This is a genomic window from Paracoccus ravus (genome assembly GCF_004522175.1).
GTDB classification, from domain to species: domain Bacteria; phylum Pseudomonadota; class Alphaproteobacteria; order Rhodobacterales; family Rhodobacteraceae; genus Paracoccus; species Paracoccus ravus.
Map to the genome: position 1 here is coordinate 1 of NZ_SDEB01000006.1, position 56,372 is coordinate 56,372.

Below are 56,372 nucleotides of genomic sequence, written 5' to 3' on the forward strand. Positions count from 1 at the left end.
CGCTAAAATCAAGGAATTCAGATCTATAGCCACGCGCTATGAAAAGACGGCCTGCAGTTACGCCGCCAATTGGTATCTCGTCGCGACCATCATCGCTTCACGATGAATGTCCACAGGCCCTAGATGAACTATGCTCTCAAACCATCGTCGAGGCGGGACGATTTTCCGAAACCCGCTAAAACAGATCCTCGTGGCCGAGCAGTTGGTTCATCGACGTCGAGGGGTCGGTGCAACCGGCATCGCCGACGATACGCGCCGGAACCCCGGCGACGGTCTTGCAGGGCGGAACCTCGTTCAGCACGACTGAACCCGCGGCGATCCGCGAATGATGGCCTATCCGGATATTGCCCAGCACCTTTGCCCCCGCACCGATCATCACGCCATTCCCGATCTTGGGATGCCGGTCGCCATCCTCCTTGCCGGTACCGCCCAGCGTGACGGAATGCAGCATCGAGACGTCGTTTCCGACCACCGCAGTCTCGCCGATGACGATCGAATGTGCATGATCGATCATCACGCCGGTGCCGATCTTGGCCGCCGGATGAATATCCACACCGAATACTTCCGAGCAACGCATCTGCACGAAATACGCCATGTCATACCGACCCTGCTGCCACAGCCAATGTCCGATCCGGTAAGCCTGAAGCGCCTGATAGCCCTTGAAGAACAGGATGGGCTGCATCAACCGGTGGGTGGCCGGATCGCGCTCATAAACAGCAAGCAGATCGGCCTGCCCGGCCCGCGCGAGTTCCGGCGCGCGCGCGAATGCGTCATCCGCGATCTCGCGCAGGATCTGTTCGCTCATCTCGCGCGAGGCGAGTTTCAGCGAAAACCGATAGGCCAGAGCCGCCTCGAATGTCGAATGGTGCAGGAGCCCTGCGTGAATCAAAGCCCCAAGCAAGGGCTCGTCCTTGACCGCGACCCGCGCCTCGCACTGGATTCGTGCCCAGACCGAGACGCGAGATTCCTCTCCCGTCTCGTCAATGAGCGGTTGAACTAGTTCCTTGTGCAGGTTCATCGTGCCACGCCTGTCAAAACGGTTGGGCATAGATCTTAACCGAAAGCGACAGGTACCGAAACCCTTCCTCAATCGGGAAGCCTGAGCTCCCACCAATGGAGGACCACCCGCACCTTGCCCCCCGAGAATTGCCCTCCGGCCGCGGTCAGCTGCAATGGGCTGGGGCTCCAATAGGTCATCGGCGCGCTCAGGATACCCCGCGACCAGGAGCCGGCGGCCTTGCCCAGCCCTTCGCCGAAGCGGTTCAACGCCTCGGGATGGCCTAGCGACCAGGAAGTCAGCGAACCCGTTATCGCGTTCAGGACGCGCGCCGTGGCCCCGATCACCATGGCCCCCGCCGGAATTGCCATGCCGGTCGCGAAACTCGGCCCCGTGCCCAGGGTGATATCCTCGAAATCCTGGCCCGCGATCATGCCCGAGCCATGGGCGCCAAGGCTGACTGCGCCCACCACCCAGCCAGAGCCGTCATGAATCGCCGATTGGCCCCGATCCGCAATCCACGCCCGGCGACCAAATCCCGGCTCGACAAAGACCCAGCCCCCATTCATCGCAATGGCGATCTTGCCGGACTGCCCTTCCCATGCGTTGACGGCCCCTTGCGGCACGGCCCAGCACTGCCCTTCGATGACTGGGCTTGGCGGAGTCGTGCGGGTCGTTCCCTGCAGCACCAGATCGACCAGCCCGTCTATCCGCACCAGAGCGTCGTTCACGGTGACATGTTTCTGCGCCTGCGCGGGCATGAGCAATGGTAGGCCGAAATTTGCGGTCGCATTCTCAGACATTTATGTCGATCCTCGCTGATGGGCCCGGCCCGAAAACATCCGAAAGCTGGGCGACCTCGATGGTAAAGGCGCCGCCCGCACGGGCGGCGGTCCAGATAGCGGGCGCGATGCTCCAACGCGGTTCACTGGTCATGGCTTGGGCCAGAACCGCGCCGTTCTGCACCAGTCGGACGGAATAGATCTCGCGGCTTTCGCCTAGCGGCACCTCCGGCCCGTCCCAATTGTCGCCCTGAATGCGGGTCCGTCGGATCCACGAGACCGTGCCGTCTGAGATCGCAAGGTGGCAGGGCGAGAGGGGGCGTAGCCCCACCCCACGAAACGCAGCCGAGATGGTCCGATAGCTCGCATCATCCGGACTGCGGCTTGCCGGACCGATCCGCCAATGCCGAATCTGGTTTCGCGCCGTCGGTGCAAGATCGACCTGCGTCGGAGCGCCGTCCAGCAGGACGACAGTGCTTCCGGACGGCCAGACCGGGGGCATGAGGGCGTCGGTACCGGCCTGTCCGCGCAAACGCGTCGAGATTTCCCACACACCCGTCGCGACCAGTCGCGCATCCCGAAATTGCATCAACTCCCAGTCTTCGGAGGAACCATCGCCGATCGCGAGCAGGTTCGCCCCTCCGAGCAGCGCAGTCAGACTTGCTGAGTCGATGTCTCCCCCCTTGAGCCGGACCCGCAAAGGCGGCCCCAGATCCCAAAGGCCCGGACGGGCGGCATCAAGCGGAGCCAAAGTGGTTCCGATGATCGACGATCGGGGCAGCGTCAGGTTCGGGGCATATCCGCCATCGACTTCCGTCGCCATCCATGCTGCGACTGCACTTGGCCAAGGCGTGGCAGAGACCGCCAGATGTGGTGCATGGGCGATCTCATCCCCCCTGAGAAGCGGCAGATCCAAAAAGAGCGGCAACACAGGAACAGGGGCCTGAAATGCCGCGAGCCGAGGCGCATCGGTCGTCTCGTGCGACGGCTCATAGCTGCCCGGTTCGACGCGAACAGCGTCCAGCACAAGCGCTTCGGCCCGTTCGATGCGGTCTATGCGCCAGCGGCGCGGTCCGCCCACACCCTCGTCGAACCGGACAACATCCCCCACATGCAGATCCGATCGCGATGGAGGCAAGACAAATCGCATCCCGTCGCGCGCGACCAATGTCTCGGCCAACCAGCGCCCGACCAGCGCCTGTCCCTCTTGACGGGTGAGCGCCATTGACAACTCGCTCTCCGAAACCGCGAGAAACTCGGCACCCGGCAAAACGGATTCGGTCGCACGGACGGCGTAATCCGCACCGGATTCGACATAGGTCAGCCTCACCCGACCAGCCACCTCACCTGCATTGGCGCGCGAATACTCGATTGGTCCCGAATCACCGTTCTGCGCCAGTTCATCCGGGCCAAGATCGATATCGACACGGGCATCGCGCATGCGAAAGCGCAATGTCCCGTCACCTTCCACGGCATCAAAGCCATATGCCAACATCAAGGGCTGCAAGGCCGCCCGGCCACTTTCAGAGCCGTTCACCGAATAGCCACGCACCAACCCGTAAAGCTCTTCCACGTCAAAAGCGACGACCCCGGCTTCGCGGCAGATATCGCCCACGACATCGGCCAATGGCACCGCGCCTGCCCGCCCATTCAGCCAATGTCCCCGCTCCCAGGCCGGTCCATCTGACCAGACATCCGTCCGTCCCGGAAATGCGGGGAAAGGCCGCGCATCCCAACACCATAGATGGGCGCGCGACATATCCACCATGTTTCCTGCAGCGGTCCGGCCATGGGCGCTCCTGACCGGGTTATTCGCGGCATCGCACCAATACTCGGTCATCGCCCGGACATAGGCGGCCTGCATGAGGTCGTTGCGCTGACCATTCGAGAAATGCGGCAGTTGCGACTCCGAACTCATTGCATCCAGAAACTTGTTGGGCTGGTTCGATCCCTTGTCGAGCGCCGCACATCCCATCTCGGTGAACCAGATCGGCTTCGATCCCGGTACCCAGGGGCTGGGCCGATCACTCCGTACACCCCCGACGCGCTCATGGTGCTCGTTCAGCCACCAGTTGCGAATATCCTTGTATCGCCACAGCCAATGTTCATGAAACAAACCGTCATGGATCGGCGTCCTGCGCTGCGCCAGGCGGTCGGCGTCGCTTGCGTAAAACCAATCATAGCCTTCGCCAGCAGAAACATTTCGGCGCAGGTAAGCCGGATTTTCGACGCGCCCCCAGACGGCATCGGCATGATCCTCGCCATCGCGCCAATCCGACAGGGGCATGTAATTGTCGATTCCGATGAAATCGATGTTTTCATCCGCCCAGAGGCTGTCGAGATGGAAATACGCATCTCCGTTGCCGGGCTGGTATCCGAAATATTCCGACCAGTCCGCAGCATAGCCCAGCAGAACATTTTCGCCTAGGATGGCACGGACATCTGCGGCAAGACGGCAAAGCTCGGCCACGGCAGGAAAGCTTTGGTTCCGACCCTGAACCTGTGTCAGGCCAACCATCTCGGAGCCGATGAGAAAGGCGTCGAGTCCCCCTGCCTCGGCACAAAGATGCGCGTAATGCAGAATGAAACGCCGATACGACCATTCCTCCGGCCCATGATAATGCACCTCGCCATTCGCCCGCGAAAAATCCTGCGGCCGCGCCGTTCCGAAAAACCGCGCCACCTCAGCCTCTGCGATCTCGGTTCCGGCTGGGCTGCCCGAGAGCCCCGGAGCCAGACTGGTCGTGATCCGTCCACGCCAAGGCATCGCGGGCTGCCCCGTCTCGCCGCGCCAAGGGTCGAGCAGGTCATTGCCGTCCAGCTGCTCCATGAGGATGAAAGGATAGAAGACCGCCTTTCGCCCGCTGGCGGCGATGGTGCGGAGTGCCTCGATCACCGAGCGATCCGACGGAGTGCCGCCATAGATCGGGCGATCGTCTATGCGGGCGACCACTTCAGCTTCGGCGCGGTCAATCCCGCCTGCGCGCCAGGGCATTTCCTCGCCGTCGCGCGCGCGATCCTCGACCTTGGGCCGGATCCGGCAGCGATCGATGGGGAGATCGTCCCCAAACCACGAGACCACGAGCGAGACCGATCCGACATTCGGCAATTCGCGACCGAGCGTCGCCAAGGACGCGCCAAGATCGGTTCCGGAATAAGGCGTGTTGCGATTGACGACCTGCCCTTCACCCAATCCGAAATCGTGGCTTACAGGCGTGGTTGCCAGAGCATACTCTCCCGTCCCCGGTATAAGGGCTACGGCCTGGACCTCACGCGACAGGCCCCGCCCCTGCTTTGCCCGCCGGGTCACCTCAAAGGAAAGTTGGGGAACCCGGTTCCCCCAGCGTTCCAAACCCAGTTCCTCCAAGACGACATAGGCGATCCCGCGATAGGCTGGGGCCGCATCACCTTCATGGGCCGCAATCGCGGGATCGGGCAGTTGTTCTTCGTCCCCCAGATAGATCCGCATGTTCAGTTCGTCGGGAGAAAGCTCTTCTCCATCCGCCCAGACCCGGCCGATCCCGAGGATCGGGCCTTCGCATAGCGCAAGGGCAAAGCTCAGCCGGTATCCGACCTGCGTGACGCTGGGCGCGGAGCCCTTGCCCCCGCCCTGCTTGCGCCGGGTTTCCACCAGAGGACCGGCCCAGATGGTATGGCCCGGAATCCGCATCTGGCCCCAAAGCCTGGGAATTGCCGCTCCTTCGCCGGCGGTCTGGATGCGCAGACGATCGACCCGCCCCGTCTCGACGGCGTTGGAGCCAGACCCCAGCAGACGCTGGTCGATGACGCGGCCAACCGCCGCCCCGACGGCGCGGCCGATCACTGCCCCCGACAGTCCGAGCACGGTGCCGCCAAAGCCGGCACCAAGCGAGGCACCCGCCGCAGCCAACATTAAAGTCGCCATTGCGCTATCCCCTCAAGATGTCTGCGGAAAGCGGAACCGCCCGACAATCCGCGAGCGCCATGGCGACGAAAGAGGACTTTCGACGACACCATGCCGATCATATGCGTGAATGAAACTCGCAACTCTGCCGATTTCGCCCTGCACGCCCATGTGCTTCGCCACGGCTCCCGGACGCATGCGAAAAATCAGCACATCCCCCGGCGCGGCGTCTTTGGCGACAATTAGGACCCGTCGTGCTCCGGCAAGAAGAAGCTCCTCGCCGCCCGTCTCGCCCCAATCGGGCGTGTAAGGTGGCAGAATTTCAGGCTCCGACCCCAGGCATTCCCGCCAGATGCCTCGGACAAGGCCAAGACAATCCGTTCCGCCATGTTTGAGCGAAGCCTGATGGACATAGGGCGTCCCGATCCAGCTTCGTGCGATATCCACGACGTTCGGGGTCATCTGACCACCTGCGGGGCCAGAAGCCAGTCTTCGCTGGGCAAATGCGGAAATCCGCGAAAGTTCAGAAAATTGAGAAACTTCAACCGACATGTCTCGGCGCGCTTGTCACATCCCGCTATCAGCCTGACCTTGTCGCCGGGAGCGGGACGAATGCCGAGACCCGCCCAAAGCTCGACAGTGCGGCGCGAGCCCGAATTCGCGCTGTCCGACTTGACCACGCCGCGCAGCCCCTGTGCCGCGCCGTCCAGAACGATCATCTCGCCGCGTGAGAACCACCCCTCTTCATGCCCCGCGCCACCAGAAAGAACGATGCGCTGTGCCTCATCGACGGAAACGACCTCGGCCTCGGCCGCATGGCTCGCGGATGTCAGATCCACCCCACATTTCCGATCCCCCAGTTCAGCCGAACAGCGCGGATGATAGACGCGGCCCTGCGCACGGTTCAAAGGCTCGGAAAGGCCGCGCAGCTCTGCCCGGAACTGGACACCGCTATGGCTGACCTCGCCGATCCCGCCACGGAAGATCAACACGCGCCGGGACAGATCCTGCCAATCGACCTCCCATATGCGAATATCCGCGCCGTCCCAGCGGCCAGCCAACAGATCGACATCGCGTATCGCCTCATCCGAAAGCACCCCGACCGCTTCGCTATTGTCGACCGACAGACCCGTTCCCTGCGCAATGGCGCGCGCGTTCAGACCCGCCTCGGGACGAAAGGTCAGCCCGTCGAATTCAAAGGCGCAATCATGGTCCGTGAAGCCCAAGGCCATCCCGTCCGAACGGGATATGGCCCAGGCACGCGCAATCGTGTCGCCTTTCATGTCCGCACCTCGATGACAGGAATCTGTGGCATTTCCCCGGCTTGAAACGAAGCGATCGAGACCGAGATTCGATCCGTGTCGAACCGAACCGGAACGTCGAATTCGAAGCCTGCCGTGATTTCGGCACCGGACGCAGGAGCCACCGAGAACGCCAATTCGCCCGTTTCCAGATCGACCGAGAAATCGATGCCGGCATGAAGCTCAACTTTGCCGATGGCTGCCGTAACCGTGCCCGAAACCGGTTTACTGATGGGACGCCAATATTGGCCCGGTCCCGACGGGTAGCATTTTCGCAAGGCGAAGCTGCGGCGAACGCCATCTCCCCGCCCGAGCGGCTGGTCCAGAGGCGAGACCTTGGAACTTGGCAGGCAGGATTTGTAATCGCCCCAATCTTTCCAGCGGAATCCGTGCAATTGACCGGCCCGCGCTTCGAAAAAGGCCAAAAGCTGCGCCACGTCATCCAGTGAGCGCAGCCCCATCCCCGCGTCATAGCGGCGGCGCGAATGCGCCCAGGGGCTGCGGCGCTCTTCGTGGCCATTATTCAGCGCGACGATTTCGGTGCGTCGCTCGGGCCCGCCGACCGAACCAAAGGACAGGTTGGCGGGAAATCTGATCTCGTGGAACGCCATGCCTCACCGGTTCCTTTCACCCTGCGCCAGGACGCGGGACAGCTGCGCGGCGATCTGGCTTTGCGAGCGGTGAAAGCCCGCAATGTCCGGCGTGGAAATATTGAACGTGACATTGACCGATCGCCCGCCGCCGGACGCCGCCACCCCCAGACGTCCATCGGCACCCCGCTGCAGGGGCATGATGGCCTCGGGCCCGGCCTCGCCCATCAGGCCCGTGGCGCCGCGCATGGGAAAGTAGGTCGGCTGCGAGACGACGCCACCTTGCGCAAAGGCCATGACCCTGCCCTGCGTAAAGCTTCCGCCATTGGCAAAGGGCAGGATGCCCGAGACAAGGCTATTGCCGCCTTCGGCAATCGCGCCCGCCACCGCCTGCTGCACCGGCCGCAGCGCGATGGAAAGCACCGTGTCAGCCATGCTGCGGGCCACCTCTTTCAGGGCATCGCTCAGCTTGCCTCCGTCCAGGGCAAGATCCGCGAATGCCGCGCGCAGACCGCGACCAATCCCGCCGCTCAGGATGCTGACCTCGCGGCTGGTGAACAGCATCGATTCGCGCAGACGTGCAAGCTCCCTGTCGAGGGCCATCGTGGCGAGGCGGCCCTCGCCCGCCGCGCCATCGGTTGTGTCGGTCTCATCGTGCCAGGTCATGACGGCATCTCCTTTGAACATTCATCCCGCAGCCTTGCCCGGCAGATCGGGAAATCTGTTGGACAGTTCCTCCAGTCGGCCGCGTGTCATCGCGCCCTGGTGGCCTTGCACCCCCAAAAGAAGCGCAAGTTCGCCGGGACTCAGAGACCAGAAATCCTGCGGCAAGAGGCCCAACCCGCCCCTCTGCGGCGGCCCCATCCCGGCGCGCATCAGCCCGGCCCAATCCAGCCCCCGCGCGCTCATGCCCCATCTGCTCGAAACGCGCGGGCCAGCAGAAGGGCGGCCAATTGCGCAGCTTGCACCGGCCCGCCACGAAACTGGGCGGCATTGAATTCCCCGACGCCACCGCCCCAGCCACCGCCACGCAGACCGGCAACCAGAACCGCGATGACATCACGACTGGAAAACCGCCCGGCTTCAAACCGCTCGATCAGAGCGATCATGCTTTCCGCGCCGAGTTCGGCCTCCAACTCGGCCAGAGCGCCAAGGGTCAGCTTCGCCACATGAGGCCGCTCGTCGAGCCAGATTTCGACCTCGCCGGCCCAGGGATTGGCCATGTCAGAGCGAAACGAAGCTGAGCGCGCCCGCGCTTGCCAGGGAAATCTCATAGCTCGCCTCGCCATTGTAGCTGCCGGAATATTCCAGGCTGGTGATCTGGAACGGACCCTCGACATTGCCGAAATCCGGGATCACAACCTGGAAGCGCGGGATCTCGCCTTCGAAAAAGATCTGCCTCGCCCGCTCATCCGTTTCGCCGTCGCGAAACACACCCGATCCGGAAATCGTCGCCGAGCGGATTCCGGCCCCGCCCAGCAATTCGCGCCAGCGACCCTCGCTTTCCAAACTCGTGACATCGACCGTCTCGGCATTGAACGCGATCCGCGTCGCACGCAGACCGGCGACCGTCTGGAACTGGCCGTCGCCGGTCATGTCCAGTTTGATCAGCAGGTCCCGACCCTTTTGCACCGTCATGGCGTCATCTCCTCAACCCAGATCAATCCGCGCACGGAAGGTCAGATCGACCCGCCGCCCGGAGCCTTTTTCGATCCTCCGCGCGCGGGCGCGCAGAAGCCACATGCCGACAAGATGTCCGCGAGAAAGGGTCACCGCAGGCTGGTCCAGCGCCGCCGAGATCGCCTCGGCAGCCAGCTTGACCTGCCCGAACCCCTGCGCCCCCTCGGCCCCCGACAGGACCGAGACGGTGAAATCATGGCTGCTCCCGGCCCCTGTCATGTCGCCCGCGTCGCGGCTGTCCTCATTGCCCAGGACGACATAGGGACCGACCGTGCCGGAAACCGGCTGGGCGTCGAAGATCGCGTCTCCGACGAGGTGCTGCAGAGCGTCATCCTCGCGAAGCAGCTGATAGACCGCCGATTGAAGCGCGACCGCTGCGGCATAGCTCATGCGGCACCCTCCTCGCTTGCGATGCAGATCAGGTAGCGGCCCTGCGGATCTTCCTCGGCGACCGAGTCGATCAGAAAATGCCGCAGGCCGTCGCGCAGGGCGAAGCGTTGTCCGGGCTTCGGGCGGCGCGGATCGCTTGCCGGGGCCGAACGCACGAGGATGCGCCAGGTGACCACGCTACGTGCCCCCTCGCCGCTGGCCTGCAACCGCCCCGAACCCGAGCGCATCTCGCCCCAGAGCTTGCCGACCGGCTGCCATTCGAGACGACCGCCACCCATGCCGTCCGAGACGCTGCGGCCCTCTTCGAGGGTCAGCGCAATAGCAAGTCGCGGAGGCGTCATGGCTGCCTCCTAGTCGCCGAGCGTCCGCCCAGAACCCGGACCGCGCGCCAACGCTCGATCAAGGCGCTGACCCCGAAGGGCATGGCGGCCTGGCTGTTCTCGAAGCTGCGATCCTCGTGGTAGCGCGTCGCGAGCAGCATCACCGCCTGTGCCAGATCCGCCGGGACCGCGCTCCAGGTCACGCCGAAACCGGCAGTGAAGGTGATCGTGACAAGACCCTGAGCGGGCACCACCGGCAGATAGGCGCTCAGCGGCGCAAGGACCGGGCGCTGCATGTCCGGGATCAGGCGGTAGCTCGCGGCCTCGAGCAAGGTGACCTGCCCCAGGCCATTGTCGATCTCGACCCGATCGATCGAACTCACCGGGGCCAGCGGCAAGGGCTGCCCCGTGGGCTCGCGCCAATCATCCAGCTTCAGGCGAAATTGCCGCGCCAGCAGGACCTTGCCGGTGCGGGCCTCGATCGTGGCAATGGCCGCCCTCAGATAGCCAGCCAATGCCGTCGTTTCGGCGGCGTCCTCGGACATGCCGAAACCCGTGCCCAGCCGCAGATGGTCTCGCAACCCGGCGACGGGCAGCGCGCCTTGATCGGGCGCTGTCACTTCCACAAGCATCATTCCAGTTTCTCCGGGCTTTCGATCCAGCGGCATTCAGGAAATGGGGCCATGCGTGTCCGGCCATGCGCGCGCGGACAGTTGCTCAGCCAGTCGGACGGACATTGCCCGCATGGCCCCGCTTCGGCCTCGGATCAGCCGAAGATCATCAGCTTGATGGCGCGGGCATCGGTCACGCCGCCGCCGACACGCTTGGTGGCATAGAAAAGCACATGGGGCTTGGCCGAGAAGGGATCGCGCAGCACACGCAGATCGGGACGCTCGACAATGGTATAGGCGCTGGCGAAGTCGCCAAACGCGATCGAGGCCGAGCCGCTGGCGATATCGGGCATGTCCTCGCAAAGCAGGACCGGATAGCCCAGCAGCTGCGGAGGCTGCCCCATGGCGAGCGAGTCGGTCCACAGGAAACGCCCGTCCGTGTCGCGCATCTTGCGCACGGCGGCCGCGGTCTTCGAGTTCATCACGAAGCTCGCATTGGCGCGGAACTGCGCGCTGAGCGCATAGACCAGGTCGATCAGCGCATTCGCCGGATTGGTCGCCGCGAAATCGCCCGTGCCGCCCGAGGGGATCGTGCCGATCTGCACATTCGTGGCCGAGGCATTGGCGGCGCGGGCATGGGTCAGGAAGCCCTTGGGCTTGTTCACGCCATCGCCGCTGATGAATGCCGTCGCCTCGGCGCGGGCGAATTTCTCGGCGATGCGGCCGGCAAGCCAGCTTTCGACATCGAAGGCCGCGTCATCGAGCAGGCGCTGGCTGGCCTTCGGCATGGCCGAAAGCTCGTGGACCGGGATGACCACGCGCTGCACGGTCGAGGTCCCGGTCTCGGCCTGGGTCGTGCCCTCGGTGGACCAACCGGTGGCGATGTCGCCCATGTCGACGAGCACTTCGTAGGTCGCGGATTCCACCGCCACGACATTGGCGACGCGCCGCAGCGAGGCCGTCACGTTCAGCGCCTCCTGCACCTGCACGGCGACCGTCGGCGCGGCGAGGAAGCCCGCATCGCTCGAGGTGCTCATGGCCTTGCCCTCCATGGGCAGCGCGCGCAGATCGGCATCATCGCCGTGACGCACATAGGCGTCGAAGGCCTTCTGATGCGGTGCGGCTGCATCGGCCTCAACCGAAAGCGGGCTGCGGCCCCGAAGGATGGTCTTGCGGTCCAGCATGGTCATGCGCTCTTCCTGTGCTTGCAGTCGTTTCTGAATGTCGGTGCGGAAGGTCTTGAGTTCGCTCACGAAGCTCATCATCTCGCTTCCAAGGTCGCCGGGCGTCTCCGCCCCGGCCGCGGCTTTCACCTCGGTCATGGTCCTCTCCCTTGCGGTGAAACTCACTCGGCGCGCAGCGCCAGAGTGGCGGCACGGAACATCGCCGCCATTTCGAGATCCCGGTCCGACTTGCGTCCGACCTTGGCCTCGGCAAGCATCGGGAAGGTCACCAGCGACACTTCCCAAAGCTCGACCTCGCTCAGCAGGCGCCGCCCCTTGGCATCGCGCTCTGCGGAAATCGTCCGATAGCCGATCGACAGGCCGTCGATGGCACCTGCGGCGAGAAGCGCCGCCGCCTCGCGGGCCTGCGCCACTTCGGGCAGAAGCCGCCCGCTGACCCAGAGACCCTTGGCTTCCTCGCGAATTTCGTCCCAGACGCCGATGGGGCGGGCGGGATCGTGCTGCCAAAGCATCCTGACCTTGTCGCCGCGTGCATTGAGCCGGGCGAGGCTCGCCGCATAGGCCCCCTTCACGACGATGTCGCCGCCCTGATCGACCAGCCCGAACAGGCTCGCATAGCCCTCGATCCGGTCGCCCGCGGCGACCAGACGATCCCCGCCGGCATATTTCAGTTCCAGCCCGTAATGTTCTGAACCCACTTCACATTCCTTTCGGACTATAGCTCAGGATCGACTGCACGGCCTGCGTCAGGATGACCGCGACGACGCCATAGACGGTCATCCACAAGCGCCGCTCGAGCCCCTCGATCAGCTGCTCGATCCGCTCCAGCCGGCGCTCGACCTGGCCGAATTGCAGCGCCATGATCCGCTCTTGCGTGTCGAAGCGCTGGTCGTGCCAGTCGAAGGGCTCCTTGACGAAACGCGACCCCTCCATCTCAACCCCCGGCCAAGGGCGGCAGGCCCAGAAGCGCGCGCTTCTCGGCCTCGGTCAGGAAGATCGCCTCGCTGATCCGCCGCCATTGCTGGTCGCGCTCCTCGGCGAGGGCCGGGATCTGGTCGGGATCGGCGCGCAATTCGATCTCCTGCCCCATATGCTCGCTCAGCCACCACGCGAGGGCGCTTGCGACCCGCGACACCAGCGGCAGAACCGTCAGCCGGTAGAAGGCCCGATGCGCCTCGGCGTAATTGGCATAGGTCGCCTCGCCGGGGATCCCCATCAGCATGGGGGGAACACCGAAGGCTTGGGCGATCTCGCGCGCCGCTGCCTTCTTGGTCTCGTGGAACTCCATGTCGCTGGGACTGAAGCCCATGGGTTTCCAGTCGAGGCCGCCCTCGAGCAGCATCGGCCGCCCGGCATTGCGCGCGCCCTGGTGATGCATCTCCATCTCGGCCACGAGGCGATCATACTGGTCGGGCGACAGGCTGCCCTGGCCATCCGCGCCCTTGTAGATGATCGCGCCCGAGGGCCGCGCGGCATTGTCCAGCAGCGCCTTGGACCAGCCCGACGCACTGTTATGGACATCCACCGCCACCGCCGCCGCCTGCATCGGCGAGAGACCGTAATGATCGTCGAGCGGATGGAAGCTGCGGATATGACAGATCGGATCCGGGCTGCCCGCCATCTCGAAGCGGAATTTCCGCCCGCCCACGCCGTACTCATAGGCAATCGGCCAGCCATCGGGCCCCGGCACCGCGGCCATGCGGTCCGAACGCAAGACATGCAGCTCCAGCGGCAGGCCCTTGCCGCTTTCGCCGACCGCTTCGAGATAGCCATTGCCGCTCAGCAGAAGCTGGCCGAACAGCGCCTCGAAAAGCTCGGAGCGGCTCTGCCCCGGATTGGGGCGGCGCAGCAGGTCGAGCACCGGGTGGATCTCGTAGCGGCGCTCGCGATCCTGGCAGACCAGCGGGACCGTCGCCGCCGCCTCGGCGATCAGCCGGACGGCGCGGAAGCCGACCGGGTTGTTCACGAAACCCGAACGCGTCAGCGAGACGGTATCGCGCGGAGACCAGACCACCCTTCCGGACCCCGCGGCCAGGGCGACGACCTTGCCCGTGGCGCTGGCTTTCGTCTCGACTAAGGGGGCGGGCTGCTCGGCCCGCCCGAACCAGGGAAATGCCATCGGTTCCTCCTAAAAGCGCAAGAAAAAAGGGCCGCAATTCGCGACCCCTCGGACCCGGCAGGCCCATCCATCCGTGTTCGAACATCCCGAAGGGACGTCTCATGCGCCCCATCGAGGGGCACATGAGCCGGGGGGCGCAGCCCCCTTCCCGGCTGCGGCTCGGGGCCGGGATCCCGAATACCCGATCGGGCCTTGCCTAAAGCCGGCGCACCTGCGGTCGACGATAGCTTGCCGCGGGCTCGATCATCAGCTCATGGATCGCCCAGACCAGCGCATCCAGCCGGTCGGGCGATCCCTTCGCCTCATAGCCGCGCACGGTCATGCGGCACATCTGGTCCTCGAGCGCGCCGAGGCCGCGCAGATGCTGCACCCGTCCCTGCTCGTAAAGCGCGGCGACCGGCTCGGCCCGCAGCCCCTTGCCGCGACCCGCCCGCAGCGCCCGGAACGGCACCAGCGGATCGATCTGGCGGATCACGCTCTCGACCAGATCGCCGCCCTGATTGACTTCGGCAACCATGCGCTCGGCCCCGTGGCGCTCCATCGCGGCGATCGCGGCGCGCGCCCAATCCGTCGGCCCGCCCCGCACCGTCGCATCTTCCAGCACCACCGCCCGCCAATCCGCCGGCGCGCCGTCGCTGGCCACTCCGGCGACGATGATCCCGCATTCATCGGAAGCGGCCCCCCCGGTCACCGAGGGGTCGACCGCGACCACGATCCGGTCGAGCTTCGGCGCCGTCTGGACGCGGCAGGCCTCCAGCATCGCACTCGTCCAAAGCGCGCCCTCGACATCTTCGAGCAGCACGCCCTCGAGTTCCTGCCGGCCCAGCCGGGTCCCGGCATAGCGGCTCTCGACCTCGGCCAGGAAGCTCTCGGCCAGATAGGCGCGGTTCGCATCGGTCGGCGCATGGGTCGTCACCGTCGAGGCATTTCCCAGGATCCGCTTCAGCACGCCGACATTTTTCGGGGTCGTCGTCACCACCTGCTGCGGATGCGGCCCGAGACGCAACGCGAATTGCAGCATGTCCCAGGTGTCCTCGGCTTTCTTCCACTTCGCCAGCTCATCGACCCAGGCGGCGTCGAATTGCGGCCCGCGCAGCGCCTCGGGCTCATGCGCCGAGAAGAGCTGCGCGGTCGCGCCATTCGGCCAGACCAGCCTGCGCCGCCCGGCTTCCCATACCGGGCGGCGGTCAGGTGGCGAGCAGGCCAGGATGCCCGACTCGCCGAACACCATGACGTCGCGGGCCTGATCGAAGGTCTCGCTGACCAGCGCCAGGCGATGCGCCCGACCCGCGGCCGCGGGCGTCGCGCCCTCGACCTGCGCGCGCACCCATTCCGAGCCGGCGCGGGTCTTTCCCGCCCCGCGCCCGCCCATGATGACCCATGTCTTCCAGTCGCCCTCCGGCGGCAGTTGATGCGGCAGGGCCCAGAACTCGAAGAGCCAGGGCAGCGCCGCCAAGGCATTGTCGCTCAGCCCGCCGAGAAAGCCGTCAACTTCCTCCGGCGCGGCGCAGGCAAGCCAGGCGGCGCCCGATTTCATCTCGTGCCGCGGCAAGGTCGAGGACCCCAGTCCCGACATGTCCGGCAGCATCCTTGCGTAGCTTGTCAACCTTGCCCCTTTCCTCCAGCACCATCTGGGTCGCGGCCCTCAGGTCGCGCACCAGCTTGCCGGACTCTTTCAACTCGTCGGTTTCGCCCGCCTGGATCTTCAGGCGCAGCTTGTGCAGATCCACCGCATAGGACTGGAACAGCCCATCCGCGATCGCCAGAACGTCCGTGTCAGTCGTTGTCACGCCGGCCACGAATGGCCCTTCCGAGGCGCGCGGCCCCGGATCGAAATTCATCGTCATCGCGTTTCGCCCTGCCCTCGTGTTCTGTCCGCACGAGCGAGACATGAAAAAAGCGGCCCGAGGTCTTCCGACCCGGCCGCTTGCCCATTTCTCCCAGCATGTTTAATTTCTACTTTAGGGCGTTCGCAGAGTCAATTCAAAACCACCAGTTGCATTTACGCTCTGGTAATTCTCCTTACAGAACAATGAGTTGCCCTGCGCAACACCCTTGCGCACGCCCTGCGCAACAGGCGCGAAACGCACCGGAATCAGGGCGGCTCAATCGCCCTGAACGGGTCGCAGCGCCTCTCCGCGCTCGCGTTCGATGACGCGCCAACGCGCGACATTCTGGTTATGCTCCTGCAGGGTCCGGGCAAAGGCATGGCCGCCGCTGCCATCCGCGACGAAGAACACGAATTCGGTATCGTCCGGATTCATCGCGGCCTCGATCGCGGCCCTGCCGGGATTGGCGATCGGCGTCGGAGGCAGCCCTGCAATCTGATAGGTGTTATAGGGCGTGCGCCGACGCAATTCGCTGCCGCGCAGCCCGCGATCCAGCACCCCTTCGCCCTTGGTGATGCCATAGATCACCGTGGGGTCGGTTTCGAGGCGCATGCCGCGCTGCATCCGGTTCACGAAGACACTGGCCACCACGCCGCGTTCGGTCGGTATACCGGTCTCTTTCTCGATGATCGAGGCCATGATCAACGCTTCCTGCGGGTTCTTGTAGGGCAGATCGGGCGCGCGATTTTCCCAGGCGCGTGACAGGGTCTCGGATTGCCGCCGCTCCATTTCGGCCAAAAGCACGGCGCGATCGGCACCCTGCTGAATGTCGTAGGTATCCGGGGCAAGGCTGCCCTCGGCAGGCACCTTCGCGACATTGCCCGACATGAAGGGCGCCTGTTTCAGCGCCTCGACGATCTGCCAACTGGTCACGCCCTCGGCAACGGTGATGCGCAAGCGGGAATCGGCGGCCTTTTCGGCCTGAGCGATGCGCTCGGGCGCGGTTTCCGAGGCCGGGTTGTATTTCGCCTGCTCGGCCATGGCGCCGGTCTGGGGATCGAGGTCACGCAGGATCAGAGTGTTTTCACGAACGCCGACACGCAGGATCAGTTCGACCCCGCAGGTCGAGGCACCGCCCGCCGAAAGAAGCTCGACGACCTCTTCCATTGTAGAATGGGGCGGGACCAGGTGCGAGCCGTATTTCAGGCCCCGCGCCTTGCCGAGGTAATCGGTTCCCGCCCGGAAGATGTAGCCATTCGAGACGACTCCCTGCGCGACCAGCTGATCGCTGACCGTCGCCAGACTCGCACCCGGAGCGACACGCACGCATTGCGCCGCGGCACTGGGTCCGGGGGCGTAATACTGATGCTTGGCCCATGCGACCGCCGCGGCTGCGGCGATCAGGATCACGATCAGCAGCGTCAGGAAATTCGCCGCGATATGGCGCCACATCATTCCTGAACGCGCCCCATCACAAGGCTCGCATTGGTGCCGCCAAAGCCGAAGCTGTTGGACAGGACGTAATCCACCTTGCGGCGCACGGCGGCATTGGCGGCAAGGTCGATCGCCGTCTCGCGGGCCTGATTGTCCAGATTGATCGTCGGCGGGCAGATCTGGTCACGGATCGCGAGGATACAGAAGATCGCCTCGACCGCACCGGCCGCGCCCAGAAGGTGACCGATCGAGGACTTGGTCGAGGACATGACCACATTGCCCGCCGCATCGCCCAGAAGCCGCTCGACCGCGCCCAGTTCGATCACATCGGCCATGGTCGAGGTGCCATGCGCGTTGATGTAGTCGATCTGGCCCGGCTCCAGTCCGGCGCGCTTCAAGGCATTGGTCATGCTGCGGAAACCGCCATCGCCATCCTCGCTCGGGGCGGTGATGTGATAGGCGTCGCCCGACATGCCATAGCCCAGCACCTCGGCATAGATCTTTGCGCCGCGCGCCTTCGCGTGCTCATATTCCTCAAGCACGACGACGCCCGCGCCTTCGCCCATGACGAAACCGTCGCGATCCGCGTCCCAGGGACGGCTCGCCGACTTGGGATCATCCTCGCGCTTGGTCGAGAGCGCCTTGCAGGCGTTGAACCCCGCCACGCCGATCTCGCAGATCGGGCTTTCCGCACCACCCGCGACCATGACATCGGCATCGCCGAAGCCGATCAGCCGTGCCGCATCGCCAATGGCATGCGCCCCGGTCGAGCAGGCCGTGACGACCGCATGGTTCGGGCCCTTAAAGCCGAAACGGATCGAGACCTGACCCGAGACGAGGTTGATCAGCGCGCCCGGGATGAAGAACGGCGAAACCCGCTTCGGCCCGCGTTCCTTGATCAGGACGGCGGTTTCGGCGATCGATTGCAGACCGCCGATGCCTGCGCCGATCATCACGCCGGTGCGTTCGAACTCCTCGGTCGTGGACGGTGCCCAGCCGGAATCCTTCACCGCCTGTTCGGCGGCGGCCATGCCGTAAAGGATGAAATCATCGACCTTGCGGCGATCCTTGGGCTCCATCCAGTCATCGGGATTGAAGGTGCCATCACTGCCGTCACCAAGGGGGACTTCGCAGGCATATTTCGTCGTGACATCCTTGGTGTCGAAACGCGTGATCGGTCCGGCACCGGATTCCCCGGCCAAGAGGCGCTTCCAGGTCTCCTCGACACCCGAGGCCAGCGGTGTGACCATCCCAAGGCCGGTGACGACAACTCTGCGCATAGACGGCTCCTTAACCTTCTTTTAATCGCTGAGGTTCTACACGGCGCGGCCCTCTGGCGCAACGTCATGGCAACCACCCGGCGTTTTGTCGCGTTGGGGACGGATCGCAACAGCCAGCGCCGGTGCCTTTCCTTTTCGAAACGGCCGATCGGGAAGCCATTGAACAACCCCCAAAAGGGCCTATCATTTTTTCAGGTCCTGCATGAAAAACCGAAAGGACGACGGATGACGACCCAGACCAAGGCCAGCGCCGAAGCCGCATTGGACGAGATCCGAACCGTGACCGCCGTGGTCCTTCCGGACCCGCATCCGGCCCCGCCCCCCCTGCCCGAGGCGCAGGGCGCGACCGCCGAGGAAATCCGCAGGCGCATGGCGGAAATCGATCTGTCCGATTCCAGCTCGATCGTGCATTTCGGGGCGCGGGCGCAAAATGAACTGCAAGAGATCAGCCAGGCCATGCTGGCCGATGTAAAGAACAAGGATGTCGGCCCCGCGGGCGAATCCCTGCGCGATATCGTGACCACGATCCGCGGCTTCTCGGTCAGCGAGCTTGACGTACGCCGCGAACGCAGCTGGTGGGAACGCCTGACCGGCCGCGCCGCGCCCTTCGCGAAATTCGTCGCCAATTACGAAGAGGTGCAGGGCCAGATCGACAAGATCACCTCGGATCTCGACAGCCACCAGCATCGCCTGCTCAAGGATATCCGCTCGCTCGACCTGCTCTACGACCGGACGCTGAATTTCTACGACGAACTCGCGCTATACATCGCCGCCGGCGAGGAAAAACTGCACCAGATCGACAGCACCGACATTCCCGCCCGGGAAGCCGCCGTCGAGGCCGCCCCCGAGGAACAGAAGGTCATGGCCGCGCAGGAACTGCGCGACCTGCGATCATCGCGCGACGATCTCGAACGCCGGGTGCATGACCTCAAGCTGACGCGTCAAGTGACGATGCAGTCGCTGCCCTCGATCCGTCTCGTGCAGGAGAACGACAAATCACTGATCACCAAGATCAATTCGACGCTGGTGAACACCGTGCCGCTGTGGGAAACCCAGCTTGCGCAGGCCGTCACCATCCAGCGCAGCGCCCAGGCGGCCCGCGCGGTCAAGGAGGCCAATGACCTCACCAACGACCTGCTGACCCGCAATGCCGAGAACCTGCGCCAGGCGAACCAGCAGATCCGCACCCAGACCGAGCGGGGTGTTTTCGACATCGAATCCGTGCGCGCCGCCAATGCGGAACTGATCGCCACCATCGAGGACAGCCTGCGCATCGCCGATGAGGGCAAGACCCGCCGCGCCGCCGCCGAGGAAGAGCTGACCCAGATGGAAAGCGAGCTTCGCCGCACCCTCGCCGCCGCCAGCGCGACCAAGCAACCCAACCAGCCGCAAGCATAACGGAGACATCGTGCTCGGGTCGTCCCATGTCGTCGCCTTGCAGTCCCCCTCCGCGCCCGGCAGGATCGCCGCCCTGCTGGCCCTTGGCCTTGTGGCGAGTTGCCAAGAGCCCGCGGTCGAACCCGCGTCACCCCCGCCCATCTCGGCCGCGGCACCGGTGCCGCGTCCCGACCGGGCCGAGGTGACGCAGGCCGCGCTGCGCGCCGAGCGGGCCGAAAAGGCCCGCAGCGATTCCGCCAAAGCTGCCGCCGCGGCCGGGACGCCCGCCAGCCAGAACATGCGCAGCTATCTTGCGGGGGTCGAAGAGGCGCTGATCGCGCGCGGCTTGCTGCGCACCGATGCGGGTCTGGACATCGAACTGACCCCCGAGCGGCTGACCGAGGATTTCGTGACCATCGCCCTGCATGACGAATATGTCCGCGAGGGCGAGGCGCTGATCTCGCGCAGCGCGGCGGCGCCGCTGCGCCGCTGGGCGCAGCCGGTGCGCATCCATATAGAATTCGGCGAATCCGTCGCGCCCGCCCAGCGCGCCCGCGACCGCTCGGACATCGCCGCCTATGCCGCGCGCCTGCAATCCGTCTCCGGCCATCCGATCACGCTGGACCCCGGTCAGGGCAATTTGACCGTCCTGATCCTCAGCGAGGACGAGCGCCGCGCCATCGGCCCCCGGCTAGCCTCGATCATCCCGGGGATACCGGCAGGCGATATCAACGCGCTTGCGAGCCTCGCACCCCAGAATTACTGCACCGTCTTTGCCTATTCCCGTGGCGACACGACGACCTATGACCGCGCCCTTGTCCTGATCCGCAGCGAGACGCCCTCCCGCCTGCGCCGGTCCTGCATCCATGAGGAAATCGCCCAAGGCCTGGGCCTTGCCAATGACAGCCGCATGGTCCGTCCCTCGATCTTCAACGATGACGAGGAATTTGCCTACCTGACGCGCCATGACGAATTGCTGCTTCAGATCCTCTACGACCCGCGTCTGCGCCCCGGCATGACCGAGGCCGAGGCACGCCCGGTCATTCTGGATATCGCAAGGGAAGTGCTGGCGACCGGCACATGAGGGGCGGCCCGCGACCACAGGGTCTTGACGCGGGTCGGTGCGACGTCACTATCGGACCGGCAGACATCCGGTTCACCGCAGCAGCGTGAAAGGCATGGCCATGAGTATCCTAGACATCTTCGGCGGCGAGTTCATCGACATCATCGAATGGACCGACGACACGCGCGACACGATGGTCTATCGCTTCCCCACCGTGGGCAAGGCCATCAAATACGGGGCCAAGCTCACCGTGCGCGAGGGGCAATCCGCCGTCTTCATCCATGAGGGGCAATTGGCCGATGTCTTCGGCCCCGGCCTCTATATGCTCGAAACCAACAATCTGCCGATCCTGACCCGGCTGCAGCATTGGGATCACGGCTTCCGCAGCCCCTTCAAGTCCGAGATCTATTACGTCAACACCACCCGCTTCAACGATCTGAAATGGGGCACCAAGAACCCGGTCATCGCACGCGACCCCGAATTCGGCCCGGTGCGGTTGCGGGCCTTTGGCACCTATTCCATGCGGATCAGCGATCCCGGCAAGTTCATGCTGGAAATCGTGGGCACCGACGGCGAATTCACCAAGGACGAGATCACCTTCCAGCTGCGCAATATCATCGTGCAGGAATTCTCGCGCATGATCGCAAGCTCGGGGATTCCCGTCCTCGACATGGCGGCCAATACCGACCAGTTCGGCAAGCTCGTCGCCAAGGCGATCACGCCCACGGTCGCCGAATACGGCCTGACCATCCCGGAATTCTATATCGAGAACATCAGCCTGCCCGACGAGGTCGAGAAGATGCTCGACAAGCGCACCTCGATCGGGATCGTCGGCGATCTGAACCGCTTCGGCCAATATGCCGCCTCCGAGGCGATGCTCAACGCTTCGAACCAACCCGGAGGCGGCATGGGCGCGGGGCTTGGGGCCGCGATGGGCGCAGGCATGGGCATGGCCATGGGTGGGGCGAACCGCGGCCCTTGGGGCGCCGTGCCGCAGCAGGCCCCGCAGACCCCGCCGCCGCTGCATCCCGAGACCGTCTGGCATATCGCCGTGGACGGTCAGGCCGACGGCCCCTATGGGCGCGCGCATCTCGGCCGTCTCGTGCGCGAGGGGAAGTTCACCCGCGACACCATGGTCTGGACGCCGGGACAGGACGGCTGGAAACCCGCCGATGATGTCGCCGAACTGGCGCAGCTTTTCACCGTGGCCCCGCCGCCCCCGCCGCCGCCTTTGCCCAAGCAGGATCTCTGAGCGCGCCTGAATGCCGACCCCCCGTTCAGAATACCGCTATCCTTGCGAGAATTGCGGCGCGAGCCTTGAATTCTCGCCCGGTCAGCAACGGCTGCATTGCCCCTATTGCGGGCATGAGCAGGAAATCGGCCCCGGCGCTGCCCGCGCGCCCAGCCGTCAGGCCAAGGGCGGTGTCGAGGCCGAGCAGGTCATCCTGCGCGACCCGGCCACCGGCCGCGCGCTGCAATGGGATGCCAGCCACAAAGCCCCCGAGCTGCGCGAACTGCCCTTGGAGCAAGGTCTGCGCATCGACCGCGAAAGCGACCTGACCGAGACGGTCCGCACATTGTCCTGCCCGAATTGCGGCGCCAAGATCGAGGTGACCTCGGACAGCCATGCCTCGACCTGCCCGTTCTGCGCCACAGCCGTGGTGACCGATACCGGCACGACCCGGCTGATCAAGCCGCAGGGCGTGCTGCCCTTCGTCATCGACGAGGCGCAGGCGAAATCGGCGCTGGAAAGCTGGCTCAAGGGGCTCTGGTTCGCGCCGTCGGGGCTGATGGCCTATGCCCGTCGCGGCCGCAAGATGTCTGGGGTCTATTCCCCCTTCTGGACCTTCGACGCCGCGACGCAATCGGCCTATAGCGGGGCGCGGGGCGATTGGTATTATGAGACGGTCTGGGTCACCGAAGAGGTGAATGGCCGGATGCAGCGCGTCGCAAGGCAGGTGCGCCGCACCCGCTGGACCCCGGTCTCGGGACAGGTGTCGCGGCATTTCAACGATGTGCTGGTCCTCGCGGCCAGTTCCTTGCCGCGCCGCATCACCGATGCGTTGACGCCATGGGACCTCTCGCATCTGGTGACCTACCGACCCGAATATCTCGCGGGCTTCACCGCCGAGGGCTATACCATCCCCCTCGCCTCGGGCCATGAGATCGCCCGTCAGGAAATGGCGGGCGTCATCGCCATGGATGTGCGCCGCGCGATCGGCGGCAATGAGCAGCAGATCGCCCAGATCCGCACCGGCCATAGCGACGAGACCTTCAAGCATATCCTGCTGCCGGTCTGGACCGCCGCCTATCGCTATAACGGCAAAAGCTACCGCTTCGTCGTGAATGGCCAATCGGGACGCGTGCAGGGCGAGCGCCCCTATTCGGTCTGGAAGATCGCTTTTGCGGTGCTGCTGGTGATGGCTTTGCTCGCGGGCCTGTTCTGGCTCAATGAAAAAGGCGGCTATGTGCAGATCAATACCGGCGGCTATTCGGTCGATCTTAACAGCGGCACGTCTTACCGCTATCAGCCGCCATGACCGAATGAATGGAGGACAGGCATGATCCTGTGCGCTGGCGAATCGCTGATCGACATGGTGCCCGAAACCGGTGCTGGGGGCGCGGCCTTCCGTCCCCTGCCCGGCGGCGCGGTCTATAACACCGCCATCGCGCTTGGCCGGATCGGCGCGCCCGTGGGCTATCTCTGGCCGATCTCGCGCGATCCTTTCGGCGAGGTGCTGCTGCGCCCCTTGGCCGAGGCCAATGTCGACATCTCGCTCTCGCCGCGCTCGGACCGGCTGACGACGCTGGCCTTCGTGACGCTTTCCGGCGGCGAGGCGCGCTATTCCTTCTATGACGAGGGGTCGGCGGGGCGGATGCTTGCGCCCGCGGATCTGCCCAATATCCCCGAGACGGTATCGGCGCTCTTCATCGGCGGCATCAGCCTTGTCCCCGATCCCTGCGGCGCGGCGATCGAGGAACTGGTCGCCCGCCTGAAACCCCGCGTCCCGATCATCCTCGACCCGAATATCCGCCCCTTCTTCATCGCCGATGCCGAGGCGTATCGCGCCCGCTTGGATCGGCTGATCGGCATGGCCGATATCGTGAAGCTTTCAGCGGATGACCTTGAATGGCTGGCCCCCGGCAAAAGCTTCGACGAGGTCGCCGCCGATCTTTTGTCCCGTGGCGTCAAGGTATTGCTGCAAACCGGAGGCGCTGCTGGCGCCCTCGCCCATTGGCAAGGCGCGCCGATCAGCGCCCCGGCTTTGCGGGTCGAGGTCGCCGATACGATTGGCGCAGGTGATACGTTCAACGCGGGCGTTCTGGCCTCGCTCAACGCCGATGGGGCGCTGACCCGCGAGGGGCTTGCCAAGCTTTCCCCCGAAGCCCTGCTGCGCGCATTGAGCCTTGGAACAAAAGCAGCGGCAATCACCGTGTCGCGACCCGGCGCGAACCCTCCTTGGGCACATGAGCTTGCCGCCTTGCCGGGCTGAACGAAAAACCCGCCCAATTGGCAAGCCTCTAAGATAAATGTTGAAGGCTTAAGGTGTCGGCAGAGATCTGTCGGCACTTTTTCCTTTAAATCGATAGGGCGTCGGTCGTAACTAGGCGGTGTTGACAAAAGGGATTCACAGGGCGGGCTGATCGTGATTCAAGTATCTGCGATGGAGACCAGCTTGGCACGAGACCTGATGTCGGACGAGGAGTGGGCGTTTCATGAACGCTTCATCCTTGCCACCCGCGCTACGAACGGACGCAAGCCCACGAACCATCGCCTTGTTCTGGGTGGGATTTTCTGGAGTGAGGCATGAGCCATTGGTTCAAGGCCATGCCGAACGCGCACCGGTTCGCCGTGGCGTGACCTACCGGCGCTGTTGCACAATCAGCTGAGGACCGCAGTTCCCCTTTCCCCGGATGCGCTTATACCAGCAGCACCGTGACCGGGATGCCGAGTGCCGTGAAGCGGTTCATGACCGCCGCGCGGATCTGGACCTCGGCGACCTGACGGTGGAAGTCGCGGGACATCAGCCGCTGGCCGAGCAACTTCACGCAGTTCATTTTCGTTTCCACCCTGCTTCGGCGATGGTACCCGCACCAGTTCCGCCACAGCGTCCTGCCAAGGTGTTTCGACGCCCGCAGGATCTCGTTGCGCGCTCGGGCTCCAGCGCTGTCCGGCTTCCATGGCTTTGCGTTGCGGCGGGGCGGAATGACCGCCGCCGCACCTCGGGCTGCGATGGCGTCGTGGCAGGCGCGCGTGTCATAGGCACCGTCGGCAGTGACGCTGGCAATCTCCTCATCCGCGGGGATCTGGGCGAGAAGGTCGGGCAGGACCGGCGCATCGCCGATATGGCTCCCGGTGACTTCGACGGCCCGGATCTCCAGCGTTTCCTCGTCGATCCCAAGATGAATCTTGCGCCACACGCGTCGCTTGAAGCCGCCATGCTTGCGCGTGTGCCACTCGCCTTCGCCTCCACCTTGATGCCGGTGCTGTCCACGAGCAGGTGCAGCGCGCCCCTGCCGCCGCGATAGGGGATGGTAACATCCAAGGTTTTCTGCCGACGGGACAGGGTGCTGAAGTCCGGCACGGACCAGCCCAGCCCGGACAGTTCCAGCAGGCTCGCAACAAAACCGGTGGCTTGGCGAAGCGGCAGCCCGAAGAGAACCTTGATGGTTAGGCAGGCCTGGATCGCCGCGTCACTGTAGGCTTGCTGGCGACCACGTCGCCCTGTTGGCACTGCTTCCCATTGCATGGAGGCATCGAACCATAAGGTCAGCGATCCGCGGCGCTTCAGTGCCTGATTATACGCGTGCCAGTTGGTGGTCTTGTAAGTCGGTTTCGGCAGTCTGCTCATGCCATCCGGCTACGACATTGGATTCACAAAGTGAATCCCAGCCCATTTGTGCAACAAGGCCCCGCTTCTCTCTCGAAGATTTCTTCGGGAGCTTTCCTGCATCATCAGCCATGTGCCAGACAAGGAAGTTTTTGATCTAGAGCACGTTGCGCTCAGTCGATCTCATACCCTGCGGCTTTGAAGTAGTTGTAGCAGTCCTCGTCCGAGAAGAGATCGCGGACCCGACCGACTGCTGCCCATAGCTGATCGTAGGTCCTCGCAGCGGCTTTTCTGATCAGCGCTTTTAGCTTGGAGAATGCCATCTCGATTGGATTCAGATCAGGACTGTATGGCGGCAAAAACGGAAGCCAGGCGCCGATTTCACGCGGAGCCGCCGCCGCCGCGGCGCGGCTCTTCTGGCCGGAGAGTTTGTCCAGGAATGAGACGGATCAGAAAACGATCCGGGGGATCGTTTTCCCGACGCATGACGTCCCCGGCCCGAAGCGTGGGAACCAGTTGGGTCTTGATATAGAGGTCGAACATCTCGACGTTCATCGCCCCATCGATCACCCAGGGCGCGTCCAATCGGTCATGGCGCAAAGCCGCGACAAAGGATTGGGTGCGCCAATGACCGAACGGTGCGTGATCGACGAGGCGCTGGCCGCAGGGTCCCCAGCCGGTCGTCTTCGCCATGTTTGTCTTGACCGCGTTCGGCGTCGCCCTCGAACCGGTGGCGGGCTGACGCCTCACTATCGATAAAAGCGAGCCGTTCCAGACGGCTGGCCATGAAGGGCTGGCGCCTCGAGATCCAGACATGGCGCCGGTTGGCCACGTCCTTGCGCTTCTGCTCAAGCGCCTGCAGGGCTTTTTTTGTCTGTCAGTCCGAGCCCGCGCAGCACGCGCCAGACGGTGGCCCGATGCACGTCGATATTATGGGCTTCGGCCAGTTCAGCCATCAACTCATCGAGCGTGATCTCGCCCTTGACCGCGACACGGGCCTTGAGCCACCCGGTCACCCCGGTCAGCTTGCCGTGTCCGCCGCCGTTACCTTGTGGTTGCGCGGTCAGCCCTCCGGTCTCGCGCCGCAGCGAGATCGTTGACGAATTTCGGCGACACCCGAAAGTGCCGGGCCGCCGCGCGATGCCCGTGACCTTCGTCGACATAGGCCATCACTCGGCTTCGAAGTTCTATCGGATGTGGCTTGCCCCTCTGAATCCCCCATATCTGCCTCAACAGAAGGGAATCACAGCATCGGCAAACGGGGAAGACTGGATCTCAAAACCCGCGGCGTGCTCTAACTTAATAAGTGCCGACAAATTACCGCCGGCACCCTGAGCGTTCAACATTTATCTTAGGGGGTGGGCAATGCGCGGGTTTTTTGTCAGATCGTCTGGTATCTTGCCTTTTGGCGTTCGGTCCATTGGACGGTCAGACGCACACCGTCTTCGTCCATGCTTTCCGATTGCACGATACCCTGCTGGTGCAGCCACGCCCGACGCTTGCCGTCGCTATGGGCTAGCTGCAACTCGACCACCTCGCGCGGCTCATCCAGCGTTTCAGCCAGACGCGCCTCGATCGACGCGAGCAACTCATCAAGCCCCTCGCCGGTCAGGGCGCTGACAGCCTGAATGCCTTCGGTACGCGCGTCGGTCCGACGCGAAGCCTCGCGCTGCTCCACGCTCAGCATGTCGATCTTGTTCCAGACCTCGATCTGCGAGACGTCTTCCTCGACGCCAAGGCTGGTCAGGATCTCGCGCACGTCACCAGCCTGTTCGACCGTCTCGGGATGGCTGATATCGCGGACATGCAGGATCAGGTCGGCGGCCAGCACCTCTTCCAGCGTGGCGCGGAAGGCCGCGACCAGCTCATGCGGCAGATCGCTGATGAAGCCCACCGTATCGGACAGGATCACCTTCCGCCCACCGGGCAGGGTCGTCTGCCGCATGGTCGGATCGAGCGTAGCGAAAAGCTGATCCTTGGCCATGACATCGGCCCCGGTCAAGCGATTGAACAGCGTTGATTTCCCGGCGTTCGTATAGCCGACCAGCGCGACGATCGGATAGGGCACCTTGGCGCGGGCCTTGCGGTGCAGCTCGCGGGTCTTGACCACGCGCTCAAGCTGGCGGCGCAGGCGGATGACCTGCTCGTCGATGGCGCGACGGTCGGCCTCGATCTGGGTTTCCCCCGGACCGCCGACGAAACCCAAGCCGCCGCGCTGACGCTCGAGGTGGGTCCAAGCCCGGACCAGACGCGTGCGCTGATAGGCCAAGGCGGCCAGTTCCACCTGCAGCACGCCCTCGCGGGTATGGGCGCGGTCAGCGAAGATTTCCAGGATCAGACCGGTCCGGTCGAGAATCTTGACGCCCCATTCCTTTTCCAGGTTGCGCTGCTGGACAGGCGTCACCGGCCCGTCGATCAGGACAAGCTCGGCCCCTTCGCCCTCGGCGGCGGCCTTCAGATGCTCGCCGATCTCGGCGCGCTTGCCCTTGGAGAACAGCATCCCGGCATCGGGGTTGCGCAGCTTCGCAACCTCGGCGCCAGCGACATCGATGGCAGGCAGGGCATGGGCAAGGGCCACGGCTTCTTCAAGCGCCAGATCAGGCGATCGGCGCGTCCGCGAATTCCCCAGATCCGGATGGATCACGTAAGCACGGGTGGGGCGTTCGCGGGTCTCGGTCAGTTCGGCCAATCAGTCCTCGCCGTCGTAAAGGCTGATCGGCTGCCCCGGCATGATGGTCGAGATGGCATGCTTGTAGACCAGCTGCGACTGGCCATCACGGCGCAGCAGCACACAGAAATTGTCAAACCAGGTGATCACGCCCTGCAGCTTGACGCCGTTGATGAGAAAGATCGTGACCGGAACCTTTCCTTTGCGGACATGGTTCAGAAATGCATCCTGAAGATTCTGTTTGTCGCCGGCCATTCCCTAGCACCTTGTTCTTATCGCTGTTAACAATGCTTAGGCGAGGCCGGTCACGCTTGCAAGCGCGTGATCCGATGCCCCCGGCAAGCGTTGCATCAAGGACATGGCCCGCTATTTCCGCCAATATTCCGGCGAGATCAGCGCCAGAATCGCCAGCGTCTCGACCCGTCCGACGATCATCGCCCCGGCAAGGATCGCCTTGGTCATGGCGGGCAGGCCGGCCCAGCCCTCCCATGGCGCACCGGCGATCCCGGCCGATCCCTGAAAGCTGGGTGTCAGGGGGATGACCCCGGCAAGCGGGCCGGTATTCGTCAGAGCAGCGATGGAAAGGATGGTCGCACTGTCGAATTCGACCTGCTGTAGCGAGATCAGCATGACGATTGCCGCGATCGAACAGGCAAAGAGCATGAAAAAGATGAAGGCCAGATAGGCCCCTTCGCGGCGCAACCTGCGTGCGAGCAGCCCGCCGCCCCCGATCGAGGCAGGATGGACGATCTTTTCCAATTCGCGCTCGCTGTGCCGTGCCAGCGCATAGACCCGGAGCAGCTTGACCCCGCCGGCCGTGGTCGCGACACCTCCGCCCATGATCGCAAGCCCCGCCAGCATCAGACCGGGCGAGCTGATCCCCGACCAGCTTCGCGCCCCCTGCCAGTCCATCGAGTTCCAGCCGGTCGAGGTCAGGTAGCTCAGGCCATTGAAAATGCCGCCCCAGGCAGCCGCAAGCGCGCTGTCCACGGTCTCGATCAGGCCGCGCGCGCCCAAGGGAGAGACCCCGATCGCGCCGATGAAATGGCGCAGGAACAGCGCCGCCGCGACAAACAGGACCGCCCCTGCGGCCAGCCGCAATTCCGGGTCGCCGCGCCAGGTTTCAGAGACACGCAACTCGCCGCCGCCGGGCCAGAAGCGGCGCGAGAGGGCCGGGATCAGAAACAGAAAGATCACGATCTCGCCGGCCAGGCCGCTTTGCTGGGCCGCCCCGCCATTGACCGGGCTGATCCCGCTGGTCGAGAGCGTGCTGAGCGCGCGGGTCAGCGCGAAAAGCCCCGTCTCGCCCAGGATCAGCAGCAGGGTCCACATCGCCAGCGTCAGCCCGGCATAGACCGGAAAGACCAGCTTCGCCGCGCGCATCGCCCGGCTGGCCGGATCTGCCCGGCGAGAGCGATAGAGCGGTTCGGAAAGATGGCTGACCACGCCCGAATCCCGCTCCGAGCGGGGCAACCGTTCGAAACGCTCGTTCCGGCCATAGGGGCTGGACAGGATCTCGAAGCCGCCGACCCGCAGCGGCGCGAGCAGCGCGACGGCCGCGACCAGCATGAAAAGCCCACCCATCCAGCCCACCAGCGCACGCCACAGATGCAGCGGCGCGGGCAACAGGTCGGCGGCGTAAAGCGTGGCACCCGTCGTGGTCAGGCAAGAGATCATCTCCCACCAGGCATTGAAGTAGCCGGTATCGGGCAGGCTTAGCAGGAAAGGCACCGCCATCATGGCCGGAAGCAGCGTCATCGCCCCCAGCATGATCAAGAGCACACTGCGCGGCTGGGCGCGGCGTGGCTCGGATGCGGTGGCGATCCCCAAGAGCACCGCCAGGATCAGAAACACCGCCCCGCAACTCATGAAGACCTGACCCAGACGGTGCAGGTTGGTGACATGGGCATAGGCTCCGGGCAGGAACATCGCCAGCGCGACGATCCCGGCGAGAATGACCAGTAGCGGCAGACGGACCAGCACGCCCATCCCGGCCTCAGAAGAAGTCGATCGAGACCTGAAGCAGGCGCTCGACCTCGGAAATGTCGGAAACCAGGGCAAAGATCACGACGATATCGCCTTCTTCGATGCGCAGATCTCCTGTCGGCTTCACCACGCGGCCGCGTTTCTGGACCGCACCCAGAAGCGCGCCTTCGGGGAACTCGATGTCGCGGATCGGACGGCCCGCGATGGGCGAGGTCGAAAGCACCTGCGCCTCGATCACCTCGGCCTCGGCATCGCCGATGGAATAGATATCGCGCACCCGCCCGTGCCGGATATGGCGCAGGATGGTCGAGACCGTGCTGGCGCGTGGGTTGATGAAGGCGTCGATCTCAAGCGTGTCCATGAGCGACATCAGCGTCGGATCGTTCACCAGTGAAATGGCGAGCTTTGCACCGGCCTGTTTCGCGCGCACCGCGGCAAGGATATTGGTCTTGTCGTCATCGGTAACGGCCAGAACCGCATCCGCCCGCGGAACTGCGGCCTCTTCCAGCAGTTCCGCCGCCAGACCGTCGCCATTGAGGACGATGGTGCGGTTGAGCGAATCCGCCGCATCCTCGGCACGGGCGCGGTCGCGCTCGATGACCTTGACGCGGACCCGTTCGGGGCTGGCCTCAAGCGCCTGCGCGACGGCAAGGCCGACATTCCCCGCCCCGATGATGACCACGCTTTCCTGCTTGGCGGTGGGCTTGCCAAAGACCTCGAGCGTGCGCGGCACGTCCTGGCTCAGGGTAAAGACATAGACTTGATCGCCCTCGAACAGCTGGTCGCCGGGCTCTGGGGCGAACAGCTTGCCGCCCCGACGCACGCCCGCGACAATGGCGCTGAGGCTGGAGAACATCTCGGTCAATTGCCTGAGCGGCGTGTTCAGGATCGGGCTGTCCGGGTCGAGCGAGATCCCAAGCAGATGGACCTGCCCGTTCAGAAATGTTTCGGCATCGAAGGTCGAGGGCGCGGAAAGCCGCTGCATGGCCGAACGCGCCACCTCGCGCTCGGGGCTGATCACCACGTCGATGGGCAGGTGGTCGGTGCGGTAAAGATCGGAATAGATCGCGTCGAGATAGGCTGATGAGCGCAGCCGCGCGATCTTGCGCGGCACCTGAAAGACCGAATGCGCGACCTGACAGGTGACCATGTTCACCTCGTCGGAATGGGTCGCGGCGATGATCAGATCCGCGTCGCGCGCCCCTGCCCGGTCCAGCACATCCGGGTGGCTGGCAAAGCCGGTCACGCCCTGCACATCCAGCGCATCGGTGGCGCGGCGGATCAATTCGGCGCTGGTGTCGATGATCGTGACATCGTTGCGCTCGCCCGCCAGATGGCGCGCAATGTGCCAGCCGACCTGGCCTGCCCCGCAGATGATGATCTTCATGCTGGCCCTGTTCCTTCAACCCACGGCCACGCGATCCTAGCGCGGCAGAATGGGTGCGGATACCGCAAAATGTTTCTCTCGTGGAAGGGCTTGGCCTACTTGCCCATCATCTCTTCCTCGATCCGGACGCCACCCACCACGCCGAGCGACTTGAGCTTGCGATGAAGCGCCGAGCGTTCCATGCCGACGAATTGCGCGGTGCGGCTGATATTGCCGCCAAAGCGGTTGATCTGCGCGAGCAGATATTCCCGCTCGAAAAGTTCCCGCGCCTCGCGCAGGGCAAGGCTGGTGATCTGCGGCCCGAGGGCCAACCCCTCGCCGGTGCCATTGCCGTTGCCCTGGCTTTCCAATTCGCCGGGCTGGATCGGACCGGTGCCGTCACTCAGGATCAGCACCCGCTCGATCACATTGCGCAATTGCCGGATATTGCCCGGCCAGGGCATGGCCTGGAGCGCGGCGATCGATTCCTCGGGCAGCGCGCGGTCCGGCAGGCCCTGCGTCGCATGGAACTGGGCGATGAAATGGCTGGCGAGATGGGGGATGTCCTCGCGCCGTTCCGAAAGCGAGGGGATCGCCACCGGAACCACGTTCAGCCGGTCGAAAAGCTCCTGCCGGAAGCGACCGGCCCCAATCTCGGTCGCAAGATCGCGATTGGTCGAGGAAATCACCCGCAGATCGACCCTGACCTTGTCGGTGCCGCCGGCGCGCTGGAACTGCTGCTCGGTCAGGACGCGCAGGATCTTGGTCTGCGTGCCCAAGGGCATGTCGGCGACCTCGTCGAAATAGATCACCCCGCCATGGGCCTGTTCCAGAAGCCCCTGCTCTATCCCGCGCTCGCTGGATTCCCGGCCGAAGAGCACCTCTTCCATATGCTCTGGCTCGATCGTCGCGCAGGGCACCGGGATGAAGGGCGCGCGGGCGCGCGGCCCCTGGGCATGGATATAGCGCGCGGCCAGTTCCTTGCCCGCCCCCGGCTCGCCGGTCAGCATGACACGTCCGTTCGATTTCGACACCTTGTCAAGCTGTTCGCGCAGCCGCTTGAAGCTGGCCGAATGCCCCAGCATCTCGCCGGCCTTGGCCTCGCCGCGCTTCAGCGTCGAGTTCTCGCGCCTGAGCCGGGCGGTCTCGACGGCGCGGCGGATGACGACCAGAAGCTGGTCGATATTGAAGGGCTTCTCGATGAAATCGTAGGCCCCCTGCTTGATCGCGGCGACCGCGATCTCGATATTGCCATGCCCCGAGATGATGACCACCGGGACATCGGGATTGTTGCGCTTGACCTGCTTGAGGATGTCGATCCCGTCCATCTTGCTGTCCTTCAGCCAGATATCGAGGATCATCAGCGAGGGTTCCGCGACATTGATCTCGGCCACGGCCTGGTCCGAATTGGCGGCCAGACGTGTCGAATATCCCTCGTCCCGAAGGATGTCCGAGATCAGTTCGCGAATGTCTTTTTCGTCGTCAACGATGAGGATATCGGTCATTTCACGTAGTCCTGCTCTGGTTTCTGGCGCCGCGCCGCGAGGCGCACGGGCTGTCTTTCGCGAGGCAGGCGGATCTGGGCCATCGCGCCGCGCTGATCGGGCGCGTCGGTCAGGACCAGTTGTCCGCCATGTTCCTCGACGATTTTTTTCACGATGGGCAGGCCCAGCCCGGTGCCGCCCTGTTTCATGGTGACATATGGCTCGAAGAGCCTCGAACGGTCCTCGGGCAGGCCGGGGCCGTTATCGACGATCCGGATCGTCACCGCATCCGGTTGAGACGTCAGCTCGACCCGGATTTCCGGGGTCCAGCCTTCGGGCGGGTCCTTGCGCAATTCGTCCAGCGCTTCGCCCGCGTTTTTCAGCAAGTTGGTAAAGACCTGCCGCATCATGCCCGCATCGGCATCGACGATGACGGGCTCTTCGGGAATATCCGGGACCAGTGCGCCTTGCAGCGCGTCGCGCTGCATCAGCGCGCTGTCGCGCAGCAGTTTCGCGATGTCGGTTTCCTTGCGGTCGGGCTCGGGCATCCGCGCGAAACGCGAGAACTCATCGACGATCCGGCGCAGGTCATTGGTCTGCCGGATGATGACCTCGGTATATTGCTCCAAAGCCTCGCGGTCGGCCCCGGCGATGGGGGCGAATTTGCGCTTGAGGCGCTCGGCGGAAAGCTGGATCGGGGTCAGCGGGTTCTTGATCTCATGCGCGACGCGGCGCGCGACATCCCCCCAGGCCGCCATGCGCTGCGCCGAGACCAGATCGGTCACATCGTCCAGCGCAACCACATAGCCCTCAAGGCCCCCTGCCGCGCCGCGCCGGATCGCCATGCGCACCAGCAGGCTTTCCACCCGGCCCTCGCGGTTCAGGCGGATCTCGTCCTGCACCGATTCATTGACCGATTGGCCCAGCCGCTCGAACAGCGGCTCAAGCTCGGGCACGGCTTCGGAAAGCAGCCGGTCATGGTCACGGGTCGGATCCAGACCCAGAAGCCGCGTCGCCGAGCGGTTCAGGAAGTCGATTTCGCCCGCCGCGTCCAGGCCGATCACCCCTGCCGTCACCGAGGAGAGCACGGAATCAAACAGCCTGCGCTGGTCATCGGCGGCGCGATAGCTTTCGACCAGTTCGACGCGCTGCTGCTTCAATTGCCGGGTCATGCGGTTGAAACTCTGGCCCAGCGTCTGGATCTCGTCCCCGGTATCGGGCTCGGGGATCTGCAGGTCGAGATTGCCTTGGCCAACCTGCTCCGAGGCCTCGGCCAGCCGCCCGATCGGGCGCGAGAGCCGATCCGCGAACCACAGGCCCAGCCACATCGCGGCCGCCACCAGCAGCAGTGCAAAACCCAGATAAAGCAACGAGAATTCCAGCAGGACCCGGCCACGCTCCTGTTCCAGACGCCGGTATTCACCGACGCTCTGGCGGGTGTCGTCCAGAAGGCCCAGAAGCTTTCCGTCCACGTCGCGGGTCACGTAGAGATAGCGGTCCGCCAGCGGGGCCAGCGGCACCAGCGCGCGAAACTCGTCATTCTGCCAGTCCTGGATCAGCACCAGCCCCTCGGCCTGGGCCTGGTCGAATTGCAGGGCCGAGGGTTGTTCATACCAGAATTGATAGCTGCGCTCGCCGCGCGCCCGGATCGTGCCGCGCCCGTCGATCACATAGGCCTCGCGCAGCCCGCGCTGAATCAGCGCCTGCCCCTGCCCCAGAAGCAGCCGCAATTCGCCATCATCCAGCATGGGATCGCGGCGCGCCTCTTGCACCAGCGCACCCGCCAAGAGCTTGGCGTCGCTGGTCAGATCGCGGCGATGCTCGTCCTGATAGGCCTCGGCGGCGGCCAGCGAACTGGTCACCACCTGCTGCACCCGCCCCGAGAACCAGCCCTCGAGCCCGATATTGACGGTCAGGCCCGCGAACAGCGCCACCAGCACCGTCGGCACAAGCGCAATGCTGGCAAAGACGCCGACCAGCCGCAGATGCAGCCGCGACCCCACAGCGGCGCGCCGCCGCGCCGCCACGATCGAGGTCATGCGCGCAACCACCATGCCGGTCAGGACGATCAGGTAGATCAGATCCGCAAGCAGCACGAGCCGCAGCAGCGTGCTGCCCGATTCGACGCCGGCCAGAGGCCCCATGACCACATAGGTCAGGATGGTCAAAAGCGGGCCAAGCACCACCAGCCCAAGCGTGGTGACATTACGAACGCGACGAAGGCGCCGCAAACGCACGACGCGTTCCCATGTGCCCCTGGACAGCGATCCCGCCAACTCGCCCGACCTCACGGTTGCGCCGCTGCAACGCGGCGTTCTTGTGGCCGCTGCGTTACGGTTGCGCGACCATCTGTGGCCGTTTTACATCAGCTTGCGGCGTCGTGTCACCTCGATATTCAGGTCGGTCAGTTTCTTGCGCAGCGTATTGCGGTTGATGCCAAGCAGATCAGCACATCTAAGCTGATTGCCGCCGGTCGCGTCGAGCGCGATCTCCAGCAGGGGCTTCTCGATCTCGCGCAGGATGCGGTCATAGAGTCCGGGCGGCGGCAACTGGTCGCCATGCAGGTCGAAATAGCGTTGCAGATGCATCTCGACCGATTGCGACAGCCGCCCATTGGCCGGTTCCGCGATGGCGGCAGGCGTGGCCGCGGGCGTGGGAGACACGCTGCTCGGTGCGGCGGCGACGGGGCGCGGCGCAGACGCCACGCCCGACACGCCGACCGGGACCGATTCCTGCAAGGCGGCGCGCGCCTCGGCATCGCTGATCTCGGCCCCTGCGGCGGTCAGGGCCAGGCGGCGCATCAGGTTTTCCAGCTCACGCACATTGCCCGGAAAGGCATAAGACCGGATCATCGCGGTCGCGCCTTCCGACAGGCTGCGCTGCGGCAGGCCCTGCGAGGCGGCGCGGGCCAGCAGGTGGCGGGCGAGCGGCGGGATGTCATCCACGCGCGAGCGCAGCGGCGGCACGGTGATCGTCACCCCGGCGAGGCGGTAATACAGATCCGCCCGCAGCCGACCCGCGGCGACGTCGGTCTGCGGCTCCGGCCCGGTCGTCGAGACAAGGCGCGGCATCTGGTTGCGGGCCGGGCCGACCTCCCATGCCTCGATCAGCCCGATCAGCCTGGCCTGCGCGGCAGTGCCGAACCCGGCCGGATCCTCGATCAAGAGCGTGCCCCCCGTCGCCCGCTCGCCGGCGCGGTGGATCGCCTCTTCCGAAAGATCCGCCGAGGTCAGCACAGCAAAACCGGCATCGCGCCGGTCGGAGAGGTCATGGAACGAACGCGCGACCACGGTCTTGCCCACGCCCGCCTCGCCCGCGATCATCACCGGCAGATCGGCGTTCAGCACGCGCGCCACCATGCGGAACAGGCTTTGCATCGCGGGCGCATGGCCGATCAGCGGCAGAGTCGGATCGGCGGCAATTTCAGGCGAAGCGATGGCGACAGGCGCAGGATCGGATTTGCGGGCGCGTCGCGACAGCGCCTGATTCGCCCGCACCATCAGATCGGGCAGATCAAAGGGCTTGGGCAGGTAATCGAAGGCCGCAGCCTCGGTCGCGCGGATCGCGGTCACGATGGTATTCTGCGCCGAGATCACGATCACCGGCAGGTCCGGGCGCAGCTTGCGGATCGCCGGGATCATGTCGATGCCATTGCCATCGGGCATCATCACATCGGTGATGACCAGATCCCCCCGGCCTTCCTCGACCCAGCGCAACAATTGCGCGAGCGAGCCGGTGGCATGGACCCGGCATCCGGCCCGGGTCAGCGCCTGGGTCAAGACTGTGCGGATGGTGCGGTCGTCATCAGCGATCAGAACGGTGCCGTCCATGGGAAACCTCAGGCTTTGGGAAGAGAAATGCGGAAAACGGTGCGACCGGGGCGGGAATCGAGGGCGATCCATGCGCCGTGGTCGGTAATGATCTTCGAGACCAGCGCGAGGCCCAGCCCGGTGCCGTTCTCGCGCCCGGACACAAAGGGCTCGAAAACCTGATCGGCGATGGACTCGGGAATGCCCGGCCCGTCATCCTCGATCTCGATCTGCAGGGGCAGGCTGCGGCCATGCGGCTCGGCCTCGGTGGGAGCCATGCGCAGGGTGCCGTCGTAAAAGCTGCGCATCCGGATCGTGCCGGTCTCGCGCCCGTCGCGCTTGATCGCCTCGGCGGCGTTCTTGACGAGGTTCAGGCAGACCTGCACCAATTGGTCGTTGTCGGCCAAGGCCGGGGGCAGCGAGGGGTCGTAATCCGGAACGATCTTCAGCCCCTTGCCGAAACCCACCGCCGCCGAGCGGCGCACGCGTTCCAGCACGTCATGAATATTGACCTCGGACAGTTTCGGAGCCGAGGTGTCGCCGAAGCGCTCGACCTGATCCAGCAATTCGACGATGCGGCGCGATTCGGCGACGATCAGGTCGGTCAGGTCACGATCCTCGGGGGCGAGGTTCATGCCGATCAGCTGCGCCGCGCCGCGAATCCCGGCCAGCGGGTTCTTGATCTCATGCGCCAGCATCTCGGCCATGCCGATGGCCGAGCGCGCCGCAGAGCGCACTGCACGCCCCTGCCCCAGCCGCCCCGAGCTTTCGCCCGTCGCGATCAGGATGACGACGCCGCCCTCGGGGCTGGGCACCGGGCCTGCGTGAACCGTCGCGATGCGGTCGGCATGTCCACCCAGACCGTCGCCGATCTCGAAGCGCACGCCCGAGCGGTTCAGCGCATCATGCCCCTCGCGCACGCGTTCGAGGATTTCGCTGATCGGAGGCACGATGCGCAGCCGCTTCAGCATCTCGGGCTCTTCGATGGCATGACCCATGGCCGAGCGGCGCGAGATGTTCAGGAAGGATTCCGCCAGGTCGTTCATTCCGGCGATCCGACCCTGCCGGTCAAAGATCACCGCAGGCATGGGCAGCGCCGACCAGTTCGGGCCGACCTCGGCGGGAATGAAATTTCCCTGCGGCTCTTCTGCCCGTGCCTTGCCTGCCATTCTGGCCCTGGCGCGAAATTTCATCCAGCACTCTCCGTCTCGGGGGAAGGCGCATCCGAGAAACCCGCGCGGATCGCGGCCAGCGCCGCCTCGGGGCTGGGGGCGCGCAGAAGTTCGGCGCGATTGGGCGCGCCATTCGCCTCGGCATACCAGCCCAGATGCTTGCGCGCGACACGCAGGCCCAGCTCGGCACCGTAAAGCGAAAGAATGTCCTGATAATGCGTGCTGACGGCATCGGCCAGCGCCGCGCCTTGCGGGATCACCGGGGCGGGCGTGCCCCAAAGCTCATGCGCGATCTGCGACAGTTTCCACGGCGCGCCCTGCGCCCCGCGTCCGACCATCACCGCATCCGCGCCCGACTGCGCCAATGCCGCGCGGGCCGAGGCCGCATCGACCACATCGCCATTGGCGACCAATGGCGGGCGGCCGGGCACATTGGCGACATTGCGGATGCGCGTCCAATCGGCCGTGCCGGTATAAAATTGCGCCCGGGTCCGGCCATGCACCGTTAGCATCCTGACCCCGGCCTCTGTCGCCCGCGCCGCAAGCTCGGGGGCGTTGATGCAATCCTCGTCCCAGCCCAGCCGCATCTTCAAGGTCACCGGCAGGTCGGGAACCGCACCCACGACGGCCTCGACGAGTTCCAAAGCGTGATCCAGATCGCGCATCAAGGCCGCGCCGGACAGCCCGCCCGTCACCTTCTTGGCCGGACAGCCCATATTGATGTCGATGATCCGCGCGCCCATGCCCGCGACGATGCGGGCGGTCTCGGCCATGGCCCCGGCCTCGCGCCCGGCGATCTGGACACTGACGGGAAGCGCGCCCTCGGTCATCGCTTTCGCGCGCACCGCCATCCGGGTCGAGGGGCGCGGCGTCACCATCTCGGTCGAGGCGACCATCTCGCTGACCATCAGCCCGGCCCCGCCGTGGCGCGCGACGGCGCGGCGAAATGGCAGATCGGTGATCCCGGCCATGGGGGCCAGAAAGACCGGCGGGCCAAGTGGCATATCGCCAAGGATGATCGGTTCGGGCAGGCTCATGGAGAACTCGTAAGACGGGGCAAGGGAATGGTGAAGAATGTGGCGGTTGCCTGATCGACAGGCTTTTGCTGCGACTTCACGTTTGCCTAATAAAAGGGCTACATGACCAGATAACGCGCAGAGCCGGATTCGTCAAATGTCGCATCCCTGCCGCTGCGCCGTCGCTTGGCGTCTGGAATGCATCGCGCCGCGCGGTTAACTAGGAAACAGAGCAAGAGGATAGCGCGCATGTTCCTGTCGGTCTTCGACATGTTCAAGGTCGGGGTCGGACCGTCCTCGTCGCATACGATGGGGCCGATGGTCGCCGGCGGGCGCTTTCTCGAGGCATTGCGCGCCCAGCCCTTTCGCGCCCACGGATTGCGCGCGAGCCTGCATGGCAGCCTGGCTTTCACCGGCAAGGGCCATGCCACGGATCGGGCGACGATCCTTGGCCTGGCGGGATTTCTTCCCGAGACGCTGGATGCGGCGCAGGCCGAGGCCGTGCTGGCCGAAAACCGCGACCGGTGCAGATTGTCACCCGAGGGCCTGGGCGATCTGGCCTTCGACCCCGCGCGCGACCTGATCTTCGATTTCGACCACGCCCTGCCCGGCCATGCCAATGGCATGGTGCTGATGGCCACGGATGCGCAGGGCGACGTGATCTATCGCGAGGTCTATTACTCGGTCGGGGGCGGTTTCGTGCTCACCGAGGCCGAAATGGCCGCACGCGGCGACGACACCCGCAGCGATGATGCGCCGCGCATCCCCTTTCCCTTTTCCAGCGCGGCGGAAATGCTGGATATGGCTGAAAAATCGGGCAAATCCATCGCCGCGATGAAGCGCGAGAATGAACGCGCGCATCGCCCTGATGCCCAGATTTCGGCCGGAATTTCGCGGATCTGGCAGGTGATGCGCGACTGCATGGATCGCGGCCTCGAGACGCCCGGCACATTGCCCGGCGGGCTCTCGATCCGTCGCCGCGCCCCTGCCATCCATCAGGCGCTTCTGGCCGAGCGCGGCATGAACCTGACCGCGCCCCATGTCATCAATGACTGGATGTCGGTCTATGCCATGGCGGTGAACGAGGAAAACGCCGCCGGGGGACAGGTCGTCACCGCGCCCACCAATGGCGCGGCGGGCGTGGTGCCCGCGGTGATCCGCTACTGGCTCGACCATGTGCCGGGCGCGTCCGAGCGCCAGCTTGACGAATTCCTGCTGACGGCGGCGGCGATCGGCGGGCTGATCAAGCATAATGCCTCGATCTCGGGGGCGGAATGCGGCTGTCAGGCCGAGGTGGGTTCCGCCAGCGCCATGGCGGCGGCGGGGCTTTGCGCGGTGATGGGCGGCACGCCCGCGCAGGTCGAGAATGCCGCCGAGATTGCGCTTGAGCATCATCTCGGCATGACCTGCGACCCGGTGCGCGGTCTGGTGCAGGTGCCCTGCATCGAACGAAACGGGCTCGGCGCGATCAAGGCGGTCTCGGCGGCGAGCCTCGCGCTGCGCGGCGACGGGCAGCATTTCGTGCCACTCGATGCCGCGATCGAGACGATGCGCCAGACCGGGCGCGACATGAGCGAGAAGTACAAAGAGACCTCGCTGGGCGGCCTTGCGGTGAACGTCCCGAATTGCTGAGGCAAAATACGCGCAGATCAGGCCGTATCCCGCCTGCGGGGCGGCTCGACGCTTGCCCAAGGCCGGGGGTTCCTGTAGCGATATTTCAAAGCAAAACTCCAAGGAACCGGGACAGAGCAGATGAAATTCCGTTCGGCTTTTGCCGTGCTGGCGATGACGGTGGTCGTGACCGCTTGCGGCGAGCTGCCTTTCCAAAGCAAGACCGCCCCCGACGAAACGACCGCGCCCGGCCCCTCCGGCCCTCCGGCGGTCTCGCCGGTCGACTCTCCCATCGAGACAGGTGCCGAGGGCACGCCGCGCGCCACGGCCGAAGCCAGCACGATGAACACCGCGATGTTCCGCGCCGCCGGTGCAGGCTGGACCGTCACCGCGGCCAATAACCGCGCCGTCTATGAGCGCTCCGGCGCGCGTTCGACCGCCGTCACCGTGCGCCGCATGACCTATAACCGCGGCGTCGAGTTCATCGGCACGATGAATGGCCAGGTCTTTGCCCTGAACATCCAGGCAGGGGCTTGCCAGGCGGGCGATGCCAGCACCCCCTTTAGCGCCAAGCTGCGGGTCGGCTCGCAGCGCCTTTCGGGCTGCGCGAGCGCCACGGACACGATGCCCAAGGCGCAGGTGACGGCCTCTGCCGCCGCGCCCAAGCCGAAATCGACCGCGAAGCCCAAGCCCGCGGCGAAACCCGCCGAGACGGTCGCGCCCGCGTCGGCTGCATCCAGCCCGGCCACCGAGACCAGCCCGACGCCGGCAAGCACCACTGACGTGTCCCCGGCACCCGAACACAGCAGCCCGGTGACCGGCACCACGCTGGCGCCTGCCGCGACCGAACCGGCAAGCACCGCGCCTGCAAGCACCACGCCGGCGACCGCAGCGCCCGCTTCCGCACCGGCCGATCCCGCTCCAGCTCCGGCTGCCGCGGAAAATCCCGGCGTGCCCGCCCCGCAACTGGTCCTGCCGCCGACGCCGCCAGCAACGAGCCTGTAAGTCAGCCTTGGGCCCGCGCGGAGATTGCGCGGGCCTTGCCGACCTGCGGGTCAAGCCCCGCGGTATGTCATGTCAGAAGGACCCGCCGATGCGCGCCCATTCGCCCCTTACCCGCCGCCTGCTGGCCTCGACGCTGCCGGTCGCGCTTCTTCTAGGTCCGGGCGCAGGCCCGGCCCTTGCCGATCCGCTGATTGGCGCCAATCTCAACACCCGCGGCCTGCCCGGCGCGATCGACACCCCCACCGCCGAGATGATGCCCGATGCGACGCTGGGCGCGACGCTGAGCTATTCCGATCTGGCGCGGCGCAACACGCTGGTCTTTCAGGCCCTGCCGCGCCTTTCCGTGTCGCTGAGCTACGGCCGCTTCGACAGCCTCGAGGAAAGCCGCGGCTATGTCTGGGACCGCAGCTTCGACCTGCGCTACCAGTTCCTCGACGAGGACCCGACCGGCTGGCGTCCCGCCGTCGCGATCGGGCTTCAGGATTTCATGGGCACCGGCTTTTACAGCGCCGAGTATCTGGTCGCGACCAAGACCATCACCCCGCGCCTGCGCGTCAGCGCCGGTCTGGGCTGGGGCCGTCTGGCGCAGGACGGCGGCATCGGCAGCCCGTTCGGCGACCGTCCCGGCCCCGATGAGGAAGAGGGCGGCAAGCCCAATATCGACCAATGGTTCAAGGGCGAGATGGCGCCTTTCGTCAACGCCACCTGGCAAGCCACCGACAAGCTAGTGCTGACCGCGGAATATTCGGGGGACAAATACGCCTGCGAGACCGGTCAGGCCGAGGATTGCGCCCGCGCCGTCTGGGTCAGCGACAGCGACGAGTTGAAGAACCGGATCAATCTGGGCGTCAATTACGCCTTTGGCGACAATTACCAGATCGGCGGCTACCTGCTGGGCGGGCAGCAATTGGGGGTGCAGTTCTCGGTTGCGATGAATGCCCGCCAGGCCCCCTATCCCTCGGGTATCGAGCCGGCGCCGGCTCCGGTGCGGCCGCGCGCTTCGCCTTCGGCAGATCCCGAGGGCTGGTCCGGCGCATGGTCCGCGGATCCGACCGCCCAGCCCGCCATCCAGAAGGCGTTGAGCGATGCGCTCGACAAGGAAGGTCAGGTCCTCGAATCCATGGCCCTCAGCGGCAACCGGGCCGAGGTCCGCATCCGCAACCACCGTTACATGCAACATGCCGAGGCCGTCGGCCGCACCGCCCGGCTGATGACCCGGGCCTTGCCCCCCTCGGTCGAGACGCTGGTCATCACCACCTCGGCAGACGGGCTTCCGACCAGTTCGGTCACCCTGCGCCGCTCGGACGTCGAGCGGCTGGAAAACACCGAGGCCAGCCAGATCGCCAATGCCGCCCGCATTACCGATGCCGAGCCGCGCCCGGGCGATCTGACCTATAGCGAGGGGCTGTTCCCGCGCTTCCGCTGGGCGCTCAAGCCCTATCTCTCGACGTCGCTCTTTGATCCGGACGAGCCGTTCCGCTACGAGGTCGGTGCCGCTGCCAGCGCGGAATACGAATTCGTGCCGGGCCTCGTGCTGGAGGGCACGGTGCGCCAGCGCTTCTTCGGAAGCACCGAGCAGGAAGCGCCGGGCGGGCTGAGCCCCGAGGAATATGACGCGCGCGACCACGATTACGACGAAAACGGCGTGCCGCGGGTGCGGTCGGATGGGCGGATGTATTCCGCCAACAAGAGCCCGACCATTCCTCGGATGACGCTGAGCTGGTATGCCAAGCCCTCCGATACGGTCTATACCCGCTTCACCGGCGGGTTGCTGGAACGCGCCTATGCCGGCGTCTCGACCGAGATCCTTTGGTATCCGACCAATTCGCCGCTGGCGGTCGGGGCCGAGCTGAACCGGGTCCGCAAGCGCGATTTCCGCGATGTCTTTGGCTTCCGCGATTACGAGGTCACGACGGGCCATGTCTCGGCCTATTACCGCTTCGACAACGGGATCATGACGCAGCTTGATGTCGGCCAGTATCTGGCGGGCGATGTCGGCGCGACACTGACGATCGAGCGTGAATTCGCCAATGGCTGGCGCATCGGTGCCTGGGCCAGCAAGACCGATCTCAGCGCCGAGGAATATGGCGAGGGCTCGTTCGACAAGGGCGTGAGCATCTCGATCCCGCTGGGCTGGGGCACGGGCTCGCCCTCGCTGCGGCGCGTTGGCGGCGACATCCGCTCGCTCTCACGCGATGGCGGCAGCAAGCTGCGCGTCGGCGGCAGGCTCTACGACAGGGTCCGCGACAGCCAGGCGGACAAGCTCTATCAAGGTTGGGGGAGGTTCTGGCGATGATCGGAACGAAACTACGGATCACGCTGGGCGCCACCGCGCTGGCCATGCTGGCCGCCTGCGGCAATGTCGACAGCGAGCAGGGCTCGATCCCCGGCCTGATCGCCCAGGCGGTCCGGCAGACCGCCGCGCAGGAAAAGCGCGACGAGGTCACGGCAACGGTCGATCCGGGCGAGATGGCCGCGACCGCGCTGCGCGTCAATCCGGGACCGCTGATCCTGGTCGGGCTGGAAAGCCGGAACACGACCCAGGTTCTTGCCATGGTCGGCGAGAATGCCGGGCAGCGCACCTATATGACCAAGAACGAGCAGGCCCTGATCCTGCGCGACGGGATGCTGGTGGGCACGCGCGGGCTGGGTCACGACCTGTCGGTTGCGGAACTGGCTGCCTCGTCCTCTCTCATCCGTTCGGGTCAGAGCGGTCAGACGAAACGGGTGATGCGCTACTGGACCGGCGACGGGCTGGAAAGCCCCCTGCGCCTGGATTGCACCGTCGGGGCGGGTCCCAAGCCGGGCGTGATCCTGGAAAGCTGCGAGAATGGCCCGCTCAAGATCCAGAACAATTACATCGTTCAGGGCGGTCGGGTGACCGTGTCGCGGCAATGGATCGGACCGAATCTGGGCTATGCCACGATCCAGGAATTGCGTCCCTGAGAGGCGTCACATGACAAGAAAGGCCCGCGGCGACGCGGGCCTTTTCATTTTCCCTGAACGGAACCGGTCTAGCGCCGGGCCGGAATGAAAAATGGGCTGACCCAAGAAGGGCCAGCCCATGAAGCAAACTTCCGAAAGGAAGATTACTCGGTGGTGTCGTCGTCATCATCATCATCGTCGTCGTCCGAAGCGACGGCAGCGATGACGCCCAGCAGCAGAAGCGCGGGGACAACGAGGCCAGCGTTGGTCGATGCGGGCTTCTCGTCAACGACGACCGGCTCGACGTCCACGACGGGGGCAACATAGCCACCGGCGAGGGCCGACGATGCCGTCAGGCCAAGGGCCAGGGCAAAGGTAGCAATTTTGGTCATGATCATGCTCCGTTCAGTACTTTGGAGGTTGCCGTTTCCAACAACATCTTGGCGACAGTCGCATAAAGCCAATGACTTGGGAAGCGGTCTTGATCGGCGCGCTTCGTTGGCCAAGGTTTACTGTTGCATAATAGCCAACAGATTTGCAAGCAGGCGGCATTGTGCCGATGGTCCGGCCGGTTCCTGCCGGCCGAAAGCCCTCGGAGTTTCTTTAGTATCGCCTATAAAATACTAAAGACAAAGCATAAATCGCAGCAGCGACAACGACGATCGAGGGTCCGGCCGGGCTGTCCAGCGCAAGGCTCGCGCCAAGGCCCGCGATCACCGCGATTGCACCGATCACACTGGCGGAACCGGCCATCCGTTCAGGCGTTCCAGAGAGTCCGCGCGCCGCTGCCGCCGGAATGATGAGCAGCGCCGAAATCAGCAAGGCGCCGACAATCCGAATCGCGATCGCCACGATCACGGCCAGAGCCAGCGACAGGATCAATCGCTCAAATGACGGGTTTATTCCCGAAGCCATCGCCAGTTCCTCATTCACCGAGGCCGTGACCATGCGCTGCCAGCGCCAGAGGATCAGCCCCAGCACCGCAAGCGATCCGGCCCAGATCCAGAGCAGATCCGCGCGGCCGATCGCAAGGATATCGCCAAAGAGATAAGTCTCGAGGTCGCTGCGCAGCGCAGGCACGAAGCTTGCCGCGACCAGCCCCAGCGCCAGGGCCGAATGCGCGATCACCCCCAGCACCGTGTCCGAACTCTGCCCCCGCCCGCTCAGCCAGGCGACGGTGAGGCCCATTGCCACCACCACGGCCAGCGTGCCGAGATAGAGCGGCATGGCGAAGGCAAAACTCATCGCCACCCCGAGGATCGCGGCATGGGCGGTGGAATCTCCGAAATAGGCCATCCGCCTCCAGACCACGAAGGCCCCCAGCGGCCCGGTCGCCAGCACCAGCCCCAGCCCGGCCAGAACGGCGCGTGTCATGAAATCGTCGAGCATGGTCAGGCCTGGAATTCTTGGGGGTGGTGTCCGCAATCCGGGGAATGCTGATGCCCCCCGGCGACGTGATCGTGGTCATGATCGTGATGGTGGCGGTAAAGCGCCAGCGTGCCCTGGGATTCGGCCCCGAACAGGGCGCGATATTCGGGCGCCGCGCTCACCGCCTGCGGCGTCCCCTGACAGCAGACATGGCCATTGAGACAGACCACCTTGTCCGAGGCCCGCATCACCACCAGCAGGTCATGGCTGACCATCAGGACCGCGGCGCCGGTCTCGGCCCGCACCTCTTCGATCAATTGGTAAAAGGCGATGATGCCGGGCTGGTCCAGCCCCTGGGTCGGCTCGTCCAGAACCAGCAGCTGCGGCGCGTTCAGCAGCGCCCTAGCCAGCAGTACGCGTTGGAACTGCCCCCCCGAAAGCGAGATGATCTGCCGCCGCTCAAGGCCGGGCACGCCGGTGCGCGCCAGAACATGCGCCGCCTGCGCATCCGAGACCCGGACCGGCAGCGACAGGAAGCGGCGGACCGTCATGGGCATGGCGCGCTCGATATGGACGCGCTGCGGCACATAGCCGATGCGCAGCCCGTCAAGGCGTTCGACCTTACCCGAGGACAAGGGCACCTGCCCCAGCAGCGCCCGGACCAGCGTCGATTTCCCCGAACCGTTGGGACCGACCACGGTGACGATCTCGGCGGGCTCGATCCGCATGCTGATCTGCGAGATGACCGGGCGATCCGCGCCGGGATGGCTCACCGAGACCATTTCGGCCCTGACAAGCGGCGTCATCCCGTCACCTTGTCCGGCGTCGCGCCGGCACAGCGGGCACATAGGCCCAGAACCTCGACCGTGCTGCGCTCGATGCTGAAGCCGTTCCCCGCGCCAAGCGCGGCCAGAGCGGCCCGAAGCTCGGGCGTTTCCGCCTCGGCGACCTGCTCGCAGCCGCGGCAGATCAGGAAGGCCGGCGCGTGGTCGCGGTCGGGCGACAGGCAGGCGGCATAGGCGTTCAGACGGCGCACACGATGAGCCAGCCCCTGCTCGACAAGGAAATCCAGCGCGCGATAGGCGACCGGAGGCTGTTTGCCAAAGCCCTCCGCCGCCAGTCGCTCGAGCACGTCATAGGCCCCCAGCGCGCGATGCGATTCCAGCAGGATCTCAAGAACCCGACGCCGCACCGGCGTGAGCCTGACCCCCTCGCTGCGGGCCTGATCCTCGGCCCGGCGCAGCACGGTTTCGGCGCAATGCGCGTGGTCATGGGCATGAAACGGATCCCCAGGAAGCGCAGAAATCTTCTCGATCATTGTTATACTATCACATTTCCCTTGACGCGTTACGATATAACATAAATAAACGCCGCGTTTCCGCAAGAGAGAGCGACCGATGAATCACCAAAACGCCCTGCGTTCCTGTCTGCTTGCCCTCGGGGCGACACTGCTTGCCTCGGCTCCGGCGCGGGCGGATGTGCCGATGGTCGTCACCGATGTTCCGGCAGTCGCAGCACTGGTCCAGCAAGTCATGGGGGATCTCGGGCAGCCCGAGGTCCTGCTGGAGGCGGGCGGCGATCCTCACCACTACCAGTTGCGCCCAAGTCAGGCACGCAGCCTGCAATCAGCCGATCTGCTGGTCTGGATCGGCCCCGAGCTCAGCCCTTGGCTCAGCCGTACGGCCGCGGCTCTGCCCGAGGGCGTCTCGCTGCCCGTCCTTGCTTTGCCGCGAACCCATATCCGGTCCTACGGCGATCACCATGACCTTGGTCAGGAACACGAGCACGAGCACGAGCACGAGCACGAGCACGAGCACGAGCACGAGCACGATGAGGCGGATGGTCACGGGCATGTCCATAGCGGGATCGACCCGCATGCCTGGCTGGATCCGGAGAATGGCAAACTCTGGCTGACCGCCATTGCCGAGGCTCTTGCGGGCCGTGACGCCGTCAATGCGACGCGCTATCGCGCCAATGCCGAAACAGGGATTGCCGCGATCGAGGCGCTGGACACGCGGCTCGCGACGGCGCTTGAACCGGCAAAGGGAAAGCAATTCGTGGTCTTTCACGACGCCTATGGCTATTTCACCGAACATTACGGGCTCAAGCCCGGGATCGCGGTCAGCCTTGGCGATGCCTCGAGCCCCTCGGCGGCGCGGCTGCGCGACATCCAGCGATCAATCTCGGGCGAAAACGTCCTTTGCGCTTTCCCCGAGATCAATCACGACCCCAAGCTGCTGCGGGTCGCCATCGAGAATACCGGCGCGACTCTGGCCCAGCCCCTTGACCCCGAGGGCACAAGCTTGCCTGCGGATAAGCGGAGCTACAGCCACATCCTTGAGACGATGGGGATGGCGATGGCGGACTGTCTGGCCAAGGAATAAGGCGATAGGGCGGAAAAACACACAGGCGACGATATCCTGACTCTTTTGCTTTGACATACCAAAGTGTTTTTGTCAGGTTGCGTTTATCGCGACCGCTCAACGAGGATCTGGACATGACTGCGACCCGCCCCGCCGAATTCACCCTTCCCGGTGTGACCGCACTGCATCGCCTGCCCCAACATGACGCCGAAGCTCTGACCAATGGGGGCAATCAAGCCCTGATCGTTCTGGGAGATCAGGTCTATAACCTGCGCATCACCCGCGCGGGCAAATTGATCCTGACGAAATAATCCCGCCGCCGGGCGGTCCCGGCGCGATATGCGAAAAGGGCGCGGTCTGACCGCGCCCTTTCTTTGTTCTCAGGATGTCAGATCAGCCGCGCCGCGGGCCCTTGCTGGGGCCACGATCCGAGGGGCGGGCGCCGGGTTTCTGGCCGGGCTTTCCGCCGGGCTTGCCGCCGAAGCTCTTGCCGCCAAAGCCCGAGGGCTTGCCGCCCGGCTTCCCAAAGGACTTGCGCTCACCATCCTCGCGGCGAGCGAAGGGCTTGCGGTCGCCATCCTCGCGCTTGGCCCAAGGCTTGCGATCACCGTCTTCACGGCGCGCATAGGGCTTGCGATCACCATCTTCGCGCTTGGCGTAAGGTTTGCGGTCGCCATCTTCGCGACGCGCATAGGGTTTGCGCTCGCCATCCTCGCGCTTGGCGTAAGGTTTGCGATCACCATCTTCACGGCGCGCATAGGGCTTGCGCTCGCCATCCTCGCGCTTGGCGTAAGGTTTGCGCTCGCCATCTTCACGGCGCGCATAGGGCTTACGATCACCGTCCTCGCGCTTGGCGTAAGGTTTGCGGTCGCCATCTTCACGGCGCGCATATGGCTTACGATCGCCATCTTCGCGCATGGCGTAGGGTTTGCGATCACCGTCTTCGCGGCGGCCGTAAGGCTTGCGATCGCCATCTTCACGACGCGCAAAAGGCTTGCGCTCGCCATCCTCACGGCGCTGGAAGGGCTTGCGATCACCCTCTTCACGGGCACCGCGTTCGCGGAAGCTGCGGGGTTTCGCCTCGGTCTCCTCGCCAGTCAGCAAGCCGCCCAACTGATCGCGCAGCACCTTGCGCTTGATCTCGCGGACTTCGTTTTCTTCCATGCCGGTCAGTTTGAAGGGACCATAGCCAACGCGGATCAACCGGTTCACGATCAGGCCGACATGCGACATCGCGCGGCGGATCTCGCGGTTCTTGCCCTCGCGGATGCCGACGGTCAGCCAGGCATTCGCGCCCTGCTGGCTGTCGAGCTTGATTTCCATCGGCGCGAAATCCTCGCCGTCGATGGTGACGCCCCGGCGCAGCGGCGCGAAGGTCAGATCGCTCGGCGTGCCATTGACCCGCACGCGGTAGCGCCGCAGCCAGCCGGTCGTCGGCAGTTCCAGACGGCGCTTCAGCTCGCCGTCATTGGTCAAAAGCAGCAGCCCCTCGGAGTTCAGGTCAAGTCGACCGACAGTCATCACGCGCGGCAGGTCACGCGGCAGGGCGTCGAAGACGGTCTGGCGGCCCTTTTCGTCGGATTCCGTCGTCACCAGCCCGACGGGCTTGTAATACATCCACAGACGGGTTTCCTGCGGCTCGTCCAGCTTCTTGCCATCAACGGCAATGCGGTCCGAGGGCAGAACATCCAGCGCCGGGCTGTCGATCTTCTTGCCGTTAACGGTGACGCGACCCTCAAGGATCATGCGCTCGGCTTCGCGGCGGCTGGCCACGCCCACACGCGCCATCACCTTGGCGATGCGGTCGCCCTCGGTTTTGGGGGTTTCTGGCGTCTCGGTTTTCGGGGTTTCGGGCGTATCGGTCATGGCGATCTCCTGCGCATCTCTGCGGTAGCAAAAGCGGGCGTCTACGCCATAACGCACAATATGGAAAGCGGTTCTTGCGCGCGCCAGATTGTCGCGTCTTGCACGCGCGGGAATGTCGCGCCAGAAACCGTCATGGAGTTTTCGTCTTTCATGCCCCATGCGCTATGCGAAGCGCGCGAGGCCGCCCTGCGCGGTGAGGTTCCCGTGGGCGCGGTTCTGACCGATGCGACGGGCCACGTCCTGTCTCGCGCCGGAAACCGCACGCGCGAGCTTTCCGACCCCACGGCCCATGCCGAGATCCTCGCCATCCGCGAGGCCTGCGGCCTGCTGGGATCGGAACGCCTGCCGGGCGCGCGCCTATGGGTCACGCTGGAGCCCTGCCCGATGTGTGCGGCCGCAATCTCGGCGGCACGCATCGCCATAATCTATTACGGCGCGGACGATCCGCGCATGGGCGGGGTGCGCCACGGCGCGCGGGTCTATGACCATCCGCAATGCCATCACCGCCCCGAGGTGTTCGACGGGATTTCCGCCGAGGAATCGCGCGCCCTGCTGCAAGGCTTCTTCCGCGAGCGGCGCTGACTGCGACCTTCGTCCCCAGATGACAAAGGACACTTGCGCTGCAATGCAGCATGCATAGCATGTCCTTCCATCGGGAAACCGGGGGAGAAAGCATGTTTAGCAAGATTCTTGTCGCCAACCGAGGCGAGATCGCCATCCGCGTGATGCGGGCCGCGAACGAGCTGGGCAAGAAAACCGTCGCCGTCTATGCCGAAGAGGACAAGCTGGGCCTGCACCGGTTCAAGGCGGATGAGGCCTACCGCATCGGCGAGGGTCTCGGCCCGGTCGCGGCCTACCTGTCGATCCCCGAGATCATCCGGGTCGCCAAGCTCTCGGGCGCGGATGCCATCCATCCGGGCTATGGGCTGCTCTCCGAGAACCCCGATTTCGTCGATGCCTGCACGGCTGCCGGGATCACCTTCATCGGCCCCTCGGCCGAGACGATGCGGGCACTTGGCGACAAGGCCAGCGCCCGGCGCGTCGCGATCGGCGCGGGCGTGCCGGTGATCCCCGCGACCGAGGTGCTGGGTGACGACATGGAGGCGATCAAGCGCGAGGCCGCCCAGATCGGCTATCCGTTGATGCTCAAGGCCTCCTGGGGCGGCGGCGGGCGCGGCATGCGCCCGATCATGGGCCCTGAGGAACTGCCCGAGAAGGTCCGCGAGGGCCGGCGCGAGGCCGAGGCCGCCTTCGGCAATGGCGAGGGTTATCTCGAGAAGATGATCCTGCGCGCCCGCCATGTCGAGGTGCAGTTGCTGGGCGACAGCCATGGCGGTCTTTACCATCTTTATGAACGCGACTGCACCGTCCAGCGCCGCAACCAGAAGGTCGTCGAGCGCGCCCCCGCCCCCTACCTGACCGAGGAACAGCGCGCCGAGGTCTGCGAACTCGCGCTGAAGATCGGCCGCGCCGTCGGCTACCAGAATGCCGGCACGGTCGAGTTCCTGATGGATATGGACAGCCAGCGCTTCTACTTCATCGAGGTGAACCCGCGCGTCCAGGTCGAGCATACCGTGACCGAAGAGGTCACCGGCATCGACATCGTACAATCCCAGATCCAGATCGCCGAGGGCGCGACCCTGGCCGAGGCGACCGGCGTTCCCAGCCAGTCCGAGGTGCGCCTCAACGGCCATGCCCTGCAATGCCGGGTCACGACCGAGGACCCGCTGAACAACTTCATTCCCGATTACGGCCGCATCACCGCCTATCGCAGCGCCACCGGCAATGGCATCCGTCTGGATGGCGGCACGGCCTATTCCGGCGGCGTCATCACCCGCTTCTACGATTCGCTGCTGGTCAAGGTCACCGCCCATGCCCAGACCCCGGAAAAGGCCATCGCGCGGATGGACCGGGCCCTGCGCGAGTTCCGTGTGCGCGGCGTCGCGACGAATATCGAATTCGTCATCAACCTCCTGAAGCACCCGACCTTCCTCGACGACACCTACACGACCAAGTTCATCGACACGACCGAGGACCTGTTCCAGTTCTCGAAGCGCCGCGACCGGGCGACCAAGATCCTGACCTATATCGCCGACATCTCGGTCAACGGTCACCCCGAGACGGCGGGCCGCCCCCTGCCCCCGGCGGATGCGCGCACCCCCGTCCCACCGAAGCCCCGCACCGAGCCGGTCCCCGGCACGCGGCAGCTTCTGGACGAGAAAGGCCCGCAGGCCGTCGCCGACTGGATGCTGGCGCAGAAGCCGCTGCTGATCACCGACACCTCGATGCGGGACGGGCACCAGAGCTTGCTCGCGACGCGGATGCGCTCGATCGACATGATCCGGGTCGCGCCGAGCTATGCCGCGAACCTGCCGGGCCTTTTCTCGGTCGAGTGCTGGGGCGGCGCAACCTTCGACGTGGCCTACCGCTTCCTGCAGGAATGCCCGTGGCAGCGGCTGCGCGACATTCGCGCAAGGATGCCGAACCTGATGACCCAGATGCTGCTGCGGGCCTCGAACGGCGTCGGCTACACCAACTATCCCGACAATGTCGTGCAGGCCTTCGTGAAACAGGCGGCGACCACCGGCATCGACGTCTTCCGCGTCTTCGACAGCCTGAACTGGGTCGAAAACATGCGCGTCGCCATGGATGAGGTGAACGAGGCTGGCAAGGTCTGCGAGGGCACGATCTGCTATACCGGCGACATCCTCGACCCCGCCCGCGCCAAGTACGACCTGAAATACTATGTCGCGATGGGCCGCGCGCTGAAGGAGGCGGGCGCGCATGTGCTGGGCCTCAAGGACATGGCGGGGCTGTTGAAGCCTGCCTCGGCCTCTCTGCTGGTCAAGGCGCTCAAGGACGAGGTCGGGCTGCCGATCCATTTCCACACCCATGACACCGGCGGCATCGGCGGCGCGACCATCCTTGCCGCGGCGGCGGCGGGGGTGGATGCAGTCGATTGCGCGATGGACGCCCTGTCGGGGAACACCTCGCAGCCGACCTTGGGTTCCATCGTCGAGGCCCTGCGCCATACCGAGCGCGACACCGGCCTCGACATCAGCGCGATCCGCGAGATCTCGAACTATTGGGAGGCCGTGCGCGCCCATTACGCGGCCTTCGAGTCCGGCCTGCAGGCCCCGGCCTCCGAGGTCTACCTGCACGAGATGCCGGGCGGGCAGTTCACCAACCTCAAGGCGCAGGCGCGCAGCCTCGGCCTCGAGGAGCGCTGGCACGAGGTCGCCCAGACCTATGCCGAGGTGAACCGCATGTTCGGCGACATCGTCAAGGTCACGCCCTCGTCGAAGGTGGTGGGCGACATGGCGCTGATGATGGTGGCGCAGGGGCTGAGCCGGGCGCAGGTCGAGGACCCCGATGTGGAAGTGGCCTTCCCCGATTCGGTGGTGGACATGATGCGCGGCAATCTCGGCCAGCCTCCGGGCGGCTGGCCCGAGGCGCTGCAGAGGAAGATTCTCAAGGGCGAGGCCGCGCTGACCACCCGTCCCGGCGCCTCGATGGAGCCCGTCGACCTCGAAGCCACCCGCGCGAAGCTCGCGGGCGACCTGGGCGTCGCGGTCGATGACGAGGACCTGAACGGCTACCTGATGTATCCCAAGGTCTTCACCGACTACATGTCGCGGCACGAGACCTATGGCCCGGTCCGCACCCTGCCGACCCGCACCTTCTTCTACGGCATGGAGCCCGGCGACGAGATCGAGGCCGAGATCGATCCCGGCAAGACGCTGGAGATCCGCCTGCTCACCTTGGGCGAGACGGATGAGAAGGGCGATGTGAAGGTCTTCTTCGAGCTGAACGGGCAGCCGCGCGTGATCCGCGTGCCGAACCGCCTAGTGAAGTCGCAGACCGCCTCCCGGCCCAAGGCCGACCCCGCAAATGATGGCCATGTCGGCGCGCCGATGCCCGGCGTCGTCGCCTCGGTCGCGGTCAGCATGGGGCAAAAGGTCCATCCCGGCGACCTACTGCTGACCATCGAGGCGATGAAGATGGAGACCGGCCTGCATGCCGACCGTGAGGGCGTGGTCAAGGCCCTGCATGTCAGCCCCGGCCAGGGCATCGATGCCAAGGACCTGCTGGTCGAAATCGGCTAGCCCTTCGGTCCCGGCATCCGATGGATCGGATCGGCGATGCATCTGCCAGGCTCTGAAACCCAGATCCTGCAGATGCGCTCGCAAGGCCTGCGGTAATCGGGCGCTTTGAGCCGACCCGCGATGGATCGGCGGCGATGACGTCGCCGGTGCATGCTCGACGTGATCGTGGCTGTCGTAAGGGCCGCGCGTCACGTCCAACGAGACGCCCCCCGTTCCGCCTCATCCGCCCTGAGCCTGCGGTACACGCGCGCGTGCCGTTTGTCGGGAAACAAGCCATCGGCCTGTCTTCTGGTCCTCCGAGCGCCGCAGATGCTGTGCCTGTGTCAGCCTGCGCTCGATCCTCGGATCGCGGTGCCGACCCCGCGCTCAGCGTCGCGCGCGGCGCATGCACGCATTCCATTGCAGCACGCCAAGCCTATGGTCGTGACGCTTCTACGAGATGGGCCTTGACGGTTTCCTTGAAATGAAGCGCCACCCGCGCAACCGCGACGAAACGGGGCATCCCGGACAACTGGATGCCCGGATTTTGAATAAAATATCAGTGATATAGCGTCTTGATCGCCAAAGCGCGTTCAGGGTTTCTTTGCACTTGAGGGTTAGGTTCATCACTGCGCTTCAACGCGCCGGGACAAGCCCGATGGTCAGAAGGCCGCGATTTCAACGGGGTAAATGCCCCAGTTTCACGGAGTGAAAATCATGTCCAGCATTCTGACCAACAATTCCGCCCTTGTCGCGCTTCAAACGCTCAAGGGTATCAACTCGAACCTGGCAAAGACCCAGGCAGAGATTTCGACCGGCAAAACCATTGGCTCGGCCAAGGACAATGCCGCGATCTGGGCCATCTCGAAGACGATGGAATCGGATCAGCAATCCTTCAAGACGATCCAGGCCAACCTGAACGTCGCTGGGGAAACCGTGGCGACCGCCCGCACCGGGGCCGAGCAGGTCCAGGGCCTGCTCGAGGAAGTGAAGCAGCTGGTAATCGGCGCCGGCCGCTCTGACGCCGATATTGATACGCTCAATACCCAGATCACGGCCAAGATGGAGCAGATCGATTCGATCGTGAACGGCACCCAGGCCAATGGTGTCAACCTCCTCAACAACACCACCCCCACCTATAACGTGATAGGATCGCTTGATCGCAGCGGCAGCGCGACCCTTGATGCCGACTCCGTCAGGACCATCTCGGTGACCGGTACCGACCTGTCAGGTATCAGCGGGATTGATGCGGGAACGGGTGCCCTCGCCACCAACATGGTGTTGACGGGAGGCGCGACACCGAACTTTGACGATGTCCTCGCCACAGTGGAAAGCAAGCTCTCGACGGTGATCGACGCCGCCGCGACTTTGGGTGCTTCGGGTCAGCGGATCAGCGATCAGGCGACCTTCGTCTCGAAACTGAGCGACTCGCTGGAAATGGCGGTCAGCTCGCTTGTCGATGCCGATATGGAGGAAGCCTCGGCCCGTCTGACCGCGCTGCAGACGCAGCAGCAGCTCGGCATCCAGGCCCTGTCGATCGCCAACCAGGCGCCCTCGGCGATCATGTCGCTCTTCCGCGGCTGATACGGGTGACGCACGGGGCCGCCCTGCCGCGGCCCCGTGATTTCTGACACCGGCCTCTTGCAACGGGAAAGTTCCTTGAACGCTGTCATGCAATTTCCAGAAAACGCCTACCGAAACCCGGCGATCCGCGGCGCAAGGGACATGGAATACGACGTCTTTGCCGAAGTGACGCGTGCCTTGCTGCAAGCCCCGGCAGAATGCCACGACCGCAGGACCATTACGGCGGTCTCGCGGAACAATGAATTATGGACGGTGCTGTCGGCGGATCTGCAGCATCCGGAAAACGGTCTGGATGCCGGGTTGCGGGCGAACCTGATCTCTCTCGCGCAATTCTCGCTTCGGCACGGCCAGAACGTGCTCGCGGGCCAGGCGACCACCGAGGTGCTGATCGA

General features: G+C 65.0%; 53 protein-coding genes and 3 pseudogenes (1 of these 56 running past the window's edge). 17 read left to right on the plus strand and 39 right to left on the minus strand.

Going from position 1 to position 56,372, the window contains the following annotated elements; genetic code table 11:
• Positions 1-106, plus strand: a pseudogene (locus ESZ60_RS21250) (IS5/IS1182 family transposase); the annotation flags it as partial.
• A gap of 69 nt (positions 107-175) precedes the next feature.
• Here ESZ60_RS21250 and cysE read toward each other — a convergent pair.
• The 21 genes from cysE to fabF form a co-directional block, all read right to left on the minus strand.
• The gene (gene cysE, locus ESZ60_RS06665; protein WP_134679842.1) at positions 176-1,018 is read right to left on the minus strand and encodes a serine O-acetyltransferase; all 843 of its coding nucleotides are present in this window, start codon (positions 1,016-1,018) and stop codon (positions 176-178) included.
• A 68-nt stretch (positions 1,019-1,086) separates the two neighbouring features.
• Entirely contained in the window at positions 1,087-1,800 is a 714-nt protein-coding gene (locus ESZ60_RS06670; RefSeq protein WP_134679653.1) for a DUF2793 domain-containing protein, read from the minus strand.
• Positions 1,793-5,683 carry a baseplate multidomain protein megatron gene (locus ESZ60_RS06675; protein ID WP_134679654.1) on the minus strand — a complete coding sequence of 1,297 codons (3,891 nt, stop codon included), beginning with the start codon at positions 5,681-5,683 and terminating at the stop codon, positions 1,793-1,795. Before ESZ60_RS06675 ends, ESZ60_RS06670 begins: the two co-directional genes overlap by 8 nt.
• Positions 5,684-5,695: 12 nt before the next feature.
• Positions 5,696-6,124 carry an NlpC/P60 family protein gene (locus ESZ60_RS06680; RefSeq protein WP_134679655.1) on the minus strand — a complete coding sequence of 143 codons (429 nt, stop codon included), beginning with the start codon at positions 6,122-6,124 and terminating at the stop codon, positions 5,696-5,698.
• Positions 6,121-6,945: a DUF2163 domain-containing protein gene (locus ESZ60_RS06685; RefSeq protein WP_134679656.1), complete on the minus strand. Its 825-nt coding sequence runs from the start codon at positions 6,943-6,945 to the stop codon at positions 6,121-6,123. The genes ESZ60_RS06680 and ESZ60_RS06685 overlap by 4 nt, the downstream gene beginning before the upstream one ends.
• A complete protein-coding gene (locus tag ESZ60_RS06690; RefSeq protein ID WP_134679657.1) occupies positions 6,942-7,574 on the minus strand; it encodes a DUF2460 domain-containing protein in 633 nt (210 codons plus the stop codon). Before ESZ60_RS06690 ends, ESZ60_RS06685 begins: the two co-directional genes overlap by 4 nt.
• A gap of 3 nt (positions 7,575-7,577) precedes the next feature.
• On the minus strand, positions 7,578-8,156 hold the full coding sequence (locus ESZ60_RS06695; protein ID WP_245155612.1) for a phage tail tape measure protein: 579 nt from the start codon (positions 8,154-8,156) through the stop codon (positions 7,578-7,580).
• 84 nt (positions 8,157-8,240) lie between these two features.
• Positions 8,241-8,462 (minus strand): phage tail assembly chaperone, encoded by a 222-nt coding sequence (locus ESZ60_RS06700; RefSeq protein ID WP_134679659.1) that lies wholly within the window; start codon positions 8,460-8,462, stop codon positions 8,241-8,243.
• Entirely contained in the window at positions 8,459-8,776 is a 318-nt protein-coding gene (locus ESZ60_RS06705) for a gene transfer agent family protein (protein ID WP_134679660.1), read from the minus strand. The genes ESZ60_RS06700 and ESZ60_RS06705 overlap by 4 nt, the downstream gene beginning before the upstream one ends.
• Before the next feature lies 1 nt (position 8,777).
• Positions 8,778-9,191, minus strand: coding sequence for a phage major tail protein, TP901-1 family (locus ESZ60_RS06710; RefSeq protein WP_134679661.1), 414 nt, complete (start codon positions 9,189-9,191; stop codon positions 8,778-8,780).
• Between the two features lie 12 nt (positions 9,192-9,203).
• Positions 9,204-9,623 (minus strand): DUF3168 domain-containing protein, encoded by a 420-nt coding sequence (locus ESZ60_RS06715; RefSeq protein WP_134679662.1) that lies wholly within the window; start codon positions 9,621-9,623, stop codon positions 9,204-9,206.
• Positions 9,620-9,964, minus strand: coding sequence for a head-tail adaptor protein (locus tag ESZ60_RS06720; RefSeq protein WP_134679663.1), 345 nt, complete (start codon positions 9,962-9,964; stop codon positions 9,620-9,622). The genes ESZ60_RS06715 and ESZ60_RS06720 overlap by 4 nt, the downstream gene beginning before the upstream one ends.
• A complete protein-coding gene (locus ESZ60_RS06725; protein WP_134679664.1) occupies positions 9,961-10,578 on the minus strand; it encodes a head-tail connector protein in 618 nt (205 codons plus the stop codon). The genes ESZ60_RS06720 and ESZ60_RS06725 overlap by 4 nt, the downstream gene beginning before the upstream one ends.
• Before the next feature lie 131 nt (positions 10,579-10,709).
• Entirely contained in the window at positions 10,710-11,876 is a 1,167-nt protein-coding gene (locus ESZ60_RS06730) for a phage major capsid protein (RefSeq protein ID WP_134679665.1), read from the minus strand.
• Between the two features lie 23 nt (positions 11,877-11,899).
• The gene (locus ESZ60_RS06735; RefSeq protein WP_167620081.1) at positions 11,900-12,436 is read right to left on the minus strand and encodes an HK97 family phage prohead protease; all 537 of its coding nucleotides are present in this window, start codon (positions 12,434-12,436) and stop codon (positions 11,900-11,902) included.
• 1 nt (position 12,437) lies between these two features.
• A complete protein-coding gene (locus ESZ60_RS06740) occupies positions 12,438-12,671 on the minus strand; it encodes a GTA head formation protein, RCAP_rcc01685 family (RefSeq protein ID WP_134679666.1) in 234 nt (77 codons plus the stop codon).
• Position 12,672: 1 nt separating this feature from the next.
• On the minus strand, positions 12,673-13,857 hold the full coding sequence (locus ESZ60_RS06745; RefSeq protein WP_134679667.1) for a phage portal protein: 1,185 nt from the start codon (positions 13,855-13,857) through the stop codon (positions 12,673-12,675).
• 196 nt (positions 13,858-14,053) lie between these two features.
• On the minus strand, positions 14,054-15,394 hold the full coding sequence (locus tag ESZ60_RS06750) for a DNA-packaging protein (protein ID WP_134679668.1): 1,341 nt from the start codon (positions 15,392-15,394) through the stop codon (positions 14,054-14,056).
• Positions 15,345-15,704 (minus strand): permease, encoded by a 360-nt coding sequence (locus ESZ60_RS06755; protein ID WP_134679669.1) that lies wholly within the window; start codon positions 15,702-15,704, stop codon positions 15,345-15,347. The genes ESZ60_RS06750 and ESZ60_RS06755 overlap by 50 nt, the downstream gene beginning before the upstream one ends.
• Positions 15,705-15,962: 258 nt before the next feature.
• Positions 15,963-17,138 carry an endolytic transglycosylase MltG gene (gene mltG / locus ESZ60_RS06760; RefSeq protein WP_209021258.1) on the minus strand — a complete coding sequence of 392 codons (1,176 nt, stop codon included), beginning with the start codon at positions 17,136-17,138 and terminating at the stop codon, positions 15,963-15,965.
• On the minus strand, positions 17,138-18,400 hold the full coding sequence (gene fabF, locus ESZ60_RS06765; RefSeq protein ID WP_134679671.1) for a beta-ketoacyl-ACP synthase II: 1,263 nt from the start codon (positions 18,398-18,400) through the stop codon (positions 17,138-17,140). The genes mltG and fabF overlap by 1 nt, the downstream gene beginning before the upstream one ends.
• Before the next feature lie 225 nt (positions 18,401-18,625).
• Between fabF and ESZ60_RS06770 the strand changes: the two genes are divergently transcribed.
• The 6 genes and pseudogenes from ESZ60_RS06770 to ESZ60_RS06795 form a co-directional block, all read left to right on the plus strand.
• Entirely contained in the window at positions 18,626-19,798 is a 1,173-nt protein-coding gene (locus tag ESZ60_RS06770) for a toxic anion resistance protein (RefSeq protein ID WP_134679672.1), read from the plus strand.
• Between the two features lie 10 nt (positions 19,799-19,808).
• On the plus strand, positions 19,809-20,861 hold the full coding sequence (locus ESZ60_RS06775) for a DUF2927 domain-containing protein (protein ID WP_245155604.1): 1,053 nt from the start codon (positions 19,809-19,811) through the stop codon (positions 20,859-20,861).
• A gap of 100 nt (positions 20,862-20,961) precedes the next feature.
• The gene (locus ESZ60_RS06780) at positions 20,962-22,092 is read left to right on the plus strand and encodes an SPFH domain-containing protein (protein WP_134679673.1); all 1,131 of its coding nucleotides are present in this window, start codon (positions 20,962-20,964) and stop codon (positions 22,090-22,092) included.
• A gap of 10 nt (positions 22,093-22,102) precedes the next feature.
• The gene (locus tag ESZ60_RS06785; RefSeq protein ID WP_134679674.1) at positions 22,103-23,380 is read left to right on the plus strand and encodes a TFIIB-type zinc ribbon-containing protein; all 1,278 of its coding nucleotides are present in this window, start codon (positions 22,103-22,105) and stop codon (positions 23,378-23,380) included.
• Between the two features lie 21 nt (positions 23,381-23,401).
• Positions 23,402-24,334, plus strand: coding sequence for a carbohydrate kinase family protein (locus ESZ60_RS06790; RefSeq protein WP_134679675.1), 933 nt, complete (start codon positions 23,402-23,404; stop codon positions 24,332-24,334).
• 171 nt (positions 24,335-24,505) lie between these two features.
• Positions 24,506-24,643, plus strand: a pseudogene (locus tag ESZ60_RS06795) (IS5/IS1182 family transposase); the annotation flags it as partial.
• Positions 24,644-24,761: 118 nt separating this feature from the next.
• Here the strand turns inward: ESZ60_RS06795 and ESZ60_RS06800 are convergent.
• The 13 genes and pseudogenes from ESZ60_RS06800 to dusB all read right to left on the minus strand — a co-directional run bounded on the left by ESZ60_RS06800 (position 24,762) and on the right by dusB (position 39,194).
• Positions 24,762-25,693: pseudogene (locus ESZ60_RS06800) on the minus strand (IS5 family transposase).
• Between the two features lie 152 nt (positions 25,694-25,845).
• On the minus strand, positions 25,846-26,109 hold the full coding sequence (locus tag ESZ60_RS21835; protein ID WP_209021259.1) for a transposase: 264 nt from the start codon (positions 26,107-26,109) through the stop codon (positions 25,846-25,848).
• A complete protein-coding gene (locus ESZ60_RS21055; protein WP_209021255.1) occupies positions 26,054-26,365 on the minus strand; it encodes a hypothetical protein in 312 nt (103 codons plus the stop codon). The genes ESZ60_RS21835 and ESZ60_RS21055 overlap by 56 nt, the downstream gene beginning before the upstream one ends.
• A gap of 155 nt (positions 26,366-26,520) precedes the next feature.
• Complete coding sequence (locus ESZ60_RS21060) at positions 26,521-26,835, minus strand: transposase (RefSeq protein ID WP_209021256.1); 315 nt, start codon at positions 26,833-26,835, stop codon at positions 26,521-26,523.
• A gap of 218 nt (positions 26,836-27,053) precedes the next feature.
• On the minus strand, positions 27,054-28,361 hold the full coding sequence (gene hflX, locus ESZ60_RS06810) for a GTPase HflX (protein ID WP_134679676.1): 1,308 nt from the start codon (positions 28,359-28,361) through the stop codon (positions 27,054-27,056).
• Positions 28,362-28,595, minus strand: a complete 234-nt coding sequence (gene hfq, locus ESZ60_RS06815) for an RNA chaperone Hfq (protein WP_017999735.1) — start codon at positions 28,593-28,595, stop codon at positions 28,362-28,364.
• A 111-nt stretch (positions 28,596-28,706) separates the two neighbouring features.
• Positions 28,707-30,329 carry a TrkH family potassium uptake protein gene (locus ESZ60_RS06820; RefSeq protein ID WP_134679677.1) on the minus strand — a complete coding sequence of 541 codons (1,623 nt, stop codon included), beginning with the start codon at positions 30,327-30,329 and terminating at the stop codon, positions 28,707-28,709.
• 7 nt (positions 30,330-30,336) lie between these two features.
• Positions 30,337-31,713, minus strand: coding sequence for a Trk system potassium transporter TrkA (trkA, locus tag ESZ60_RS06825; RefSeq protein ID WP_134679678.1), 1,377 nt, complete (start codon positions 31,711-31,713; stop codon positions 30,337-30,339).
• 95 nt (positions 31,714-31,808) lie between these two features.
• Complete coding sequence (gene ntrX / locus ESZ60_RS06830) at positions 31,809-33,197, minus strand: nitrogen assimilation response regulator NtrX (protein WP_134679679.1); 1,389 nt, start codon at positions 33,195-33,197, stop codon at positions 31,809-31,811.
• Positions 33,194-35,407: a sensor histidine kinase NtrY-like gene (locus ESZ60_RS06835; RefSeq protein WP_245155613.1), complete on the minus strand. Its 2,214-nt coding sequence runs from the start codon at positions 35,405-35,407 to the stop codon at positions 33,194-33,196. Before ESZ60_RS06835 ends, ntrX begins: the two co-directional genes overlap by 4 nt.
• Positions 35,408-35,536: 129 nt before the next feature.
• Positions 35,537-37,006 carry a response regulator gene (locus tag ESZ60_RS06840; RefSeq protein WP_134679681.1) on the minus strand — a complete coding sequence of 490 codons (1,470 nt, stop codon included), beginning with the start codon at positions 37,004-37,006 and terminating at the stop codon, positions 35,537-35,539.
• Between the two features lie 8 nt (positions 37,007-37,014).
• Positions 37,015-38,178, minus strand: a complete 1,164-nt coding sequence (locus tag ESZ60_RS06845) for a two-component system sensor histidine kinase NtrB (RefSeq protein ID WP_425331309.1) — start codon at positions 38,176-38,178, stop codon at positions 37,015-37,017.
• Complete coding sequence (gene dusB, locus ESZ60_RS06850; RefSeq protein ID WP_134679682.1) at positions 38,175-39,194, minus strand: tRNA dihydrouridine synthase DusB; 1,020 nt, start codon at positions 39,192-39,194, stop codon at positions 38,175-38,177. Before dusB ends, ESZ60_RS06845 begins: the two co-directional genes overlap by 4 nt.
• Positions 39,195-39,422: 228 nt before the next feature.
• Here dusB and ESZ60_RS06855 point away from each other — a divergent pair, with 228 nt between their 5' ends.
• From ESZ60_RS06855 to ESZ60_RS06870, 4 genes are all read left to right on the plus strand, one after another.
• Complete coding sequence (locus tag ESZ60_RS06855; RefSeq protein ID WP_134679683.1) at positions 39,423-40,805, plus strand: L-serine ammonia-lyase; 1,383 nt, start codon at positions 39,423-39,425, stop codon at positions 40,803-40,805.
• A gap of 120 nt (positions 40,806-40,925) precedes the next feature.
• Positions 40,926-41,789, plus strand: coding sequence for a hypothetical protein (locus tag ESZ60_RS06860; protein ID WP_134679684.1), 864 nt, complete (start codon positions 40,926-40,928; stop codon positions 41,787-41,789).
• A gap of 88 nt (positions 41,790-41,877) precedes the next feature.
• A complete protein-coding gene (locus tag ESZ60_RS06865) occupies positions 41,878-44,085 on the plus strand; it encodes a YjbH domain-containing protein (protein WP_134679685.1) in 2,208 nt (735 codons plus the stop codon).
• Entirely contained in the window at positions 44,082-44,735 is a 654-nt protein-coding gene (locus ESZ60_RS06870; RefSeq protein WP_134679686.1) for a YjbF family lipoprotein, read from the plus strand. The genes ESZ60_RS06865 and ESZ60_RS06870 overlap by 4 nt, the downstream gene beginning before the upstream one ends.
• A gap of 143 nt (positions 44,736-44,878) precedes the next feature.
• On the opposite strand, the gene ESZ60_RS06875 is transcribed toward ESZ60_RS06870, so the two are convergent.
• The 4 genes from ESZ60_RS06875 to ESZ60_RS06890 form a co-directional block, all read right to left on the minus strand.
• On the minus strand, positions 44,879-45,106 hold the full coding sequence (locus ESZ60_RS06875; protein WP_342365229.1) for a hypothetical protein: 228 nt from the start codon (positions 45,104-45,106) through the stop codon (positions 44,879-44,881).
• A 211-nt stretch (positions 45,107-45,317) separates the two neighbouring features.
• The gene (locus ESZ60_RS06880) at positions 45,318-46,103 is read right to left on the minus strand and encodes a metal ABC transporter permease (RefSeq protein ID WP_134679688.1); all 786 of its coding nucleotides are present in this window, start codon (positions 46,101-46,103) and stop codon (positions 45,318-45,320) included.
• A 2-nt stretch (positions 46,104-46,105) separates the two neighbouring features.
• Entirely contained in the window at positions 46,106-46,888 is a 783-nt protein-coding gene (locus ESZ60_RS06885) for an ATP-binding cassette domain-containing protein (protein ID WP_134679689.1), read from the minus strand.
• Positions 46,885-47,400 carry a Fur family transcriptional regulator gene (locus ESZ60_RS06890; RefSeq protein ID WP_134679690.1) on the minus strand — a complete coding sequence of 172 codons (516 nt, stop codon included), beginning with the start codon at positions 47,398-47,400 and terminating at the stop codon, positions 46,885-46,887. The genes ESZ60_RS06885 and ESZ60_RS06890 overlap by 4 nt, the downstream gene beginning before the upstream one ends.
• A 79-nt stretch (positions 47,401-47,479) precedes the next feature.
• Between ESZ60_RS06890 and ESZ60_RS06895 the strand changes: the two genes are divergently transcribed.
• Both ESZ60_RS06895 and hemP read left to right on the plus strand, forming a co-directional pair.
• Positions 47,480-48,466, plus strand: coding sequence for a zinc ABC transporter substrate-binding protein (locus ESZ60_RS06895; RefSeq protein WP_134679691.1), 987 nt, complete (start codon positions 47,480-47,482; stop codon positions 48,464-48,466).
• A gap of 113 nt (positions 48,467-48,579) precedes the next feature.
• Complete coding sequence (gene hemP, locus ESZ60_RS06900; RefSeq protein WP_134679692.1) at positions 48,580-48,756, plus strand: hemin uptake protein HemP; 177 nt, start codon at positions 48,580-48,582, stop codon at positions 48,754-48,756.
• A gap of 82 nt (positions 48,757-48,838) precedes the next feature.
• On the opposite strand, the gene ESZ60_RS06905 is transcribed toward hemP, so the two are convergent.
• Positions 48,839-50,311 carry a pseudouridine synthase gene (locus ESZ60_RS06905; protein ID WP_134679693.1) on the minus strand — a complete coding sequence of 491 codons (1,473 nt, stop codon included), beginning with the start codon at positions 50,309-50,311 and terminating at the stop codon, positions 48,839-48,841.
• 132 nt (positions 50,312-50,443) lie between these two features.
• On the opposite strand from ESZ60_RS06905, the gene ESZ60_RS06910 reads away from it, so the two are divergent.
• The 4 genes from ESZ60_RS06910 to flaF all read left to right on the plus strand — a co-directional run.
• A complete protein-coding gene (locus ESZ60_RS06910) occupies positions 50,444-50,893 on the plus strand; it encodes a nucleoside deaminase (protein WP_134679694.1) in 450 nt (149 codons plus the stop codon).
• Between the two features lie 92 nt (positions 50,894-50,985).
• Entirely contained in the window at positions 50,986-54,417 is a 3,432-nt protein-coding gene (locus ESZ60_RS06915; protein ID WP_134679695.1) for a pyruvate carboxylase, read from the plus strand.
• Positions 54,418-55,113: 696 nt separating this feature from the next.
• Positions 55,114-55,980, plus strand: coding sequence for a flagellin N-terminal helical domain-containing protein (locus tag ESZ60_RS06920; protein WP_134679696.1), 867 nt, complete (start codon positions 55,114-55,116; stop codon positions 55,978-55,980).
• 87 nt (positions 55,981-56,067) lie between these two features.
• Positions 56,068-56,372 carry the 5' portion of a flagellar biosynthesis regulator FlaF gene (gene flaF / locus ESZ60_RS06925; RefSeq protein WP_134679697.1) on the plus strand. Its footprint extends 49 nt past the window's final position, so the window shows 305 of its 354 coding nt (coding positions 1-305); its start codon is at positions 56,068-56,070; its stop codon lies beyond the right edge, outside the window.

What these genes read in the sequence shown, in the direction of transcription:
- cysE (WP_134679842.1), bottom strand. Translation starts at nt 1,018, where the DNA reads ATGAACCTGCACAAGGAACTAGTTCAACCGCTCATTGACGAGACGGGA.
- ESZ60_RS06670 (WP_134679653.1), bottom strand. Translation starts at nt 1,800, where the DNA reads ATGTCTGAGAATGCGACCGCAAATTTCGGCCTACCATTGCTCATGCCC.
- ESZ60_RS06675 (WP_134679654.1), bottom strand. Translation starts at nt 5,683, where the DNA reads ATGGCGACTTTAATGTTGGCTGCGGCGGGTGCCTCGCTTGGTGCCGGC.
- ESZ60_RS06680 (WP_134679655.1), bottom strand. Translation starts at nt 6,124, where the DNA reads ATGACCCCGAACGTCGTGGATATCGCACGAAGCTGGATCGGGACGCCC.
- ESZ60_RS06685 (WP_134679656.1), bottom strand. Translation starts at nt 6,945, where the DNA reads ATGAAAGGCGACACGATTGCGCGTGCCTGGGCCATATCCCGTTCGGAC.
- ESZ60_RS06690 (WP_134679657.1), bottom strand. Translation starts at nt 7,574, where the DNA reads ATGGCGTTCCACGAGATCAGATTTCCCGCCAACCTGTCCTTTGGTTCG.
- ESZ60_RS06695 (WP_245155612.1), bottom strand. Translation starts at nt 8,156, where the DNA reads ATGGCCCTCGACAGGGAGCTTGCACGTCTGCGCGAATCGATGCTGTTC.
- ESZ60_RS06700 (WP_134679659.1), bottom strand. Translation starts at nt 8,462, where the DNA reads ATGAGCGCGCGGGGGCTGGATTGGGCCGGGCTGATGCGCGCCGGGATG.
- ESZ60_RS06705 (WP_134679660.1), bottom strand. Translation starts at nt 8,776, where the DNA reads ATGGCCAATCCCTGGGCCGGCGAGGTCGAAATCTGGCTCGACGAGCGG.
- ESZ60_RS06710 (WP_134679661.1), bottom strand. Translation starts at nt 9,191, where the DNA reads ATGACGGTGCAAAAGGGTCGGGACCTGCTGATCAAACTGGACATGACC.
- ESZ60_RS06715 (WP_134679662.1), bottom strand. Translation starts at nt 9,623, where the DNA reads ATGAGCTATGCCGCAGCGGTCGCGCTTCAATCGGCGGTCTATCAGCTG.
- ESZ60_RS06720 (WP_134679663.1), bottom strand. Translation starts at nt 9,964, where the DNA reads ATGACGCCTCCGCGACTTGCTATTGCGCTGACCCTCGAAGAGGGCCGC.
- ESZ60_RS06725 (WP_134679664.1), bottom strand. Translation starts at nt 10,578, where the DNA reads ATGATGCTTGTGGAAGTGACAGCGCCCGATCAAGGCGCGCTGCCCGTC.
- ESZ60_RS06730 (WP_134679665.1), bottom strand. Translation starts at nt 11,876, where the DNA reads ATGACCGAGGTGAAAGCCGCGGCCGGGGCGGAGACGCCCGGCGACCTT.
- ESZ60_RS06740 (WP_134679666.1), bottom strand. Translation starts at nt 12,671, where the DNA reads ATGGAGGGGTCGCGTTTCGTCAAGGAGCCCTTCGACTGGCACGACCAG.
- ESZ60_RS06745 (WP_134679667.1), bottom strand. Translation starts at nt 13,857, where the DNA reads ATGGCATTTCCCTGGTTCGGGCGGGCCGAGCAGCCCGCCCCCTTAGTC.
- ESZ60_RS06750 (WP_134679668.1), bottom strand. Translation starts at nt 15,394, where the DNA reads ATGAAATCGGGCGCCGCCTGGCTTGCCTGCGCCGCGCCGGAGGAAGTT.
- ESZ60_RS06755 (WP_134679669.1), bottom strand. Translation starts at nt 15,704, where the DNA reads ATGACGATGAATTTCGATCCGGGGCCGCGCGCCTCGGAAGGGCCATTC.
- mltG (WP_209021258.1), bottom strand. Translation starts at nt 17,138, where the DNA reads ATGTGGCGCCATATCGCGGCGAATTTCCTGACGCTGCTGATCGTGATC.
- fabF (WP_134679671.1), bottom strand. Translation starts at nt 18,400, where the DNA reads ATGCGCAGAGTTGTCGTCACCGGCCTTGGGATGGTCACACCGCTGGCC.
- ESZ60_RS06770 (WP_134679672.1), top strand. Translation starts at nt 18,626, where the DNA reads ATGACGACCCAGACCAAGGCCAGCGCCGAAGCCGCATTGGACGAGATC.
- ESZ60_RS06780 (WP_134679673.1), top strand. Translation starts at nt 20,962, where the DNA reads ATGAGTATCCTAGACATCTTCGGCGGCGAGTTCATCGACATCATCGAA.
- ESZ60_RS06785 (WP_134679674.1), top strand. Translation starts at nt 22,103, where the DNA reads ATGCCGACCCCCCGTTCAGAATACCGCTATCCTTGCGAGAATTGCGGC.
- ESZ60_RS06790 (WP_134679675.1), top strand. Translation starts at nt 23,402, where the DNA reads ATGATCCTGTGCGCTGGCGAATCGCTGATCGACATGGTGCCCGAAACC.
- ESZ60_RS21055 (WP_209021255.1), bottom strand. Translation starts at nt 26,365, where the DNA reads ATGGCGAAGACGACCGGCTGGGGACCCTGCGGCCAGCGCCTCGTCGAT.
- ESZ60_RS21060 (WP_209021256.1), bottom strand. Translation starts at nt 26,835, where the DNA reads ATGTCGACGAAGGTCACGGGCATCGCGCGGCGGCCCGGCACTTTCGGG.
- hfq (WP_017999735.1), bottom strand. Translation starts at nt 28,595, where the DNA reads ATGGCCGGCGACAAACAGAATCTTCAGGATGCATTTCTGAACCATGTC.
- ESZ60_RS06820 (WP_134679677.1), bottom strand. Translation starts at nt 30,329, where the DNA reads ATGGGCGTGCTGGTCCGTCTGCCGCTACTGGTCATTCTCGCCGGGATC.
- trkA (WP_134679678.1), bottom strand. Translation starts at nt 31,713, where the DNA reads ATGAAGATCATCATCTGCGGGGCAGGCCAGGTCGGCTGGCACATTGCG.
- ntrX (WP_134679679.1), bottom strand. Translation starts at nt 33,197, where the DNA reads ATGACCGATATCCTCATCGTTGACGACGAAAAAGACATTCGCGAACTG.
- ESZ60_RS06840 (WP_134679681.1), bottom strand. Translation starts at nt 37,006, where the DNA reads ATGGACGGCACCGTTCTGATCGCTGATGACGACCGCACCATCCGCACA.
- ESZ60_RS06845 (WP_425331309.1), bottom strand. Translation starts at nt 38,178, where the DNA reads ATGAAATTTCGCGCCAGGGCCAGAATGGCAGGCAAGGCACGGGCAGAA.
- dusB (WP_134679682.1), bottom strand. Translation starts at nt 39,194, where the DNA reads ATGAGCCTGCCCGAACCGATCATCCTTGGCGATATGCCACTTGGCCCG.
- ESZ60_RS06855 (WP_134679683.1), top strand. Translation starts at nt 39,423, where the DNA reads ATGTTCCTGTCGGTCTTCGACATGTTCAAGGTCGGGGTCGGACCGTCC.
- ESZ60_RS06860 (WP_134679684.1), top strand. Translation starts at nt 40,926, where the DNA reads ATGAAATTCCGTTCGGCTTTTGCCGTGCTGGCGATGACGGTGGTCGTG.
- ESZ60_RS06865 (WP_134679685.1), top strand. Translation starts at nt 41,878, where the DNA reads ATGCGCGCCCATTCGCCCCTTACCCGCCGCCTGCTGGCCTCGACGCTG.
- ESZ60_RS06870 (WP_134679686.1), top strand. Translation starts at nt 44,082, where the DNA reads ATGATCGGAACGAAACTACGGATCACGCTGGGCGCCACCGCGCTGGCC.
- ESZ60_RS06875 (WP_342365229.1), bottom strand. Translation starts at nt 45,106, where the DNA reads ATGACCAAAATTGCTACCTTTGCCCTGGCCCTTGGCCTGACGGCATCG.
- ESZ60_RS06880 (WP_134679688.1), bottom strand. Translation starts at nt 46,103, where the DNA reads ATGCTCGACGATTTCATGACACGCGCCGTTCTGGCCGGGCTGGGGCTG.
- ESZ60_RS06885 (WP_134679689.1), bottom strand. Translation starts at nt 46,888, where the DNA reads ATGACGCCGCTTGTCAGGGCCGAAATGGTCTCGGTGAGCCATCCCGGC.
- ESZ60_RS06890 (WP_134679690.1), bottom strand. Translation starts at nt 47,400, where the DNA reads ATGATCGAGAAGATTTCTGCGCTTCCTGGGGATCCGTTTCATGCCCAT.
- ESZ60_RS06895 (WP_134679691.1), top strand. Translation starts at nt 47,480, where the DNA reads ATGAATCACCAAAACGCCCTGCGTTCCTGTCTGCTTGCCCTCGGGGCG.
- hemP (WP_134679692.1), top strand. Translation starts at nt 48,580, where the DNA reads ATGACTGCGACCCGCCCCGCCGAATTCACCCTTCCCGGTGTGACCGCA.
- ESZ60_RS06905 (WP_134679693.1), bottom strand. Translation starts at nt 50,311, where the DNA reads ATGACCGATACGCCCGAAACCCCGAAAACCGAGACGCCAGAAACCCCC.
- ESZ60_RS06910 (WP_134679694.1), top strand. Translation starts at nt 50,444, where the DNA reads ATGGAGTTTTCGTCTTTCATGCCCCATGCGCTATGCGAAGCGCGCGAG.
- ESZ60_RS06915 (WP_134679695.1), top strand. Translation starts at nt 50,986, where the DNA reads ATGTTTAGCAAGATTCTTGTCGCCAACCGAGGCGAGATCGCCATCCGC.
- ESZ60_RS06920 (WP_134679696.1), top strand. Translation starts at nt 55,114, where the DNA reads ATGTCCAGCATTCTGACCAACAATTCCGCCCTTGTCGCGCTTCAAACG.